46 protein-coding genes and 1 tRNA gene (1 of these 47 cut by a window edge) are annotated in these 51,474 nt (G+C 62.8%); 33 read left to right on the top strand and 14 right to left on the bottom strand.

Annotated features, from left to right (window positions below):
- Nucleotides 1-1,017, top strand: partial view of a DNA (cytosine-5-)-methyltransferase gene (dcm, locus tag ABIE52_RS32440; protein ID WP_054187334.1) — the 3' portion only. It extends 279 nt beyond the left edge of the window; 1,017 of the gene's 1,296 nt are visible here — the last part of the coding sequence; its start codon lies beyond the left edge, outside the window; the stop codon is at nucleotides 1,015-1,017.
- An 82-nt stretch (nucleotides 1,018-1,099) separates the two neighbouring features.
- Here dcm and ABIE52_RS32445 read toward each other — a convergent pair whose 3' ends face one another.
- Together ABIE52_RS32445 and ABIE52_RS32450 are read right to left on the bottom strand one after the other, a co-directional pair.
- Nucleotides 1,100-1,225 (bottom strand): hypothetical protein, encoded by a 126-nt coding sequence (locus ABIE52_RS32445; protein ID WP_003941303.1) that lies wholly within the window; start codon nucleotides 1,223-1,225, stop codon nucleotides 1,100-1,102.
- Nucleotides 1,226-1,619: 394 nt separating this feature from the next.
- Nucleotides 1,620-2,267 (bottom strand): TetR/AcrR family transcriptional regulator, encoded by a 648-nt coding sequence (locus ABIE52_RS32450; RefSeq protein WP_192713363.1) that lies wholly within the window; start codon nucleotides 2,265-2,267, stop codon nucleotides 1,620-1,622.
- A gap of 97 nt (nucleotides 2,268-2,364) precedes the next feature.
- On the opposite strand from ABIE52_RS32450, the gene ABIE52_RS32455 reads away from it, so the two are divergent.
- Nucleotides 2,365-4,155, top strand: coding sequence for an N-acyl-D-amino-acid deacylase family protein (locus ABIE52_RS32455; RefSeq protein ID WP_003941306.1), 1,791 nt, complete (start codon nucleotides 2,365-2,367; stop codon nucleotides 4,153-4,155).
- Entirely contained in the window at nucleotides 4,152-4,997 is an 846-nt protein-coding gene (locus ABIE52_RS32460) for an alpha/beta fold hydrolase (RefSeq protein WP_054186753.1), read from the top strand. Before ABIE52_RS32455 ends, ABIE52_RS32460 begins: the two co-directional genes overlap by 4 nt.
- Before the next feature lie 73 nt (nucleotides 4,998-5,070).
- Here the strand turns inward: ABIE52_RS32460 and ABIE52_RS32465 are convergent, their stop codons facing one another.
- The 3 genes from ABIE52_RS32465 to ABIE52_RS32475 are packed head-to-tail and all read right to left on the bottom strand — an operon-like array spanning nucleotide 5,071 to nucleotide 8,169.
- The gene (locus tag ABIE52_RS32465) at nucleotides 5,071-6,210 is read right to left on the bottom strand and encodes a sulfotransferase family protein (RefSeq protein ID WP_192713362.1); all 1,140 of its coding nucleotides are present in this window, start codon (nucleotides 6,208-6,210) and stop codon (nucleotides 5,071-5,073) included.
- Between the two features lie 7 nt (nucleotides 6,211-6,217).
- A complete protein-coding gene (locus ABIE52_RS32470; protein WP_007726165.1) occupies nucleotides 6,218-7,000 on the bottom strand; it encodes an SDR family oxidoreductase in 783 nt (260 codons plus the stop codon).
- 2 nt (nucleotides 7,001-7,002) lie between these two features.
- Entirely contained in the window at nucleotides 7,003-8,169 is a 1,167-nt protein-coding gene (locus ABIE52_RS32475) for a hypothetical protein (RefSeq protein WP_030537322.1), read from the bottom strand.
- Nucleotides 8,170-8,285: 116 nt separating this feature from the next.
- Between ABIE52_RS32475 and ABIE52_RS32480 the strand changes: the two genes are divergently transcribed.
- From ABIE52_RS32480 to ABIE52_RS32500, 5 genes are all read left to right on the top strand, one after another.
- Entirely contained in the window at nucleotides 8,286-9,221 is a 936-nt protein-coding gene (locus ABIE52_RS32480; RefSeq protein WP_047270168.1) for a helix-turn-helix domain-containing protein, read from the top strand.
- 143 nt (nucleotides 9,222-9,364) lie between these two features.
- A complete protein-coding gene (gene cysD / locus ABIE52_RS32485) occupies nucleotides 9,365-10,291 on the top strand; it encodes a sulfate adenylyltransferase subunit CysD (RefSeq protein ID WP_003941285.1) in 927 nt (308 codons plus the stop codon).
- On the top strand, nucleotides 10,291-12,135 hold the full coding sequence (gene cysC / locus ABIE52_RS32490; RefSeq protein ID WP_003941334.1) for an adenylyl-sulfate kinase: 1,845 nt from the start codon (nucleotides 10,291-10,293) through the stop codon (nucleotides 12,133-12,135). The genes cysD and cysC overlap by 1 nt, the downstream gene beginning before the upstream one ends.
- Nucleotides 12,132-13,286, top strand: a complete 1,155-nt coding sequence (locus ABIE52_RS32495) for a 3'(2'),5'-bisphosphate nucleotidase CysQ (RefSeq protein WP_047270166.1) — start codon at nucleotides 12,132-12,134, stop codon at nucleotides 13,284-13,286. The genes cysC and ABIE52_RS32495 overlap by 4 nt, the downstream gene beginning before the upstream one ends.
- On the top strand, nucleotides 13,283-13,654 hold the full coding sequence (locus ABIE52_RS32500; RefSeq protein WP_042952314.1) for a nuclear transport factor 2 family protein: 372 nt from the start codon (nucleotides 13,283-13,285) through the stop codon (nucleotides 13,652-13,654). The genes ABIE52_RS32495 and ABIE52_RS32500 overlap by 4 nt, the downstream gene beginning before the upstream one ends.
- A gap of 9 nt (nucleotides 13,655-13,663) precedes the next feature.
- On the opposite strand, the gene ABIE52_RS32505 is transcribed toward ABIE52_RS32500, so the two are convergent.
- Complete coding sequence (locus ABIE52_RS32505; protein WP_007726175.1) at nucleotides 13,664-14,815, bottom strand: N(5)-(carboxyethyl)ornithine synthase; 1,152 nt, start codon at nucleotides 14,813-14,815, stop codon at nucleotides 13,664-13,666.
- Nucleotides 14,816-15,048: 233 nt separating this feature from the next.
- Complete coding sequence (locus ABIE52_RS32510; protein ID WP_003941367.1) at nucleotides 15,049-15,426, bottom strand: MarR family winged helix-turn-helix transcriptional regulator; 378 nt, start codon at nucleotides 15,424-15,426, stop codon at nucleotides 15,049-15,051.
- Between the two features lie 85 nt (nucleotides 15,427-15,511).
- Between ABIE52_RS32510 and ABIE52_RS32515 the strand changes: the two genes are divergently transcribed.
- Nucleotides 15,512-17,041: an MFS transporter gene (locus ABIE52_RS32515; protein WP_042445539.1), complete on the top strand. Its 1,530-nt coding sequence runs from the start codon at nucleotides 15,512-15,514 to the stop codon at nucleotides 17,039-17,041.
- Nucleotides 17,042-17,114: 73 nt separating this feature from the next.
- On the opposite strand, the gene ABIE52_RS32520 is transcribed toward ABIE52_RS32515, so the two are convergent.
- The 4 genes from ABIE52_RS32520 to ABIE52_RS32535 form a co-directional block, all read right to left on the bottom strand.
- Nucleotides 17,115-19,007: an FAD-dependent monooxygenase gene (locus tag ABIE52_RS32520; protein WP_192713383.1), complete on the bottom strand. Its 1,893-nt coding sequence runs from the start codon at nucleotides 19,005-19,007 to the stop codon at nucleotides 17,115-17,117.
- Between the two features lie 2 nt (nucleotides 19,008-19,009).
- Complete coding sequence (locus ABIE52_RS32525; protein WP_192713361.1) at nucleotides 19,010-20,338, bottom strand: MFS transporter; 1,329 nt, start codon at nucleotides 20,336-20,338, stop codon at nucleotides 19,010-19,012.
- Between the two features lie 128 nt (nucleotides 20,339-20,466).
- The gene (locus ABIE52_RS32530) at nucleotides 20,467-21,393 is read right to left on the bottom strand and encodes a LysR family transcriptional regulator (protein WP_192713360.1); all 927 of its coding nucleotides are present in this window, start codon (nucleotides 21,391-21,393) and stop codon (nucleotides 20,467-20,469) included.
- An 89-nt stretch (nucleotides 21,394-21,482) separates the two neighbouring features.
- Nucleotides 21,483-21,558 (bottom strand) — tRNA-Arg (locus ABIE52_RS32535).
- 243 nt (nucleotides 21,559-21,801) lie between these two features.
- Between ABIE52_RS32535 and ABIE52_RS32540 the strand changes: the two genes are divergently transcribed.
- Nucleotides 21,802-24,171 (top strand): phosphoketolase family protein, encoded by a 2,370-nt coding sequence (locus tag ABIE52_RS32540; RefSeq protein WP_042445546.1) that lies wholly within the window; start codon nucleotides 21,802-21,804, stop codon nucleotides 24,169-24,171.
- A gap of 65 nt (nucleotides 24,172-24,236) precedes the next feature.
- Here the strand turns inward: ABIE52_RS32540 and ABIE52_RS32545 are convergent, their stop codons facing one another.
- Nucleotides 24,237-24,956 carry a DUF305 domain-containing protein gene (locus ABIE52_RS32545; protein WP_030537330.1) on the bottom strand — a complete coding sequence of 240 codons (720 nt, stop codon included), beginning with the start codon at nucleotides 24,954-24,956 and terminating at the stop codon, nucleotides 24,237-24,239.
- A complete protein-coding gene (locus tag ABIE52_RS32550; RefSeq protein ID WP_003941378.1) occupies nucleotides 24,949-25,776 on the bottom strand; it encodes a thioredoxin-like domain-containing protein in 828 nt (275 codons plus the stop codon). The genes ABIE52_RS32545 and ABIE52_RS32550 overlap by 8 nt, the downstream gene beginning before the upstream one ends.
- Before the next feature lie 216 nt (nucleotides 25,777-25,992).
- On the opposite strand from ABIE52_RS32550, the gene argS reads away from it, so the two are divergent.
- The 22 genes from argS to ABIE52_RS32660 all read left to right on the top strand — a co-directional run bounded on the left by argS (nucleotide 25,993) and on the right by ABIE52_RS32660 (nucleotide 49,325).
- Nucleotides 25,993-27,645 carry an arginine--tRNA ligase gene (argS, locus tag ABIE52_RS32555; RefSeq protein ID WP_003941360.1) on the top strand — a complete coding sequence of 551 codons (1,653 nt, stop codon included), beginning with the start codon at nucleotides 25,993-25,995 and terminating at the stop codon, nucleotides 27,643-27,645.
- Complete coding sequence (gene lysA, locus ABIE52_RS32560) at nucleotides 27,642-29,063, top strand: diaminopimelate decarboxylase (protein WP_003941384.1); 1,422 nt, start codon at nucleotides 27,642-27,644, stop codon at nucleotides 29,061-29,063. The genes argS and lysA overlap by 4 nt, the downstream gene beginning before the upstream one ends.
- Nucleotides 29,060-30,373, top strand: a complete 1,314-nt coding sequence (locus ABIE52_RS32565; protein WP_007726192.1) for a homoserine dehydrogenase — start codon at nucleotides 29,060-29,062, stop codon at nucleotides 30,371-30,373. The genes lysA and ABIE52_RS32565 overlap by 4 nt, the downstream gene beginning before the upstream one ends.
- Nucleotides 30,370-31,452 carry a threonine synthase gene (gene thrC / locus ABIE52_RS32570; RefSeq protein WP_003941280.1) on the top strand — a complete coding sequence of 361 codons (1,083 nt, stop codon included), beginning with the start codon at nucleotides 30,370-30,372 and terminating at the stop codon, nucleotides 31,450-31,452. Before ABIE52_RS32565 ends, thrC begins: the two co-directional genes overlap by 4 nt.
- A 44-nt stretch (nucleotides 31,453-31,496) precedes the next feature.
- Complete coding sequence (gene thrB, locus ABIE52_RS32575) at nucleotides 31,497-32,441, top strand: homoserine kinase (protein WP_007726194.1); 945 nt, start codon at nucleotides 31,497-31,499, stop codon at nucleotides 32,439-32,441.
- Between the two features lie 503 nt (nucleotides 32,442-32,944).
- Complete coding sequence (rho, locus tag ABIE52_RS32580) at nucleotides 32,945-35,083, top strand: transcription termination factor Rho (protein WP_007726195.1); 2,139 nt, start codon at nucleotides 32,945-32,947, stop codon at nucleotides 35,081-35,083.
- A 226-nt stretch (nucleotides 35,084-35,309) separates the two neighbouring features.
- Nucleotides 35,310-35,546 carry a 50S ribosomal protein L31 gene (gene rpmE, locus ABIE52_RS32585; RefSeq protein ID WP_003941310.1) on the top strand — a complete coding sequence of 79 codons (237 nt, stop codon included), beginning with the start codon at nucleotides 35,310-35,312 and terminating at the stop codon, nucleotides 35,544-35,546.
- A gap of 146 nt (nucleotides 35,547-35,692) precedes the next feature.
- Nucleotides 35,693-36,772 (top strand): peptide chain release factor 1, encoded by a 1,080-nt coding sequence (gene prfA / locus ABIE52_RS32590; protein ID WP_192713359.1) that lies wholly within the window; start codon nucleotides 35,693-35,695, stop codon nucleotides 36,770-36,772.
- A 77-nt stretch (nucleotides 36,773-36,849) separates the two neighbouring features.
- On the top strand, nucleotides 36,850-37,782 hold the full coding sequence (gene prmC / locus ABIE52_RS32595) for a peptide chain release factor N(5)-glutamine methyltransferase (RefSeq protein ID WP_030537333.1): 933 nt from the start codon (nucleotides 36,850-36,852) through the stop codon (nucleotides 37,780-37,782).
- The gene (locus ABIE52_RS32600) at nucleotides 37,779-38,441 is read left to right on the top strand and encodes an L-threonylcarbamoyladenylate synthase (RefSeq protein WP_003941345.1); all 663 of its coding nucleotides are present in this window, start codon (nucleotides 37,779-37,781) and stop codon (nucleotides 38,439-38,441) included. Before prmC ends, ABIE52_RS32600 begins: the two co-directional genes overlap by 4 nt.
- Before the next feature lie 2 nt (nucleotides 38,442-38,443).
- Nucleotides 38,444-39,769, top strand: a complete 1,326-nt coding sequence (gene glyA, locus ABIE52_RS32605; RefSeq protein ID WP_192713358.1) for a serine hydroxymethyltransferase — start codon at nucleotides 38,444-38,446, stop codon at nucleotides 39,767-39,769.
- Nucleotides 39,766-40,953, top strand: a complete 1,188-nt coding sequence (locus ABIE52_RS32610; protein WP_030537335.1) for a glycosyltransferase family 4 protein — start codon at nucleotides 39,766-39,768, stop codon at nucleotides 40,951-40,953. Before glyA ends, ABIE52_RS32610 begins: the two co-directional genes overlap by 4 nt.
- Before the next feature lie 32 nt (nucleotides 40,954-40,985).
- The gene (locus tag ABIE52_RS32615; RefSeq protein WP_030537336.1) at nucleotides 40,986-41,456 is read left to right on the top strand and encodes a Cg1360 family ATP-synthase-associated protein; all 471 of its coding nucleotides are present in this window, start codon (nucleotides 40,986-40,988) and stop codon (nucleotides 41,454-41,456) included.
- A gap of 280 nt (nucleotides 41,457-41,736) precedes the next feature.
- Nucleotides 41,737-42,564, top strand: coding sequence for a F0F1 ATP synthase subunit A (gene atpB / locus ABIE52_RS32620; RefSeq protein WP_030537337.1), 828 nt, complete (start codon nucleotides 41,737-41,739; stop codon nucleotides 42,562-42,564).
- Between the two features lie 83 nt (nucleotides 42,565-42,647).
- Nucleotides 42,648-42,890 (top strand): ATP synthase F0 subunit C, encoded by a 243-nt coding sequence (locus ABIE52_RS32625; protein WP_003941327.1) that lies wholly within the window; start codon nucleotides 42,648-42,650, stop codon nucleotides 42,888-42,890.
- 7 nt (nucleotides 42,891-42,897) lie between these two features.
- Nucleotides 42,898-43,455, top strand: coding sequence for a F0F1 ATP synthase subunit B (locus tag ABIE52_RS32630; RefSeq protein ID WP_019749173.1), 558 nt, complete (start codon nucleotides 42,898-42,900; stop codon nucleotides 43,453-43,455).
- A 5-nt stretch (nucleotides 43,456-43,460) separates the two neighbouring features.
- Nucleotides 43,461-44,285, top strand: a complete 825-nt coding sequence (locus ABIE52_RS32635; protein WP_003941304.1) for a F0F1 ATP synthase subunit delta — start codon at nucleotides 43,461-43,463, stop codon at nucleotides 44,283-44,285.
- 62 nt (nucleotides 44,286-44,347) lie between these two features.
- Nucleotides 44,348-45,991, top strand: coding sequence for a F0F1 ATP synthase subunit alpha (atpA, locus tag ABIE52_RS32640; protein WP_192713357.1), 1,644 nt, complete (start codon nucleotides 44,348-44,350; stop codon nucleotides 45,989-45,991).
- Nucleotides 45,992-46,039: 48 nt separating this feature from the next.
- Nucleotides 46,040-47,023, top strand: a complete 984-nt coding sequence (locus ABIE52_RS32645; protein WP_003941320.1) for a F0F1 ATP synthase subunit gamma — start codon at nucleotides 46,040-46,042, stop codon at nucleotides 47,021-47,023.
- A gap of 3 nt (nucleotides 47,024-47,026) precedes the next feature.
- A complete protein-coding gene (gene atpD / locus ABIE52_RS32650; RefSeq protein WP_003941349.1) occupies nucleotides 47,027-48,478 on the top strand; it encodes a F0F1 ATP synthase subunit beta in 1,452 nt (483 codons plus the stop codon).
- Nucleotides 48,479-48,484: 6 nt separating this feature from the next.
- On the top strand, nucleotides 48,485-48,853 hold the full coding sequence (locus tag ABIE52_RS32655) for a F0F1 ATP synthase subunit epsilon (RefSeq protein WP_003941287.1): 369 nt from the start codon (nucleotides 48,485-48,487) through the stop codon (nucleotides 48,851-48,853).
- 49 nt (nucleotides 48,854-48,902) lie between these two features.
- Nucleotides 48,903-49,325 (top strand): DUF2550 domain-containing protein, encoded by a 423-nt coding sequence (locus tag ABIE52_RS32660; RefSeq protein WP_029255703.1) that lies wholly within the window; start codon nucleotides 48,903-48,905, stop codon nucleotides 49,323-49,325.
- Between the two features lie 10 nt (nucleotides 49,326-49,335).
- Here ABIE52_RS32660 and ABIE52_RS32665 read toward each other — a convergent pair whose 3' ends face one another.
- The gene (locus ABIE52_RS32665) at nucleotides 49,336-49,908 is read right to left on the bottom strand and encodes a cob(I)yrinic acid a,c-diamide adenosyltransferase (protein ID WP_003941362.1); all 573 of its coding nucleotides are present in this window, start codon (nucleotides 49,906-49,908) and stop codon (nucleotides 49,336-49,338) included.
- Between the two features lie 54 nt (nucleotides 49,909-49,962).
- Between ABIE52_RS32665 and murA the strand changes: the two genes are divergently transcribed.
- On the top strand, nucleotides 49,963-51,222 hold the full coding sequence (gene murA, locus ABIE52_RS32670) for a UDP-N-acetylglucosamine 1-carboxyvinyltransferase (RefSeq protein ID WP_003941314.1): 1,260 nt from the start codon (nucleotides 49,963-49,965) through the stop codon (nucleotides 51,220-51,222).
- Nucleotides 51,223-51,474 lie beyond the last annotated feature (252 nt).

Raw genomic sequence — 51,474 nt, forward strand, 5'->3', positions numbered from 1 at the left:
TTGACGGCGTTCTCCGGTTGTGGCGGTATGGCCGAAGGCTTTCGGATGGCGGGGTTTTCGGTGGAGGGATACATCGAAGTCGTGCCGGAGGCGCGCGCGACCTTCGATCGGAACTTCCCCGGCGCGAAGTGCCTCGGTGAGGACATCCGGGCGATCGACGAAGCCCGTGTGAAAGATCTTCTGGCACAGGTGAATATCGATGTGTTGGCCGGGGGGCCGCCGTGTCAGGGTTTCAGTCTCGCCGGCCGGCGAGACCGCGACGATCCGCGTAACCATCTCTTCCGGAACCTACTCGAGCTCGCCGATCTGGTGAGGCCGAAGGTCGTGGTGATGGAAAATGTTCGGCTGCTGCTGAGCATGAAAGACCCGGACGGTGGGATGGTCGTCGACCGGATTCTCGGCGAGATGGCTGCATGCGGTTACGACGCGTCGGTCAACACGGTCAATGCGCAGGACTACGGCGTCCCGCAGTTCCGGGAACGAGTGTTCATCGTGGCGACCCGCCGCGACAGTGGTATCGGGCCGCTGCGTTTTCCGCCGAAGACTCACGGCGTGAATGGTGTTGCGCCGCTGAGGACTTTCCGCGATGCCACCGTCGACCTGGCCCCGCTGGAATCCGGGCAGGCTTGCGAGACGGACCCGCTGCACTGGGCCGTCGAGCATCCCGAGCACGTCTTGCGGTGGCTGCGTGATGTACCGGAAGGAATGTCGGCGCACGACAACGAAGATCCGGCCATGCGACCGTCGTCCGGGTACAACACGACGTACAAGCGCCTCCGGTGGGACGAGCCGGCGTCCACGGTCGGAACCACTTTCGGGATGATCTCGGCTTCACGCAACGTGCATCCGAAACACACGCGATCGTTGACCGTTCGAGAAGCTGCTCGCCTCCAGACCTTTCCCGACGACTACGTCTTCGAGGGCAAGTGGGGAGCGGTGCGCACGATGATCGGCAATGCGGTGCCGCCGCAGCTGGCGTCGGTACTGGCAGGAGAGATCAAGAAGGCACTCGGCTGAGATAGAGCACCTACGGAAAATGGGGCCGACGATGTCGGCCCCATTTCGAGTTACGCCCTGGCAGGGGTGTGGTGCAAGCGAATCAGCTGAGGTTGAGCTTGGCGATCAACGGCTGGACGACCTTGATGATGTCGATGACGGCGCTGAGGGTGTTGATGGAACCCATGTTTCGGTCCTCCGTGTCGTATGTACAGGTGTGTATGTACAAGGTTGTGTCTGCGTGGTGTTTCTGTACGACCTTGTGTCGCAGACACAAGTTAGCAAACTGGACGCTTGTTTGGGTCGAAATGACCGCTTTGCGCTGAAGTTGCTGAAAAGTTCACGGATTGTTCAGGAACGTAAACAAAAAACAGGCCGGACTCCCCGAAGTCCGGCCTGTCGATGACGCTTTGCGATCAGCTGAATGCCGAAAGTGCGCTGATGAGGCCGATGCCCGCAACTGCGACCTTGAGGACACTCAAGACGTCTTCGAGCTTGACACCCTCGGGCAATACGTTTTCGACAGACTCCATGTTGGATCCTTCATGTGTTGGGGTCGTGGTCCAGTGCCACTGCAAGCAAGATACCCAATCGTGACCACCTGTGAAACCCCGGCGCGAAGATCACAGTTGTGTTGCGCCGGACTCACTGGCCGTCGCGGCAACGGTGGCTGCCACTATTTGCTCCACGCTGATGCCCGCTGCCGGTAGGCAGTGGTAGAAGATTCGTTCGCAAAGGTCGACCATTTCGCCTCGCTCGAGCGTCGGCTCGTCGATCCAGTTGACGACGATTTCCTCCATGAATGCCTGCCACCCGGCGATTGTCGCCTCCACGGTCGCATTCGATTCGATGCCTAGATTCGTCAGCGCAGCGACGATCCACGTGGTGAAAGTGCGGCGCATGCCTCGGTAGATCGTGCGCATTCGAACGTCGCCACTGCCGGCCATACGCATCACGGCGAGGTAAATGGTGGGGTGCTCGATAACGGCGTCGACGAATGTCTCGATACCTGAGCGCAGCTGGGACGTGATGGGTAGCTCGGGATCCGGTCGCATTCGATCTTCGAGATCGGCCGAGGCGGCCTCGAGGATGGCGTTCTGGAAACCCTTCTTGTTCTTGAAGTAGTGGAACAGCAGTGGCGGCGAGACACCGGCCTCGGCTGCGACGCGATCCATCGACAGTTGGTCGAAAGGCTCGGTCCGCAACATGTGTACTGCCACCTCGAGGATTTGCCTCTGACGGTCTTCGGGGGAGCGGGGGACTGCAGCCATTCCGTCATCTTATGTATTGGTTCGAATGGTTCATTGACTTTTACTCAACGCTGTCTATAACGTGAGGTAACACATACGTGAGGCGAGGAGTCCAACAGTGTCTGCTTTCGACATCGTGGTCAACGACGGGTTGTGGTTCGACGGGACGGGGGCTCCAGGTCTGCGTCGTAATCTCGGAATTCGAGACGGCGTGGTCGCGGAGGTGTCCACGACGCGCCTCGAGATCGGGCCGGACACAGAAGTGATCGACGCGGCCGGCAAATGGGTTCTCCCCGGCTTTGTCGACGTCCACACGCACTACGACGCCGAAGCCTTGGTCAGTCCAGGGCTTCCGGAATCGGTTCGCCACGGCGTCACGACGGTCGTGCTCGGCAATTGCTCGCTGTCGACGGTGTATTCGACGCCGCGCGAGATCGCGGATCTGTTCAGCCGGGTCGAAGCAGTTCCCCACGACGCGGTGCTGCGCATCCTCGAAGCGAACAAGACCTGGACCGGTCCCGCGGCGTACACCGCCGCCCTCGAAGCCCTTCCCCTCGGACCCAATGTCGCGGCCTTCATCGGTCATTCCGATATCCGCACGCACGTACTCGGACTGGGGCGCGGTACCGACAAGAAGGTCAAGCCGACTCGCTCGGAACTCGGCCGGATGGGCTCGATGCTCGAGGACGCCATCGACGCTGGGATGCTGGGCCTGTCGTCGATGACCAATGCCCTCGACAAGATCGACGGCGACGAATATCGTTCTCGCTCTTTGCCGTCGACGTATGCACGGTGGAAAGAGTTCCGATTCCTCAATCGCATCCTTCGTGATCGCGGAAAGATCTTGCAGAGCGCTCCGACCATCAACCTGCATCCGAACGTCGCGGCGTTCTTCGCCGAAAGCTCGGCGATCGGGCGCAAGAAGCCGCTCAAGACGTCGCTGCTCTCCGGCGCGGATTCGAAGGCCTACCCGGTGATCGTGTACTTCATGCTCGCTGCGGCCCCACTGCTCAATCGCTTCGCCAAGACCGATTTCAAGTGGCAGCACCTTCCGGTTCCCTTCACCGTCTACGCGGATGGAATCGACCTGGTCGTGTTCGAGGAGTTCGGTGCCGGCGCCGCCGCTTTGCACCTCAAGGACCAGGTGGAGCGCAACGAACTGCTCCAGGACGAGTCGTACCGTCGCGCATTCCGTAAGGACTACGACAACAAGTTCTCACCCCGCATCTGGCATCGCAATTTCTACGATGCGGTCATCGTGGGATGCCCGGACGAGACGTTGATCGGCAAGAACTTCGGTCAGGTCGGTGACATCCGCGGAGTGCACCCGGTGGACGCGTACCTCGACCTGGTGGTGAAGTACGGGCGAGATCTTCGCTGGCGCACCACCATTGCCAATCACCGGCCCAAGTTCGCGAAGAAACTCGCCGCGAGTTCCGGTGTGCAGATGGGCTTCGGCGATGCCGGCGCGCATCTGCGCAACATGGCGTTCTACAACTACCCGGTGCGACTCCTCAAGCGCGTCAAGGACGCTCAGAGTGACCGCAAGCCGTTCCTCACCATCGAGCGCGCAATCCACCGCCTGACGGGCGAACTGGCGGACTGGTACGGCATCGACGCCGGGCATCTACGCCAGGGTGACCGCGCGGACTTCGTTGTCATCGACCCGGCCGGGCTCGACGAGTCGGTGGACGGGTTGTTCGAGGCAAAGGTTCCCGAGTACGGCGGGATCAGCCGGATGGTCAACCGCAGCGACGACGCAGCGGTCGCTACGGTGATCAACGGCCGACTCGTCTACCGCGAAGGTGAATTCGCCCCCGGATTCGGAATCGAAAAGACAGGTCAGTTCCTGCGTGCCGGTGAAAAGGCTCCGGTTACCAGGGCCGCGAAGACTAGCGTGGCGCTATGACTACACCGGCGGATCGCCTCACCTCGTACTCCCGGTCCGGGCTGACCTTCGACGTACGCGACGAAGGACCCGCCGACGGTCCGGTCGTGGTTCTCCTGCACGGGTTTCCGCAGGATTCCCGCTCATGGGATCACCTTGCGCCGTTACTGCACGCCCGCGGCTTCCGGACCGTCGCACCGGATCAGCGAGGGTACTCACCCGGCGCCAGGCCGAAAGCGCGCTGGGCGTACCGTGGGTCCGAACTCGCCGCTGACACTGTCGCACTGATCGACGCGCTCGCGGTGGGCAAAGTGCACCTGGTCGGCCACGACTGGGGTGCCGCAGTCGCATGGCAGGTGGCCGCCGAACGGCCGGACTTGCTCGATACCGTGACCGCGGTGTCGGTTCCGCACCCACTGGCGTTCGTCAAGGCGATGGTGACCAGCACACAGGGACTGAAGTCGTGGTACATGGGGGCGTTCCAATTGCCCTTCGTCCCCGAGAAGATTCTGTCCTCCACGTCGGCAGGTGAAAAGTTCCTGATTTCGAGCGGGCAGACGCCGGAGAACGCGCGGCGCGATCTGAACGCCATGCTGGCTCCCGGTCGGCTACGCGGCGGTCTGAACTGGTACCGCGCGATGTGGATGACCAAGCCGAACCCCGCAACTGCCAGGGTCACCGTGCCGACCCTGCACGTCTGGAGTGACGGCGACGCCGCCATCGGCCCCAAAGGGTCTGCGCTCACCCCCGCGTTTGTCGACGGCCCGTACCGGTTCGAGGTTCTCAGCGGCGTGAGCCACTGGATTCCGGACGAGGCGCCGGTCGAGTTGGACCGACTGCTGGGTGAGCATCTCAGCAGCTGACTGAGTTTCGTACTGAAGCCCCCGCCGTTCGGCGGGGGCTTCAGTCGTCAGCAAGGTCGTCGACCAACCGTGGTCAGCGAGCTCCGAATCGCTCTTCCACCTGCTCCTTCGTCAGGCCGAACTCCTCGAGCGTGTACTTGTGCGACGGTTTGCGAGCACCGGAGCGGCTTTCCTCGTGCATTGCCTCCATCGACTGCTGCGCAGTAGATGTCAACGGAATGTCGAAGTGCGTGTAGATATTCTCGACGGTTCCCAGCGGATCGGTGACGAAGTCCTGATAGTCGACGTCGATGAACTGTGCGGGATTGTGGTGTGCGCGTGCACTGTCGAACTGCTCGAGCCCCCTGGCCCACAATTCGAGCTGACTTTCGCCGATCACCTTGTCGGTGAACGTGTTCGACCAACCCTCTGTCGCCTGGGCGGCCAGGCTGCATACCGACGGAATGATCGTCGTAGGGGAGCGGTGAGTCTGGATGACGAGAGCGTCGGGGTACGCCTCCATCAATTCGTCGAGCGCGAACAGGTGGCTCGGGTTCTTGAGGACCCACCGTCGATCCTGATCGGGCAGACCGATCAGCTGCAGGTTCTTCTTGTGTCGTGCATAGGCGTTCGACCACTCCTGGTCCTTCAGCCATGCGGAGTACGTGGGTAGATTCGCCAGGCACTCGTACGACACGGACTTGAACGTCTGACGCAAGAGTTGCCAACATTCTTCGACTTCGCTGGCGGACATGTAGTGCACGCCCATGAATTCGGGATGCTCGACGTGGTGTTGACCGAATGTCTCCTCGATCTTGGCGAAGACCGGGTTCGATTCCCACGTATCGCGAGGCGGGCGAGGCTGAGGGAACTCGGTCAGCCACATCTCGAGGCCCTGGTGAGCCGGGTCGACCGTGAGGAGGCGGTGCAAGGCAGTGGTGCCCGTCCGTGGCAATCCGGTGACGAAGATCGGCCGCTCGATCTTGACGTCGGCGTGCTCCGGATGCCCCTTCCATGCAGATTCACTGAGCAGACGTGCCACCAGGGCGCCTCGAAGGAATACCCGAGAGATCTTGCTGCCGAAGGGCGTCAGATCCTCGTCACGGTCGTAGGACTCGAGCAGGACCGACAGAGCTTCGGTGTAATCGTCGACGCCGAAGTCCGTCAGTCCGGTCATCCGTGTCGCCGAGGCGTGGAGATCCTCGACGGTGCCGACGTGAGTGCGTTCAGTCATGGTGCTCCTAGTGATGGAATTCGCCGCAGTTGACGTCGATGCATTGGCCGGTGATCGCGCTGGCCATCGGAGACGCCAGGAAGATCGCCGCGTCGGATACTTCATCCGTCGTCGGCAGGCGCTTGAGGTCGGTGTTCGACGCAGTGTGCTCGTAGATCTGCTCGACGGTCATGCCGAACTTCTCCGCCTGGTGCGCGAAGTATCCCTTGAGGGTGTCGCCCCAGATATAGCCGGGTGCAATCGAATTGACACGAATTCCCTGCGGGCCGAGTTCGGTGGCCAGGGACTGCGACATGGCGAGCAGGGCCGACTTCGCCATCTTGTAGCTGCCGTAACGCTCTTGCGAATGCCGCAACACCATCGAATTGATGTTCACCACGGAGCCGTCCGACTCGGCAAGTGCCGGCGTGAACAGCTGAGTCAGGCGCAACGCCCCGAGAACGGTCAGTTCGATGCTGTCGCGGATGTGCTGGTAATCGGTGCGAGCCAACGGTTTCATCGACGGAATCGAGAATGCATTGTTGATCAGAGTGTCGACTTTGCCGTAGGCGGCAATGGACTCGGCCACCAGATTCTCGGCGGAAGCCTGGTCGGTGATGTCGGTGGCAACGGTGACGGCGCGCCCACCGGCATCGACTATTTCTTTCGCAACGTCGTCGAGTCGCGATTGCGTACGTGCTGCGAGAACAAGACTTGCGCCGGCCGACGCACATCGAAGGGCCAGAGCGCGGCCGAGTGCCGGGCCGACTCCGGAGATGACTACTACGCGGTCTTCGAGCAAGGCGGTCATGATTACCCCAGCATTCGGTTGTCGATGGCGGCCTGGCGCTGGGCAATGCGTGCTGCCCAGTCCTCGGCGGTGATGGCGTTGGTGTCGAAATGCGGCAGGTGCTTCGCAATATCTGCGACGGCGACGATTTCGACGGTGGGACCGTCCTGCGGCGTCAGCTCGCGGGAAACGCGCTGCCAACGGAACTGCAGAATGCCGCGCGGATGTCCGACGGTTTCGATCCAGTTGGTGACACCGGGGTTCTTCTCGCTGACCACCATTCGAACCATCCCGTCCGGATCGACCTGTGCCTGGCCGTTGTTGAGGGAGGTCTGATGATTGACGTAGTCCAGTGAGATGTACCAGAGGCTCCCCAGTTGGAAGCCGAGATACGGTGCGTCGGAGGCGGGAACGGTGATGATCATCGCCTGCTCGTCGGTGAGTTCGTAATGTCCCACCGACGAGTACTGCGTTGCCAGCCCGCCCGGTGTCAGGCGTGGTTCGGTCATGGTGTTGACCGCGAGCTTGAGGTAGAACCACTCCGGGAACTGGAGCCACGTCTTGACCCGCGTGACCAGTGCCTTCCCAGCCCGGGCGTAACGCTTCTCGGTCTCTTCGGCGGTGAGAGGTGGCGGCGCGATCCCGATCGAATCGGTGCGCTCGATGCGGATCACGCCGCGCTGCTGACTCCAGTCGCTGTAGACCTCGCGAACAACCAGCTGCGAGGATCCGGGCGCCAGGGTGTAGTAGTTGGCTCGTCCGTCGGCGGGGCCGGGGCCGAACCAAGCGACGAAGTTGCCGTCGTCGTCTATCTCCAGCTCGCGGTCGTCGAAGGCGATTTCGCTTCCGGGAACGTTCGAGTTGGTGTAGTTCCCACTCAACACTTGGAAGCTGAGATCGGCTGTGGTGCCGCGCTTTCCGGTGACCTTGTATTCCTTGTCGTCGTTGATTCGGGCGCCGAAGTACAGAGTGTCGGGGTTGTCGAGGCCCATCTTGGTGAATGGTCCGGTGCCCTGGATGAAACTCGGATGGGTCTTTTCGCCGGCCCAGGCGGCATGCGTCGTCGCGATGATTCCGCCGGCCAGATATTGGTATCCCTCCAGTAGATCCTGTTCGGATCTGATGTGCGGCGCAGTCTCGATCAATTTCTCGGCTTCGGCGATCGCCTCGGCAAACGGGTCCGTCAGCACGCTGGCTCCTCACAGTTCCGACTATGTCGCCGGTCCAGAGCGTCGTGGTACAAATATGTACCTATTTGGTAGATGTTGGGTATTTCGACAATAGAACGCGTTCTAGGGAGTGGTCAATGGGTGGACCGGAGAAGACGCCTGAAGAGGGACGCCCGAGGGGGAGACAATCGCCTCCCACCGAACGGGTGGTTCAGGTGCTCGACTACCTCGTCGGCCGCCCTGATCAGCGGTTCGGGCTGTCGGAACTGGCCCGCGCGCTCGAGATCAGCAAGCCCACCTGCTTGGGAATCCTCACGGCGCTGGCTGATCGTGGATACCTGACTCGGGACGAGGTGTCGAAGACCTATGGGCTCGGTCCGGCCTTGATCGCGGCCGGACGTGCAGCTCAGCGAGGATTTGCCGTCGGACCCATTGCCCGTACCCATCTGGAGAAAGTGAGCACGGAGTTCGGGACGACGTGCACGGCGTCCGGTGTGATCGGTGATCAGATCAGCGTTCTCGAAGTGACCGGACCGATCGGCGCGCGTCGCGCTGCCAAGGTCGGTCAGGTGTACCCGTTCGCTCCGCCGGTCGGGCTGATGTACGTCCTCTGGGGTTCGGATCACGACATGGACAGTTGGCTGAGCAAAGAGCCGAGCCTGCCGGTGCGCTTGGATCGCGAGCGTCTGTGGAACGTGGTCCGCGAGTGTCGGGCTGCGGGATATCTGGTCGAGAGTCTGGATCCCGTCGGGCAGCGACTGCACACGCTGATGGCGGGCGTTGCGACGCACGATCTTCCGCCGGAGGTGCGTGAACTGCTCGGTGAGATGGTGTCGAGCCTGGGCGAGAGGGTGTATCTCGGACGCGACATCAGCTCTGACGACGAGCATCCCGTCAGTCTCATCGCGGCCCCGACCTACGACGCCGAGGGGCATCAGGCCCTTGTGCTGACACTTTATGTGGGTGGGGCGATCACGGGCGCCGAGATCGAGCGCCGCGCCGCGGTGCTGGTTGCGGCGGCGGATGCGGTGACGGCGGAAGTTGGTGGCAGGAGTCCGGTTCGCGGTCTGTGACGTCTTATTGCCGGTCATTGACCTTTGGGTAGAACGAGTTCTATTCTGTGATTGCGTTCAATTTAGAACCAGTCCGGTACATAAATGTACCGATGCGGAAATGGTGTTCCGCACGGAGTACGTGATGCTCAGGAGCGAAAGACATGGCAACACTCCAGACCCCGCCCGCCTACGAGTTGTCGCATCTGCGAGCACTCGAAGCGGAGGCGGTCCATATTTTCCGCGAAGTCGCAGCGACTTTCGAAAAGCCGGTCCTCCTGTTCTCCGGAGGTAAGGATTCCGTCGTGATGCTGCACGTAGCGGCCAAGGCATTCTGGCCTGCCCCACTGCCGTTCGCTGTGATGCACGTCGACACCGGTCACAATTTCGACGAGGTGATCGAATTCCGCGATCAGACGGTCGATCGCTTCAACCTGCGTCTTGTCGTCTCCAGCGTGCAGGACGACATCGACGCCGGTCGCGTCATCGAGGACACCGGAGTCGGTTCCAGTCGCAATCGCCTCCAGACGCACGCGTTGCTGCGCGGAATTCGCGACAACAAGTTCGACGCCGTGTTCGGTGGTGCTCGCCGAGACGAGGAGAAGGCGCGCGCCAAAGAGAGGGTGTTCAGCTTCCGGGACGAGTTCGGGCAATGGGATCCGAAGGTGCAGCGACCTGAACTGTGGAACCTGTACAACGGCAAACACCGTAAGGGCGAACATATTCGGATCTTCCCGCTCTCGAACTGGACAGAGCTCGACATCTGGCAGTACATCGAGAGCGAGCAGATCGACCTCCCCGGCATCTACTACGCCCATCGTCGCGAGGTGGTTCCACGCGACGGAATGTTGTTGGCACGCACCCGTTTCCTCGAGCTTCGCGCCGGCGAAGAGTCCTACGAGGCGTTGGTGCGCTTCCGTACGGTCGGCGACGCAACGTGTACCGGATGTGTCGAATCGTCGGCCGAAACACCGGGCGCTGTCGTGGAAGAAGTTGCGGCGAGCCGTATCACGGAGCGTGGCGCAACCAGGGCTGATGACCGGATTTCCGAAGCTGGCATGGAAGATCGTAAGAAAGAGGGGTACTTCTGATGCCGCAACTGCTGAGAGTCGCTACAGCGGGCAGTGTCGACGACGGAAAATCGACACTCATCGGCCGGTTGCTCTACGACTCCAAGTCGATCTTCGAGGACCAACTCGAGGCCGTGGAACGGAGCAGTCGAGAACGCGGCGACGAGTACGCCAACCTCGCGCTACTGACCGACGGATTGCGCGCCGAGCGTGAACAGGGCATCACGATCGACGTGGCCCACCGGTATTTCGCGACCCCTCATCGGAAGTTCATCATTGCGGACACTCCCGGGCACGAGCAGTACACCCGCAACATGGTGACCGGCGCGTCGACGGCCGATCTTGCCCTGATCCTGGTGGATGCTCGCAAAGGGGTGCTCGAACAGACGCGGCGGCACGCCTTCTTGTCCACTCTCCTGGGGATACCGCACCTCGTGCTGTGTGTGAACAAAATGGACCTCGTGGGCTGGTCTCAGGAACGGTTCGAGGAGATCAAGGAAGAATTCCGACAGTTCGCGATCAAGTTGGACGTCCACGACCTGACGTTCATTCCGGTCTCGGCGCTGTTGGGGGACAACATCGTTGCCCGGACCGAGAACATGTCCTGGTACGACGGGCCTTCTCTGCTGCACCATCTCGAGCAGGTGCACATCGCGTCGGATCGCAATTTGATCGACGCGCGTTTCCCGGTGCAGTACGTGATCCGTCCGCAGAAGCAGACCGACGCCGACCTCCACGATTTCCGTGGATACGCCGGAACGGTGGCCAGTGGCGTCTTCAAGCCCGGCGACGAAATCGTGGCTTTGCCTTCAGGATTCACCTCGACGGTGAAGGCAGTCCACGGGCCGGGTGGTGACGTGATCGACGAAGCGTTTGCGCCCTCGGCCGTATGCATCGAGCTGACCGACGACCTCGACGTCAGCCGCGGGGACCAATTGTGTCGGCTCAACAACCGGCCGCAGGTCGGGCAGGAAATCGATGCGATGGTCTGTTGGTTGACCGAACAGACAACTCTGTCGGAGAACAATCGCTACTCGTTGCTGCACACCACGCGCTCCACGAAAGCGCAGATCGTCAAGCTCGACTACCGGCTGGACGTCAATTCTCTGCACCGCGACGAGAAGGCAGAATCTCTGTCCCTCAACGAGATCGGCCGCATCTCGATCAAGACGCAGCAGCCGTTGATGTTCGATCCCTACCGCCGCAACCGCGTGACGGGCAGCTTCATTCTCGTGGACGAGACCACGGGCAATACCGTCGCCGCCGGAATGATCAATGGTCCGACACTCAAGGAATCGCGCGTCGTCTGGCACAGTTCGGAGGTTTCTCGCGAGGAACGTGCGACTGCCGGCGCCACCGTCTGGCTCACCGGTCTCTCGGCCTCGGGTAAGTCGACGATCGCGGTGGAACTCGAGCGGCGGTTGGTGGCCGCGGGTATCCCGGCGTACCGCCTCGACGGCGACAACCTCCGGCACGGATTGAACGCGGATCTGGGATTCAGTGCCGATGACCGCGCCGAGAACGTCCGCCGAGTCGGCTCGGTGGCGCAGTTGTTCGCTGATTCAGGTGCAGTGGCAGTGGCCTGCCTGATAAGCCCGTACCGCGAAGATCGTGATCGAGTGCGGGCGGCGCACGAGGCCGCCGGGCTGAAGTTCGTCGAGGTCTACGTCGACACCCCGATCGAGCAATGTGAAGCCCGAGACCCCAAGGGCATGTACGCCAAGGCCAGGGCCGGGGAAATCACGGGATTCACCGGAGTCGACGATCCCTACGAAGCTCCGACAAGTCCCGAGCTGGTGATCAGACCCGAAGACGGAACGCCTACCGAACTTGCGCTGCGAATTATGGAAGTGTTGGACCGGTGAGCGAATCCACACACAGCAGAATCGCCGACGAGGCACTCGCGGCGGAATTGGCGCAGGCCGCCGGTGCGATCCTCCTGGGGATCCGAGCCGAGGGTCTGGGTGTCGACGACGGTCGTGAACTGGGTCGCCGGGGCGACAAGGCCGCCGATTCCTACATCCTCGACCGGTTGGCTGCCGAGCGGCCGGGCGATGCCGTGCTCTCTGAGGAATCTGCCGACGATCGCAGTCGTCTGGATGCAGCTCGGGTCTGGATCATCGATCCGCTGGACGGCTCCAAGGAATACGGCTTGCCGAATCATGCGGATTGGGCAGTGCACGTGGCGCTTTGGGAGCGCGGTAGCGGAATTACCGCAGCCGCGGTTGCTCAGCCGGCGCTCGGAGCGGTGTACTCCAGTGGCGACGAGGCAGCTTCGGTTGCCGCCAACTCGCCGCTCCGCGTAGTAGTCAGCGGATCGCGACCACCCGCATTCACCGAAGCGGTGGCAGCCGAACTCGGCGCCGACGTGGTGCACATGGGATCGGCCGGCGCCAAGGCGATGGCGGTGGTGCGCGGCGAGGTCGACGCGTACCTGCACGCCGGTGGGCAGTGGGAATGGGATTCGGCTGCACCCGTCGGCGTCGCACAGGCGGCGGGACTGCATTGCAGCCGCATCGACGGTTCGCCGCTGCTCTACAACGAATCGCATCCGTACCTGCCGGATCTCGTGATCTGCCGACCGGAGTTGTCGGAGTCGATCCTGGGCGCAATTGCCAAGCACTCCACGGAGTCTGCGGTAAGCGGACGCGTCGCCATGGCGCGTGAATACGTGAACGCATTGCTCACTCATGACGCAACGAAGGTCCGCTTCGCCGCCGACGCCTGGCGGGTCGAGAACGGTCAGCGAACCGGTGACAGCGGAGCCTTCATCAGCAACGAGCTCGAACAAGGCCAGCAATATCGCGGAATCGTGGCGATACGTGAACTCGCGCTGCGTGAGTGGGGCGAGAGCGTCGTAGCCCGGTATCTGCTCGACCTCGGAACACCTGGCCAGGCACCGGCCGTCACAGTTTTCGTCACCGAGTACTTCGGGATACCGGCAGGCGAGATCGAAAGCATCCTGGCAATCATCGAACCCCACGAAGACGATTCGAAAGAGGCTGGAACACAATGACATCGGACAAACTGATCACCGATTTCTGTGCGCTGTGGGCAGCCGCCGATGTTGCAAAGATCGTCGACTACTTCACCGATGACGTCGTTTATCACAACATCCCGATGGAGCCCGTGGTCGGTCGCGAGGCCGTCCGGGCGTTCATCGAGCAGTTTGTCGGTGCCTTCGGCAACATCGACTTTCAGATCAAGCGTCAGGTCGCGGACGGCAACACCGTCATGAACGAGCGCGTCGACGTTTTCACCATCAACGGCGCCGAGGTAGCGCTCCCGGTCATGGGGGTGTTCGAAGTCGAGGACGGAAAGATCAAAGCCTGGCGCGACTATTTCGACATGGCGCCGATCAATGCGGCAGCCGGCCAGGCCTGATCGGGGCGCCTACTCCGCGATGACAGCGTGCGGGTAGTCCGACGAGCGGTGCTGGAAACGTGTGATGGCGGGATTCACGATGACGCCGTCCCGGATTTCGATGGCCCGATCGACGGTCTCGTCTGCCTTCCAGGCCGTCTCTCCTGCCATCACAGTGGGCAGGTAGGGAAGAAGTGATTCGCTGATCTCCCACGACGCGGAGTTCCACAGGTACGACGGGCTGTGATCGACGCCGTAGTAAGTGATGTTGTCGCCGACGATGAAGGTCGGATCCGCGAACGAGGTGGGACGAGCCCAGCTGAACCCCATGCCTTCGTCGCACGAGACGTCGACGATGAGGCTTCCCGGTTGGAAGTCCATGAGATCTTCCTCGGTCAGGAACGTCAGTGGGGCGTCCGTGTTCTGCAGTACGCAGTTGACGACGATGTCGTGCTCGGCCAAGAAGCCGGGCACCGGCACGCTGTGGTTGTCGAGCATGACGTGGCTGCCACGGACGTCACCGTTGTTGTTGTCGAACGAGACCATGCGCGCCGAGTGGATGGGGGAGCTGACCGCGGTGACTCCACGCTGGGTGAGGACGTCCACTTCGTGGATACCGTGCGCCTTGAGTGCTGTGACCGCGCCGCGTGCAGTGGCTCCGAAACCGATCACGGCAGCGGTGAGACGCCGGCCGTAATCACCGGTGGAACCGATCAACTGCAGGGCGTGCAGTACCGAGCAATAACCGGCGAGCTCGTTGTTCTTGTGGAACACATGCAGATTGAACGATCCGTCGCTGTGCCAGAAGTTCATGGCCTCGAAGGCGATGAGAGTCAGTTTCTTGTCGATCGCGATCTGTGTCAGTTCGGTGTCCTGGACACAGTGCGGCCAGCCCCAGAGAACCTGACCTGACCGTAGTTCGGCGAGGTCACGCACCAACGGCTTCGGTAGCAGAACCACATCGGTTTCCGCCAAAATCTGCTTGCGCGTGCGGATTCCGGCAACGAGGCGCGAGAGGTAGTCGTCGGAGTAGCCGAAGGGGTGGCCGTAGCCTTCTTCGAGGTAGATCCGAGAACGTAGTTCGGCATCGATGCGATCGAAATGCGCAGGATGGATCGGCAACCGGCGTTCTGCCGGTTTGCTCGACTGTCCGATGACTCCAAGGGTGCGTGCGTTGTTCAATTGTGTATCTCTCGATAGGAGCAGGTAGAGATGTCAGGCAGGAGCCTGAGGGACTAGCAGAAGCCGCAGGAACGCTGGCAGATTGCCTCGGCCAGGACCGCGTGAAAGCGTGCTGGCTGCGCTGCTGTCGATCGCCGACGGCAACAGAAAGGCGCGTCGGTATGTGCTCAGTCTAGTCCGGAACGGCCCTCGCCCGGTGGCCGGGCGCTGTGTCGTGCTCCGCTGACGTGTGGCTACTGCTCGCGCAGGCGTGAATCCAGTACGGCCAGTTGGATTTTGCTGGCGTCCGCGTGTACCTGACGTCCTTTGTCGGTGACGTCGACGAAGACTCCGCGCCGGTCGGCCTCGCACAGTGCTCGCTGAACCAGTCCGGCCTTCTCGAGACGGGCCACGCTACGGGAGAGCGCGCTGGGACTCAGGTACATCTCCGAGGCAAGCTCCTGCATGCGTGGACGTTCGCACGTGGCGTCCATGAGTCGGTCGAGAGCCTCGAAGTCGCTCATGCTCAGCCCATGCGCCGACTGCATCTGGCGATCGAGTTCGCACGCGATGTCGTTGTAGCTGGTCGACAGCGAGCGCCAGGTGTTGCGCAATTCGGATTCCGACGTCACGACCGCATTCTAGTTGAAGACTCGATTACGTGCAATTGCATTAAATGCTTGTGCATTATGTGCATGTGCATCTATTCTCGCTGACGTGACTTGCACAGACTCGACACTCAAACCATTCGATTCGCCGGAAGCCCCGGTTTCTACGGAATCCTCGGATCCGGCCACAGGGGAGGGCTGGTCCCTCAAGCTGTGGGGCATCCTCGCGGTGCTCTGCCTCGTGTTGTTCCTCGACGGTCTCGATGTGTCGATGGTGGGCGTCGCGCTTCCGTCCATCGGCAATGAACTGGGCCTGTCCACTACCTCGCTGCAGTGGATCATCAACGGCTACGTCCTCGGATTCGGCGGCCTGTTGCTACTCGGTGGACGTACCGCCGATCTTCTCGGGCGCAGGAAGGTCTTCCTGATCGCACTGACCGTGTTCGCAATCGCCTCGCTGGTCGGTGGCCTTGTCGACAACGGAACACTGCTGATCGCATCACGATTCGTGAAGGGATTGGCTGCGGCCTTCACCGCTCCGACCGCAATGTCCATTCTCACCACGACGTTCAAGGAAGGTCCGGCCCGTAACCGTGCGCTGTCGGTGTTCTCCGTGTTCGGCGCCAGTGGTTACTCGTCCGGTCTGATCCTCGGTGGGCTGTTGACCAGTGCCGGTTGGCGATTCACGTTCCTGATGCCGGTTCCGTTTGCCGTCATCGCGCTGATCGGTGGGTACTTCCTCATTCCGCGGGACCGTCCCGCAGATACCGGGGGACACGACCTCGTCGGCGCCGTCACCCTGGTGACGGGAATGCTTCTCACGGTGTACACGATGGTTTCGGCTCCGACCCGTGGATGGGCACACCCGATGACGCTGGGTTCGTTCGCCGTCGCAGCCGTGCTTCTGGCGACGTTCTTCTTCGTGGAGAAGAAGGTGGCGCATCCGCTTGTGCGACTTGGGCTTCTGCGCGTCGGCACCATCGTTCGTGCAAATCTGGCCATCATCGCGCTCTTCGGTTCCTACCTGAGCTTCCAGTTCATGATGACGATCTTCCTGCAGTCGGCCCTCGGCTGGTCGCCCCTGAAGATGGCGATGGCACTGCTGCCCGCGGGCATCATCGTCGCATTCGGATCGCCGTTCGTCGGACGGCTGGTCGACCTGTACGGCAGTGCCAAGCTCATCATCGCGGCACTGACCTCGCTCAGCGTCGGGTACCTCTGGTTCCTCTTCGCGGGCAGCGATTCACCGTCGTACGTCGTGGCGATTCTGCCGAGCGTCATCCTGCTCGGACTCGGATTCGCGCTGGGGTACACCTCGATCATGGCCCAGGCCACCTCGGGTGTCGACGACTCGGAGCAGGGTTTGGCGTCCGGGCTGGTGAACACCTCCGCTCAGGTCGGTGCGGCGCTCGTGCTCGCTCTGACCACTGCCCTCGTAACCGCTGGATCGCACACCGCGTCCGGCGCCGGTACCGCCGGATTCGAGCAGTTCCATCCCGGACTGATCCTGGTCACCGGGGTCGCGCTGGTGGGCTTGGCGATCACCGTCTCGCCGCTGGTACGTGGAAGGTCGCTGCGGGGAAGCTCCGCACGTGAAGGGCGCGCTGAGGAAGAAAAGGAATTGGCCGAGGTCAACTGAATACTCGCTTCATCCGCGAATGCGCTCGGCCGCGTAGGAGACAATCCTGCGCGGCCGAGTTGCTGTGTCTGAACTATCGGGTGGCAGATTTCAGGGCTGCGTCTTTCAGAGCAGCGTCTTTCAGTGCTACGTCGAAGCTCGTCGACGTAGCTTGCGAACCGAGAATCAAGGCAAGGCGCACCAACATGGCTTCGCGGTCGGACGGATCAGCCTGATCCAGTGCATTCGACAGTGTCAACCAGACGTGTTCGCGGCGGCCCTCGTCGTCGATCACAGTCGTCGTGACGGACTGTTGCGAGTCGAAGTGCGTCGGCGCAGTGCCGGCGGTGAGGTGCTTGGCCACGTCGTTCAATTGCGTGGGATCGCTGATGCGGCACAGCACCAATCCGTCGGGCCGAATCACGAAGATCTCGCCGACACGAGCGCCGAGGGCAGATGCGAGATTGCCTTCGGCATCGGGAACCGTGGAGCAGGTAGTTCCCACGGTGATCACGCGCACGGTTTCCGGTGCAAGGGCCTGAGCAAGGATTTCGGCTTGCGTGTCGAGTTCGGATACCAGCTCAGCTGACAGTCCGAAAGCCAGTAGGCCGAATCCAGTACCGCGCAGACTGTTCAAGGAGGTAGATGAACCGTCCGCCGAGACCTGGACGACTCTGTCTTCCAACGGATCGCCGGGTAGTACGCCCTCGGCGCCCGCAACTGTGGGCCACGTCAGCGGCGAGAGCCGGGCGTGCGTCGCACTCGACTGGCGCGGGTTGATGAGGTGCGCGAATTCGCCTCGCTTGGTGGCGAGTTCGAGTACGGCATCGCGGGTGGTCCGGTAGCCGTGACTGCCGGGCGACATGATGAGCGTCGACTTGCCTGCGTTGTCGACGTTCTGCTGCCACGCGCTGCGACGTTCCTTCGAATACGCGTCGAGGATGGTGGAATCGGCAGCTCCGTTGATGACGGCGGCTAGTTGCCACACCAGGGTCTCGGCGTCTTCCATGCCCGAGTTCAGGCCGCGCACACCGAAGATCGGAACGAGATGCGCGGCGTCGCCGGCAAAAAGCACACGGCCGTGAGTGAAATCTTCCAGAGCGAGTGCGTGGGCGCGGTAGAAGCCGAACCATTCCAGGGTCCAGGGGATGTCGCTCTGGAGCCATTCGAGGTGACGCGTGATGCGGTCACGGATGCGATCTTCTTGCGTCTCCTCTTCCGGATCGTCCGAGGCGTCGAGCTGGTAGTCGATGCGCCAGATGTCCCGTGGTTGGCGATGCATGATGATCGTGGACCCCGGGTTGCTGGGTGCGTCGAACCACACCAGACGCTCGGCCGGGAGTTCCGATTCCCAATGAATATCGGCAATGACGTAGTTGCCCTCGTAGCTGTTGCCCTGCAAGCGGATTCCGCTGAGTTCGCGCATCTTGCTGCGTCCACCGTCGGCGGCAACGACCCACGCCGCGCGCAGTTCGCGGGTTCCGAACGCGGTGTCGACGGTCAGAGTCACCTCGTCGTCACCGACGGAGATGCCGGCGATCGACGACGACCAGTGGAAGTTCACCAGTGGGTGAGCGAGCAGCTTGTCGGTCATGATCTGCTCGAACTCGGATTGCGAGACGTTGACCATGGGTCCACGCGCGTCGTGCTCGGCGGATGCCATGCGGAACTGCAGTACTTCCTGATCGCGGTAGTAACTCCGACCACCCACCCACGGCAGAACGATGTCTTCGAGCTCGGCACCGAAGCCGAGGCGTTCGGCAACTTCGAGGCTGTGGCGTGACACGCAGATCGCGCGACTGCCGAACGAGACCTGATCGGCCGCTTCGAGAATCGTGACGGCAATGCCGCGCTGCGCCAAGCCCATGGCTACGCCCATGCCGACGGGGCCGGCTCCGACGATCACGACGGGAAGTGCGTCGGCCGAAGGCGCCAGGGAGGCGAAGTCCTCGGGTGCGTACTTCTTCGGATGAAAGTAGGTCGACATGGTCACGAGGCTTTCTGTGCGGCAGTGTTTTTCGGGATCAGTTGAGGTTCCGGGAGCAGCAGGATGGAAACCAGGCTGATCACGGCAATGATCACGAAGTAGGCGGTGATGGCGAACGAGGTGTCGAAGGCGGCGTAGAGCGCGGTGGCGATCATCGGGGCCAGACCGCCGCCGAGGATTGCGCCGATCTGGTAGCCGAGTGACGCTCCGCTGTAGCGGATGTGTGCGGGAAACAATTCGGCGAACAGTGCCGCTTGTGGGCCGGCGCAGCAGCCGAGCGTGAAGCCGAGGGCGATCATCGATACGAGCATCACCGGAACGATCGCTGTGTCGATCAGCGGAAAGAACACCGCTGCCGCCACTACCAGGGTGATCGAACTGCGGATGTAGACGGTCCGGCGTCCGAGAGTGTCCGACTTGTGAGCGCTGAAAGCCATTCCCGCCATCCAGAACGGGCAGGATGCGATGAGAAGAAAGAGCATCGTGGTCTTGCTGAAGCCGAGTTCGGTCTCGCCGTACTTGAGGACGTAAACCATGTACGCGTACGCGATTCCGTTGGTGGCGATGAAGGTTCCACCGGCGAGGAGCACAGTCTTCCAGTGTCTGGTGAGAACCTCGAGAATCGGCATGGACTCCGCCGGTGCCTCGGACTTCGACGCGGTGAACTCGTCACTTTCCTCGAGGCCGAGACGGATCCACATCGCAACGCCCACCAGAACTGCGCTGAGCAGGAACGGGATTCGCCATCCCCAGGAGTTGAATGCATCGTCGTCCATGAAGGCGGCGAGGGGGAGATAGACGAGATTGGCCACCAGTACGCCTGCGGGAACACCGATTTGTGGTGCGCTGCCGTACAGCCCCTTCCTGCCCTCGGGTGCGTTTTCGGTGGCGACCAGAACTGCGCCGCCCCACTCGCCGCCGACACCGAGTCCCTGAACGAATCGCAAGGTCACCAGGAGTAGGGGGGCAAAGACGCCGATAGCGGCGTAGTTGGGTAGCAGCCCGATGGCAACGGTGGCGCAGCCCATCAGCATCAACGAGGTGACCAACATGGATTTGCGTCCGATGCGGTCGCCGAAGTGGCCCATCACGATTCCGCCGATGGGACGCGCGACGAATCCGACGGCGAGGGTGGCGAAGGCGGCGAGGGTGCCGGCCAGATCGGACGTGCCGGGGAAGAACTGCTTGCCGAGCACGAGTGCGGCGGCGGTGCCGTAGATGAAGAAGTCGTACCACTCGATGGCGGTGCCGACAAAGCTGCCGAGGGCGGCCTTACGCGCCTTGACCGTCGCGGCGGCGCGCGTTGCGGTCGGTGAGGCGATGGAGGTCATGAAGTGCCTTTCGAGATGAATGTGGCTTGAAGAAACAATGACGTGCGCCACAACAATTGAAAAGCGAAAGAATTGGAGGTTCTTGCACGGAAAATACGTGGAACCAGCTCCGCTGCCTGGTAGCGGGACTATTGGGCAGGTTCTGAGGGTGAAACGAATTCTATGAAAGCGCGTGCGACGCGGCTGAGGCGAGTGTTCTGGTGCCAAGCGAGAACTACGTGCACCGACGGCACGGCGGGGGAAGCGATGGTCTTGACGACCACCTCGAGCCCCTCGTACGTGACGTCGATCTTGGGCCGCTGGAGTAGCAGCGTCCAGCCGAGGCCACGGCCGACAAATGCCCTCGCCGTCTCGAAGTTCGCAGTTCTGTAGGCAACCTTCGGGGCGAATCCGCCTGCGCGACAGACGTCGAGCGCGTGTTTGGTGCTCGGCGGCGCGTCGAGGAGAACCATCGGGTGTTCCGCGAGGTCCGGAAGATGGATCGATCGCTCGGACCGCGCGAGTGGGTGTTCTGCACCCAGGACGATCAAGGGTTCGCGGATGGCCAACGGAACTGTGCGCAATTGTGGAGACAGGTCCAGGTCGTAAGCGATCGCGAGGTCCAACTCGCCGTTCTCGAGATGTGTCTGGAGCCGATTCTGAGTGTCCTCGCGGAACTCCACCTGCGCGTCAGGATTCTCACGGGTGAACCCGGCGATCATCGACGGCAACACCGTCGGCCCCAGAGCGGGATAACAGCCGATCGCTATGGGCCCCGACACGCTTCCGCCGGTTCCGAGCGCATCGGATTCGAGTTCCCCGGCTTGCTGAAGTAGCGCCCGGGCGCGCACCAGAACCGCTTCACCGGTGCGGGTGAGTTGAATGCCGAATGAGCGACGGCGAACGCACAGTTGAACTTTGAGCGCGCGTTCGAGTTCGGTGAGCGCCGCGGACAGGGCGGAAGGAGAGAGGTGCAGGCGCTCGGCCGCGGCACTGATCGTTCCGGTCTCGGCTACCGCGACAAACGCGGCCAGCTGACGCATCGTGTACGTGGGAGCAGGATCGATGCGAGGCATGAGATCGACAGTAGTCGGGTAGATTGCCCTGAATATTTTGGTGTGGCACCGTGAAGAGGTCGACGATCAATCGCTGACCTGCGTCTTCGTGGTGCCCCCGGCAGGATTCGAACCTGCGACCTTTCGCTCCGGAGGCGAACGCTCTATCCCCTGAGCTACGGGGGCGCACCGAATACTCGGTGTGCCGATTGGGCTGCGTTAGCGTAGCGCATCACGGGGGGACAAGACCAAACCGGCACCCGTCTCGGCATGGCGTCCTCGCGTGAGGCTGTCGAGGATGTGGCCGGGGACCATGGTCGTCGAATCATCTGTACCGACTGACTCGGATGCTTTTTACGCCTAGGCTCGGCTCTGAGCACAGGCTCGGGCGGACTGCTCGGGCACCCTCGTGAGGTACGGGAGTCGTTGATGACCGATCACCACTATTCCGAAGACCAGCTCGCGCTCGACCTGAAGTGGTGGGCAGCGGCCAACTACCTGACCGTCGCGCAGATCTATCTGAAGGACAACACGCTTCTGCGGGAACCGTTGCGTGCCGAGCACATCAAGCCCCGACTGCTCGGGCACTGGGGGACCAGCCCCGGCTTGTCGATGATCTACACGCTCCTCAATCGGCACATCGTCGCCACCGGCGCAGACTGGCTGTACGTGACCGGTCCCGGGCACGGCGGTCCGGCGCTGGTCGCGTCGACGTATCTCGAGGGAACGTACTCGGAGATCTATCCTGAAGTCTCGGACGACGCCGAGGGCATCCACCGGATGTGTCGGCGATTCTCCGCTCCCGGCGGAGTGCCCAGCCATGTGAGTGTGCAGACACCCGGAAGCATCCACGAAGGCGGCGAACTCGGCTACGCCCTTGCCCATGCGGCCGGCGCTGCCTTCGATCATCCGAACCTCGTGGTGGCCTGTGTGATCGGCGACGGCGAAGCGGAGACCGGGCCGTTGTCCGGTTCGTGGAAGCTCCCGGCGTTCCTGAATCCACGACGCGACGGCGCGGTGCTGCCGATCCTGCACGTGAACGGTGCCAAGATCGCCGGGCCGACGGTCTACGGACGCAGCAGCGACGAAGACATCCAGGCCTATCTTGGTGGACAGGGGTGGGCGCCGATCGTCGTCTCCGGTGACGACCCCGACGCGGTGTTTCCTCAGCTGTATCAAGCGATCTCGCAGGCGTACGAGAAGATCCGCGAGATGCAGGGTGCCGCACGCCGCGGAGAGGAGTGGACGGGTTCGTGGCCGGCAATCGTGTTGCGGACGCCGAAAGGATGGACCGGTCCACACACCGTCGACGGAATCTTGGTCGAGGGCACACATCGTGCGCACCAGGTGCCGTTGTCCGGCGTGCGAAGCAACGAATCACATCTGCGGCAACTCGAAGAGTGGATGCGGTCGTACCGTCCGGACGAGTTGTTCGACGCCAACGGATCACTCGTCGCGGAACTGGCGGCGCTGTCGCCGACGGGGGACAAGCGCATGGGGAGCACTCCCTACGCGAACGGTGGACGACTTCGCGTCGATCTCCCGATGCCGCCGCTCGAAAAGTACGCGCTTCCCATCCAATCCCCGGGTTCGACCTTCCACGAGACGACGCGAGTGCTCGGCGAGCTTCTGCGCGACATCTACGCCGCCACGGAAACCGAGGACAGCGGCGGGATCTTCCGACTCTTCTGTCCGGACGAGACGTCGAGCAATCGCCTCGGCGCCGTATTCGAGACAACCGATCGCTGCTGGCAACTGCCGATCACCGACTACGACGACGGGCTGTCCGCGGACGGTCGTGTCATGGAGGTCCTCAGCGAGCACCTCTGCGAGGGATGGCTCGAGGGCTATCTGCTGTCGGGCCGACACGGGATGTTCGCGAGCTACGAAGCATTTGCGATGGTGAGCGTGTCGATGCTCATCCAGCACGCCAAGTGGCTCCAACATGCCGTCGACCTGCCGTGGCGGGCGTCTGTTGCTTCGCTCAACGTGCTGCTGACCAGTACGTGCTGGCGCAACGATCACAACGGATTCAGTCATCAGGGCCCCGGCATGATCGACGCCGTTATTCCCTTGGCCCCCAGTGTGATCCGCGTGTGGTTGCCGCCGGATTCCAACACCTTGCTCTCGATCTCGGATCACTGCCTGCGTAGCACCGACCACGTCAACCTGATAGTCGTGGACAAGCAACCACACCTGCAGTACCTCACGCTCGAGCAAGCGCACGAGCACTGCGCGGCGGGCGCTTCGGTCTGGGAATGGGCCGGAACCGAGGCTCGCGGACAGGAACCGGACGTGGTCCTGGCCGCCGCGGGAGATGTGCCGACGCAGGAGATCCTGGCTGCTGCACAGTTGCTGCGCGATCACACACCCGAACTGATCACCCGCGTCGTCAACGTCGTCGATCTGATGGCCTTGCTGACGCCAACCGAGCATCCCCACGGATTCGGGGAGCGGGTCTTCCTCGATCTGTTCACCGCGCAGACCGACGTCGTGTTCGCATTCCACGGATACTCGCGTGCCGTGCACGAACTGATTCACGGGCGTCCGAGTCCCGAGCGCTTCCACGTTCGCGGATTCAGTGAACAGGGAACAACCACAACACCGTTCGACATGGTTGTCCTCAACAAGATGAGCCGCTACCACCTGGTGATCGAGGCGCTACGACGCTCCAAGCGTCGGCCGGCCGGGGCGTCCGAGTTGGCGGAGTTCTGCCGCACACAGCTCGAAAAGCACTCGCGTTACATCGTCGAGCACCTCGAAGACATGCCGGAAGTAGAAAACTGGACCTGGTCCTGAAATTCAGGACCAGGCCCAGTTGGGTCTGAACAATTGCGGCTCAGTGCAGTGCAGTGCAGTGCAGTTCAGTTCATGGGCAGTGGCACTGCGCCGCGAGCTGCCAACATGTCGGTCATCAGCTTGGACTCGCTCTGCTGCGTGTTGACCATCGTCTGCGCCAGGCTGCGCACCGGCCCCTCGGTGGCGTCGGCTGCTGCGTACTCCATCATCGGAAGCCCACCTTCGTGGTGACGAAGCATCAGCTGCAGGAACAAAGTGTCGAGTTGCAGACCTTCCGCTGCGCGGAGAGCCGCAAGGTCCTCGGGGGACGCCATGCCGGGCATCGTGTCGACCGGCCCGGAATGACTCATGTCCATCGTGGCCGAAGTCCCGTGCGATCCATGGCCGGAGCCCGAATCCGACGACATCCACTCCATGTACGGGCCCACCTTGGACAGCGGCTGATCCCACATGGTCAGCCACGCCTGCATCTGACCGAGCTGGTTCTGCTGCGTGGTCAAGATGTCGAACGCGAGCGTGCGTACGTCGTTGTCCGTGGACTTCGTCAGGGCGATGGACGCCATGTCGACGGCCTGGCTGTGATGCACGCTCATGTCCTGCGCGAAGCCCACGTCCACCGAATCCGAAGCCGGAACGGTCAGTGACGACTTCGCATCGGGTCCGAGGAGGTTGGTCAGTGCGCCGAGCGCAAAACCGACGGCGATCGCGCCGATCAGACCGATGATCAGCAGTGCGGTGCGCTGACTCGGCTTCGAAGACTGATCGGTGTTCGTCGAACTATCCACCGGCGGGAATCTGTTCGTCGGTGGCCGGGGTAGCGCCCGTGCCGTCCATCTGGATGGCGTCGGCGCCCGGAGGTGTCGGATCGAACGGCGACGTCGACGGAGTGAACAGCGGGTTGGTGCAGCTCGCGCCGACCTCGGGGTAGACGTTCGGGTTCTGGTTCAGCGCAGTGATGAACTGATCGATGCGATCGTCGTCGGCCTTGTCGATCTCGAGGCGATGGCCCCACGACTGCAGAGAAATGGGGCTGCTCTGACCGGGGTACGGCGACATCAGCATGTAGGACTTGCCGTTCACGCGTCCGGCGAGACTGTCGATCTGGTCCTGGTCGACGAGATCGGGGTTGTACGTGATCCAGATGGCGCCGTGCTCGAGCGAGTGGACGGCGTTCTCGGTGCGAATCGGGTCGGCGTACACGGTTCCGGTGCAGTTAGCCCAGGTGGCGTCGTGTGGGCCACCGAACGGCGGGGTCTGGTCGTACGCCACGCGCTGAGTGGAATCGACGTGCTGGCCGGCCGGGTACTCGATCTTGAGGACGCCGTCGATCTTGTCCGACGGATCCTTGTTCTCCGAGCTGTACTTGTACGGCTCGAGGGCCTGCCGCTCCTCGACCTTGGGCCACAGATTGATACCGAGCACGGCGATGAGTGCGAGCACAGCCACACCGGCGCCGATCGACAGCCAGGGGATCTGGCGGGGAGCGGGGACGCCGCCCTTGCCCTTCTTGGCCGGCCGACTGTTCTTGTTGGCGGCCTTGATGGCCTTGGCTGATTTGGCCCCGGAGTTCTTGTTGGGACCGCGACTATCGGAACCGCTTGGCATCGATTGGGCTCTTTCGGTGTGTGGGCTTGAGGTGTGGCGCGCCCGCGCATGAAGGTACGCGGTGGTAGCTCGGGCATTACCACTGTACTTTCCGAGTCTGAGGGCAAACTTTGAGAGTGGCGTGCGACACGCCACAGCGGCCCCGCGCACGTTCACGGTGAGCGAGGCGTGAGGCGAGTCTCCACTTCCGGTGTGCAGGCAATAGGATGAATACCTGTGACTCCAGCTGACCTTGCCGAACTGCTCCGCGGAACCGCAGCGAGCGTCCTTGCCGATCGTGGCCTCGACGTATCCGTGCTACCCGAAACCCTCACCGTCGAGCGACCACGCAACCCCGAGCACGGCGATTACGCCACCAACATTGCCATGCAGGTAGCCAAGAAGGTCGGCACGAATCCCCGCGAGCTGGCGGGCTGGATCGCCGAAGCCCTCACCGCTGCCGACGGAATCGAATCCGCCGAGATCGCCGGGCCCGGCTTCCTCAACATTCGGTTGGACAAGGACGCCCAGGGCGCGATCGTCGTGTCGGTTCTCGAAGCCGGTGCGTCGTACGGCTCGGGTGACTCCCTCGCCGGCAAGAAGATCAACCTCGAATTCGTCTCCGCCAACCCCACCGGACCGATTCACCTCGGTGGAACCCGTTGGGCCGCAGTCGGAGACGCGCTCGGACGCATTCTGTCCGCGCAGGGTGGTTTGGTAACACGTGAGTACTACTTCAACGATCACGGTGCCCAGATCGACCGCTTCTCGCGTTCGCTGATCGCTGCAGCGAAGGGTGAACCTGCTCCCGAAGACGGTTACGCCGGTGCATACATCGCCGACATCGCCGCCTCGGTTCTGAAGCAGCGTCCCGACGTCATGGATCTGCCTGCCGACGAGCAGCAGGAAACCTTCCGCGCCATCGGCGTCGAATTGATGTTCACGCACATCAAGCAGACCCTGCACGACTTCGGCGTCGACTTCGACGTCTACTTCCACGAGAACTCGCTCTTCGAATCCGGTGCGGTCGAGAAGGCCGTCGAATCCCTCAAGGGTTCGGGCAACCTCTTCCACGAAGACGGTGCGTGGTGGCTCAAGAGCACCGACTACGGCGACGACAAGGACCGCGTCGTCATCAAGAGCGATGGCAACGCCGCCTACATCGCCGGTGACATCGCCTACTTCCAGAACAAGCGCGCCCGTGGGTTCGACCTCTGTATCTACATGCTCGGCGCCGACCATCACGGTTACATCGGCCGTCTCAAGGCTGCCGCTGCCGCATTCGGCGACGATCCGGACACCGTCGAGGTGCTGATCGGCCAGATGGTCAACCTCGTCAAGGACGGCACTGCCGTCAAGATGAGCAAGCGTGCAGGCACCGTCATCACCCTCGACGACCTGGTCGAGGCAATCGGCGTCGACGCCTCGCGTTACGTCATGATCCGCTCGTCGGTCGACTCGAGCATCGACATCGACCTCGACCTGTGGACCAAGACCAGCAGCGAGAACCCCGTCTACTACGTGCAGTACGCGCACGCACGCCTCTCGGCGATCGCCCGCAACGCCGCAGACCTCGGTCTGTCCGCCGACGCGAGCAACCTCGCCCTGCTCACCGTCGAGCAGGAGGGTGACCTCATCCGCACGATCGGCGAGTATCCACGCGTCGTGTCGAGCGCTGCGAATCTGCGTGAGCCGCACCGTATTGCCCGCTACCTCGAAGAACTCGCGGGTGCGTACCACCGCTTCTACGGCGCGTGCCGCATCCTTCCGCAAGGCGACGAAGACGCCACCGACGTGCACCGCGCGCGTCTGGCTCTCTGCGCCGCCACCCGACAGGTCCTGGCCAACGGTCTCGAACTGCTCGGCGTCACCGCACCGGAGCAAATGTGAACGCGCACCCCGCCGGCCCCAAGCATGCCGAGCAGTTGCAGGCCCCCGGCTTGCCCGACCGTCCGACCAGCCCCGAAGCCTTCGGCGAACTCTCACCGCAGGTGTGGCCGCGCAACGCTTCTCGCGGCGACGACGGTGAAGTGACCCTCGCGGGTGTCAAGGTCGGTGAACTTGCCGAGAAGTACGGCACTCCGTTGTTCGTCATCGACGAGGACGACTTCCGTTCACGCTGCCGTGACATGGCCCGCGCCTTCGGCCCGGATGCCAAGGTGCACTACGCATCCAAGGCATTCCTCTGTGGCGAGATCGCACGCTGGGTCGCCGACGAAGGCCTCTCGCTCGACGTCTGCTCCGGCGGCGAACTGGCGATCGCGTTGCACGCGGACTTCCCGGCCGAGCGAATTGCCATGCACGGCAACAACAAGTCAGTCGCCGAACTGGCCGCTGGTGTCGCCGCGGGCGTCGGACACGTCGTGCTCGACTCGTCGATCGAGATCGACCGACTCGATCGTGTCGCCGGTGAGGCCGGTGTCGTTCAGGACGTGTTGATCCGACTGACCGTCGGCGTCGAAGCGCATACTCACGAATTCATCTCCACCGCACACGAGGACCAGAAGTTCGGTTTCTCGCTGGCCGGGGGAGCGGCGATCGACGCGGTCCGTCGCGTCTTCGCTGCCGACAACTTGCGCCTGGTCGGCCTGCACAGCCACATCGGTTCGCAGATCTTCGACGTCGACGGTTTCGAGGTGGCAGCGCACCGCGTGATCGGTTTGCTCCGCGACGTCGTCACCGAGTTCGGAGTCGAGAAGACCAAGCAGATTTCGATCATCGACCTCGGCGGCGGCATGGGGATCTCGTATATCCCCTCCGACGACCCGCCGCCCGTCGACGAACTGGCAGCAAAGCTCGGCCACATCGTGCGCAACGAGTCCGCATTGGCCGGATTGCCGGAGCCGACGCTTGCCGTCGAACCCGGCCGCGCCATCGCCGGACCTGGCACGGTGACGCTCTACGAGGTCGGCACCATCAAGGACGTCACGGTGGGTAGCTCGCTGACACGCCGCTACATCAGCGTCGACGGCGGGATGAGCGACAACATCCGCACGTCCCTCTACGGTGCGGAGTACGAAGCCAAGTTGGTTTCGCGAACTTCCGAGGCTGATCCCGTCGTTGCACGTATCGTCGGTAAGCACTGCGAGTCCGGTGACGTGGTCATTCGGGACACCTGGATGCCCGAGGACGTCGGGCCCGGTGATTTACTAGCGGTAGCAGCGACCGGTGCATACTGCTATTCGATGTCGAGCAGGTACAACCTGCTCACCCGCCCAGCCGTGGTGGCGGTGCGTGACGGAGTCTCACGCGTGATTCTGCGGAGGGAAACAGTGGAAGATCTGCTCAGCTTGGAGGTATCGCAGTGACGAGCGAATCGGCGCATCGCGCTATCGGTGTGGCCGTTCTCGGCCTCGGCAACGTCGGGAGCGAGGTCGTCCGGATCATTCGTGAGCAGGCCGAGGAACTCGAAGCTCGCGTCGGCGCCCCGTTGGAACTGCGGGGGGTTGCCGTCCGCCGTATCGGCTCGGACCGCGGAATTCCCGAGGAACTGCAGACGACGGACGCCGAGTCCCTGGTCGGTCGTGACGACGTCGACATCGTGGTCGAGGTGATCGGCGGAATCGAGCTCCCTCGCAAGCTGATTCTCTCTTCGCTCAACTCCGGCAAGTCGGTCGTGACCGCCAACAAGGCGCTGCTCGCGGACCACACCGGTGAATTGGCGGAGGCTGCAGAGGCCAACTCTGTCGACCTGTACTTCGAGGCCGCTGTTGCCGGTGCGATCCCCGTGATCCGCCCGCTCACACAGTCGTTGGCCGGAGACCGTGTCAACAAGGTCGCCGGAATCGTGAACGGCACCACCAATTTCATCCTTTCGGCGATGGACGAGACCGGCGCCGACTACGAAGAGACCTTGGCCGAAGCCGGACGCCTCGGATACGCGGAAGCCGACCCGACCGCGGACGTCGAAGGCTACGACGCCGCGGCGAAGGCAGCGATCCTCGCGTCGATCGCGTTCCACACCCGCGTCACTGCCGCGGACGTGTACCGCGAAGGAATCTCCACGATCACCTCCGCCGACCTGGCGTCGGCGAAGGCACTCGACTGCACGATCAAGTTGCTCTCGATCTGCGAGCGCATTGTCACGCCCAAGGGCAAGGAGCGGATTTCCGCCCGCGTGTACCCGGCGCTGGTTCCGCTCAGCCATCCGCTGGCCTCGGTCAACGGCGCGTTCAACGCCGTTGTCGTGGAAGCAGAGAACGCCGGCCGGCTCATGTTCTACGGCCAGGGTGCAGGCGGCGCCCCCACCGCTTCCGCGGTGATGGGTGACCTGGTGATGGCTGCGCGCAACAAGGTTCACGGCGGACGCGGCCCCCGCGAGTCCAAGTACGCCAAGCTCAAGGTCGCCCCGATGGGCGACATCCTCACGCGCTACTACGTGAACATGGAGGTCGCGGACAAGGAAGGTGTGCTGTCCGCAGTCGCCGCCGAGTTCGCCAAGCACGGCGTGAGCATCTCCGTCGTCCGCCAGGAGGGCGCCGGCGCCGGCGCGCGTCTGGTGGTCGTCACTCATGTAGCAACCGACGCGGCTCTCTCCGAGACCGTGGCGGCTCTCAACGAACTCGAATTCGTCACCGCTGTGACCAGCGTGCTGCGACTGGAAGGCACTGAACAATGACCGGCATCGTCAACCCCGTCCACAAGGCATGGCCGGGTCTCATCGAGGCATACCGGGACCGTCTCGCGATCGGTGACAACTGGAAGACCGTCACCCTGCGCGAAGGCGGCACCCCGCTCCTGCCGGCCGGCCACCTCTCCGAGATCACCGGCTGCGACGTCTACCTCAAGGTCGAGGGTCTCAACCCCACCGGTTCCTTCAAGGACCGCGGCATGACGATGGCCGTCACCGACGCCTTGGCCCGTGGCCAGCGTGCAGTTCTGTGCGCGTCCACCGGCAACACCTCCGCCTCGGCCGCTGCGTATGCAGCCAAGGCCGGCATGACCTGCGCCGTGCTCATCCCGCAGGGCAAGATCGCCATGGGCAAGCTTGCGCAGGCAGTCATGCACGGTGCCAAGATCATTCAGGTCCAGGGCAACTTCGACGACTGCCTCGAGCTGGCACGCAAGACCACGGCCGAATTCCCCACCATCGGTCTCGTCAACTCGGTCAACCCGGTGCGCATCGAAGGCCAGAAGACCGCGGCATTCGAGATCATGGACGTCCTCGGCAAGGCTCCCGACGTGCACGCACTCCCGGTCGGAAACGCCGGGAACATCACCGCGTACTGGCGCGGATACTCCGAGTACTACGCGGACGGTCTGACCACGGTCAAGCCCCGCATGCTCGGTGTCCAGGCAGCCGGAGCGGCTCCGCTGGTCAACGGTGCACCCGTCAAGGATCCCGAAACCATCGCCACCGCAATCCGAATCGGTTCTCCCGCGTCCTGGAACGGCGCTGTCGCCGCGAAGGAAGAGTCGAACGGTGCATTCCGTGCCGCCACCGACGAGAAGATCCTCGAGGCTTACCGTCTGATCGCCGCCACCGAGGGCGTCTTCGTCGAACCGGCGTCGGCAGCCAGCGTCGCCGGCCTGCTTGCCGCACGTGCAGAGGGCTGGCTCGAGCCGGGCCTGACCGTCGTGTGCACGGTGACCGGTAACGGTCTCAAGGATCCTGACACGGCTTTGAAGGGTATGCCGAACGTCGAGCCGATCGGTGTCGATCCCGTTGCCGTCGCGGCTGCCCTCGAGCTTGCATAGTGTCCGTGGATTCATCGACCACTCCGCGGAATCCGGTGTCTGACATGACTATAACCCTGCCTATCGGCCTTTCGGTGACTGCTCGCGTCCCGGCCTCGAGTGCAAACTTGGGGCCGGGGTTCGACACCCTCGGTCTGGCGTTGGGGTTGTACGACGAAATCGTGGTCACCACAACGGATTCAGGCCTTCAGATTCGCGTCGAAGGTGAAGGCGCTGCCGACGTGCCCTGGGGTCCTTCGCATCTCGTGGTCCGCGCCATCGAGCGTGGTCTCGAGGCGGCCGGAGTGTGGGCCAGTGGCCTGGACGTGTTGTGCCGCAACGCGATTCCACATTCGCGCGGGTTGGGATCCTCGGCTTCCGCGGCTGTCGGTGGATTGGCAGCAGCCAACGGTCTGGCGCGCGCTCTCGATGCCGAGATCGGCTTGACGGAAGAGCAGTTGGTTCAGCTCTCGTCCGAGTTCGAAGGTCACCCGGACAACGCGTCTGCCAGTGTTCTCGGTGGCGCAGTCGTCTCGTGGAGTTGCCCACCGGCCGTCGAAGGCGACGAGCCGATCTACTCCGCGGCCAAACTCGACGTCCATCCCGACATCCGTGCTGTGGCACTGGTTCCCGAGGAGCGGTCGTCCACCGCACACACTCGCGGGCTCCTGCCCGAATTGGTTCCGCACCAGGATGCCTCGTTCAACGCGAGCCGCAGCGCGCTCGCCGTCGTTGCGCTCACTGCTCGGCCCGATCTGTTGATGGCGGCCACCGAGGATCGCCTGCATCAGGCACAGCGCGCACCCGCGCTTCCGCTCACGACGCGATGGATCGGGATCCTGCGCGAGGCGGGTATTGCTGCGACCGTTTCCGGAGCCGGCCCCACCGTGTTGGCGCTCAGCACAGAACCTTTCCCCGTCGAACTCGCGGAAGCGGCGCGGGCAGACGGACTACGTGTGCTCGAATTGGACATCGCCGACGGCGTCGAAGTATCCACGACGACGGTCTGATCCCTGCCTTGGTCCAGGTGATCGCCCACTACCGATCGGTAGTGAACTGACACACCCAGTCGTCCAAATTCTTGCCGGACTCAGGTTTGGGCGCTATCCTGGGCTATGTCCGTACATCGTGCGCGTCAGTCGCCGGTGCATCACCAGGGGGCAAAACTCCTTCCCAATCGGGGTCCACAGTCCTTGGCATGATTCTCGCAGGCATGATCCTCACGCTTGTACCTTCTCCGAAGGTTTGAATCCTCCGCGGATCGAACACTCAGAGGTTCCATCACTCTGGGGTTCAACACACGGGGGAGTGAATCGTCGACGAAGGCGCGTTGGGCAGGTTTGCGAGCGCATGAAAAGTTTGAGGCGAGAGTTTCCGACAATCATGTGACGGCGGACAAGCCGGCAGTTCTGGACAGCAACCACGTACGGCACCACCGAGTTCGGTATTCAATCGAACTGCGGGACGAACCCTCGACTTTGCGCAGTGCGAGTGAGGGAAGGAAAGGACCTCCGTGACCGATACGGACCTCATCGCCACTTCTGCACCCGCCGGGTCGGAATCAGGCGACAATTCTCAGGCGTCATCTTCAGCATCGAACGGTGCGGTGGCGACCTCCACGAAGCGTGCCGAAACGCGCCGTGGTGCCGGACTCTCCGGCATGGTGCTCACCGAACTCCGCACTCTTGCGGGTGAACTGGGCATCAAAGGCACTTCCGGCATGCGCAAGGGTGACCTGATCGCAGCCATCAAGGAGCGCCAGGGCGGCAGCGCGAAGGCTGCACCCGCACAGAGTGAACTCACTCTCGACGACGCACCCGTTGCGCGCACTCGTGCCAAGAGCACTCGCGCCGCACGCACCGAAACCCCCGCAGCCGAAACAGCTCCGGCAGCCGAGTCGGCTCCTGCCGAGGCCGCGCCTGCGCGTACCGAATCCGCCGAGGATTCCGATCAGAGCGCACCCCGTCGCGGACGTCAGCGTCGTGGCGCCGCTCGTCGTGCAGGTTCACCCGACCAGGGCGAACTGAGCATCGAGCAGGAAGCTCCTTCGGTGAAGTCCGACGCGGACACCGCGAAGGCCGCCGATTCTTCGAAGGTCGCCGAGACCGCCAAGGCCGAGGCTCCGGCCGAGCGTCCTGCGCGCACCGAGGGCAAGTCCGACGCTGATCAGGCTCCCGCCGAGCAGGGCAACGAGCGTCCCCGCCGCGAGCGAAACCGGGACAACCAGGGCCAGCGGGACAACCAGGGCCAGCGCGAGAACCAGGGCAACCGGGGCAACCAGGATCGCCAGGATCGCCAGGACCGTCAGGATCGCGGCAATCAGAACAACGCCGGCCAGAACAACGCCGGTCCTCGCACGGACAACCGCAACAACGGGCCGGACGACGACGAAGAGGGTGGACGCGGACGCCGGGGACGCCGTTTCCGCGAGCGCCGTGGCCGTGGTCGCGATCGCGGTGAGGGTGGTGCACCCAACGATTCGCGCGAGACCGAGATTCGTGAGGACGACGTCCTTCAGCCGGTCGCCGGCATCCTCGACGTCCTCGACAATTACGCCTTCGTGCGTACGTCCGGGTACCTCGCCGGTCCCAACGACGTCTACGTCTCCATGAACCTGATCCGCAAGAACGGCCTTCGCCGTGGCGACGCCATCACCGGTGCCGTCCGCGTCTCGCGTGACGGTGAGCAGGGCAGCCAGCGTCAGAAGTTCAACCCGCTGGTCCGTATCGACACGGTCAACGGCGGCGACGTCGAGGCCGCGAAGAAGCGCCCCGAGTTCAACAAGCTCACGCCGCTGTACCCGAACCAGCGTCTGCGCCTCGAGACCGAGCAGCACATTCTCACCACGCGTGTCATCGACCTGGTGATGCCCATCGGTAAGGGCCAGCGCGCCCTCATCGTGAGCCCGCCCAAGGCCGGTAAGACCAGCGTGTTGCAGGCGATCGCGAATGCCGTCGCCACCAACAATCCTGAGTGCTACCTGATGGTCATCCTCGTGGACGAGCGTCCCGAGGAAGTGACCGACATGCAGCGCAGCGTGAAGGGTGAGGTCATTTCCTCCACCTTCGACCGCCCGCCGGGAGATCACACCGCAGTTGCCGAGCTGGCAATCGAGCGTGCGAAGCGCCTGGTCGAGATGGGTAAGGACGTCGTCGTACTGCTCGACTCCATCACGCGTCTGGGTCGTGCATACAACAACTCCTCGCCGGCGTCGGGACGCATCCTCTCCGGTGGTGTCGACTCGACGGCGCTCTACCCGCCGAAGCGTTTCCTCGGTGCTGCCCGCAACATTGAGAACGGTGGATCGCTCACCATCATCGCTACCGCAATGGTCGAGACCGGATCCACCGGCGACACCGTGATCTTCGAAGAGTTCAAGGGCACCGGCAACGCCGAGCTCAAGCTCGATCGCAAGATCGCCGAACGCCGCGTGTTCCCGGCCGTGGACGTCAACCCGTCCAGCACGCGTAAGGACGAGTTGCTCCTGAGCCCGGACGAAGCTGCGGTGCTGCACAAGCTCCGTCGCGTCCTGTCCGGTCTGGACTCGCATCAGGCCATCGATCTGCTGATCGATCGACTGAAGAAGAGCAAGAACAACCTCGAGTTCCTGATGCAGGTCTCCAAGACCGCACCGGGTGCGATCGACGACTGATCGATTCGACGTCAAAAGGCCCACAACCAGCTGGTTGTGGGCCTTTTGCGTGGGCGGAACAAAACCGAGCGACAGTGCGTTGACAACTTCGTACAGCCACCCCGAGGCGTGCGAGACGCGGATTATCCGGTGAGGTACCGCATCTGGCATACTGAACGGCCGAGTCCGGTTCCGGTTCACGATGTCGATTGGCGACGTCGACCCGGCGACCATTGAAAGGGACACCATGAAGGCAGGAATCCACCCAACCTACGTAGCGACCACCGTCGTCTGCGGTTGCGGTAACACGTTCGAGACCCACAGCACCAAGGAGTCCGGACGCATCAACGTCGAGGTTTGCTCGCAGTGCCACCCGTTCTACACGGGCAAGCAGAAGATTCTCGACACCGGTGGACGCGTCGCTCGCTTCGAGGCTCGCTACGGCAAGCGCGCAGACAGCAAGGTCCCGGCCACCGAGTCCTAGCTGTTCCGCCGACGCCCGATCTGCCATGCGCAGATCGGGCGTCGGCTTTTTTGTGCCTGCACTCGGTTTGCGCGTTTCCCGGGTCCCGGCGTCGAAATACCTTCAAGCGCGCACCGTAGGAATCGAAACTCAGAGCGGAGCGAACCATGGCAGGCGCAACCCAGCCCTCGGCCATCGACGACATCTTGGCGGAGCACGCCGGTCTCGAAGCACAGATGTCCGATCCGGCGCTGCACAACGACCCTGCCGCTGCCAGGCGCGTCGGTAAGCGGTTCTCCGAGCTCTCGCCGATCATGTCGACGTACAACAAGCTCACCGCTGCGCAGGACGATCTGGAAGCCGCGCGCGAACTAGCCGCCGACGATTCCAGCTTCGCCGCCGAGATCCCCGATCTCGAAGCCGAGGTCGCGCAGCTCGAGCAGACGCTTACCGATCAGTTGGCGCCGCGTGATCCGCATGACGGCGACGACATCGTCCTCGAAGTGAAGTCCGGTGAGGGCGGCGAAGAATCCGCGCTCTTCGCCTCGGACCTGGCCCGCATGTACGTCCGCTACGCGGAACAGCATGGCTGGCGCGTCGAGATTCTCGACGCGACGGTCTCCGATCTCGGCGGATACAAGGAAGCCACGCTGTCGATCAAGAGCAAGTCGGACACCCCGGACGGAGTGTGGGCGCGGCTGAAGTTCGAGGGCGGCGTTCACCGCGTCCAGCGAGTGCCTGTCACCGAATCCCAGGGACGCGTTCACACTTCGGCTGCCGGCGTTCTGGTCTACCCGGAGCCCGAAGAGGTCGAGCAGGTCCAGATCGACGAAAGTGACCTGCGTATCGACGTCTACCGTTCGTCCGGCAAGGGCGGTCAGGGCGTCAACACGACCGACTCTGCTGTCCGAATCACGCACCTTCCGACCGGCATCGTCGTCACCTGCCAGAACGAGCGTTCGCAGCTCCAGAACAAGGCGCGCGCCATGCAGGTCCTTGCAGCCCGTTTGCAGGTAGTCGCCGAGGAAGCCGCGGACGCTGAAGCGTCGGCAGGTCGCCAGAGTCAGGTTCGGACGGTGGACCGTTCGGAGCGCATCCGCACCTACAACTTCCCCGAGAACCGCATCACCGATCACCGCATCGGATTCAAGTCGCACAACCTCGACGCGGTGCTCGACGGTGAGCTCGACGCACTTCTCGATGCATTGGGCAAGGCGGACCGAGAGGCGCGTCTCGCGGCCGAGTAGATGCAGACCATGACTGACCTCCATCCCGCCGGGAACTCGGTGAACCGCGTGTCGGTCGAGCGTGGCAGGCTGTACCCGTGAGTCGACTTCCACTTCGTTTGGCGCTGATCGAAGCTGCAAAACAGCTCGACGCCGCAGGTGTGCCCAGCCCACGCACCGACGCCGAGTTGTTGGCATCCCACCTGCTCGGGGTCGAACGCACGCGTCTCGGACTGATTCCGTTGGTCGATCCCGAGGTCATCGCGGCGTTCGACGAGTTGGTTGCCCAACGGGTGAAGCGGATTCCGTTGCAGCACATCATCGGAGTCGCGTCGATGGGCAACATCGACGTCGCTGTCGGGCCGGGTGTCTTCATTCCGCGGCCGGAAACCGAACTGCTCATGGGTTGGGCACTCTCGTTCCTCGAAGGTTGCGGAAGCAAGCCGCCGGTAGTTCTGGACCTGTGCACGGGATCGGGTGTACTCGCGCTGTCCATCGCCGAGGCCCGTCCGGACGCCGTCGTTCACGCCGTGGAGAAGGAGCCCGCCGCGTTGGCGTGGGCGCGTCGTAATGCTGCCGACCGCGAGGCCGCCGGTGATACACCGATCCATCTGCATCAGGGTGATGTCACCGATCGGAACCTGTTGCCAGGGCTCGAGGGCGGCGTCGATCTGGTCGTGTCCAATCCGCCGTACATCCCCGAAGGCGCGCAATTGCAGCCTGAGGTCATGGATTACGACCCACACACCGCACTGTTCGGCGGTACCGACGGTCTGTCCGTCATCAAACCCATGATCAGCAACATCGCACGGTGGCTTCGAATCGGCGGCGCGGCAGGCATCGAGCACGACGACACCAACGGGGACGGCGTCGCTGCGCTGTTCTCGGCGCGCCGGGTATTCGGCGAGGTCGCGCAGCATCCAGATCTTGCCGGTCGTCCGCGATTCGTCGTCGCCAGACGTGTCGCCACCGACGTCGAAGCACAGCGGAATCGAACGCCCGAAGCGCAGAGTGAAAGGATGGCTGAGTGAGCACCGTGTACGACTGCAGTCAGACAGATTCCCGAACCGCAGGCTTGGCCGCCGCGAAGAACGCGCTCAAGGCCGGCCGACTCGTAGTTCTCCCTACCGACACCCTTTACGGACTCGCCGCCGACGCGTTCGACAGCGAAGCTGTCACGAGTCTTTTGCGCGCCAAGGGACGCGGGCGAGACATGCCCGTCCCGGTTCTGGTCGGATCGTGGAACACCATCGACGGGCTCGTCTACAGCGTGCGCCCGCAGGCACGGGATCTGATCCGCGCATTCTGGCCCGGCGGACTGAGCCTGGTCGTCGAGCAGGCGCCTTCACTTGCCTGGGACCTCGGTGATACCCGCGGAACCGTCATGCTCCGCATGCCCTTGCATCCAGTTGCCCTCGAACTGTTGCGCGATGTCGGACCGCTTGCCGTCTCGAGCGCCAACATTTCGGGGCGTCCGCCGGCAACTACCGTCGAGGAAGCCCGAGATCAGCTCGGCGGATCTGCCAGCGTGTATCTCGACGGGGGCAAGGCCGAACACGCCGTTGCTTCCACGATCGTCGACCTGACCGGCAATTCACCGCGTATCTTGCGAGTGGGTGCCGTCTCGGCAGAATCCATCGCCGAGGTATTGGGCACCAGTCCGGAAAGTCTCGTAGAGGGAGTTTCGTAACGATGGTCGGCGCCGGCGGCCAGCGCGCGGGGGAATCCACGTATTGGGGACCGGATTTCGGTGAGCTTGCCACGGCAGACCCCGAGATCGCGGCTGTTGCGCTGGCCGAACTCGAGCGTCAGCGCGACGGACTTCAACTCATCGCGAGCGAGAACTTCACCAGCCCTGCCGTACTGGCTGCCTTGGGTTCGACCCTGAGCAACAAGTACGCCGAGGGCTATCCGGGTCGGCGTTACTACGGCGGGTGCGAGTACGTCGACGTAGCCGAGAATCTGGCGATCGATCGGGCAAAGGCGCTGTTCGGCGCCGAGCACGTCAACGTCCAACCGCATTCGGGGGCCACTGCGAATCTCGCGGTGTACGCCGCATTCGCCAAGCCCGGCGACACCGTATTGGCGATGAGTCTGCCGCACGGTGGGCATCTGACTCACGGGTCTCGCGTCAGCTTTTCTGGGCAGTGGTTCACCACCGTTCCCTATCACGTCGATTCGGCCACCGAATTGATCGACTACGACGAGGTTCGCACCCTAGCTCTGGCGCACAAGCCGAAAATCATCGTCGCCGGCGCGACCGCGTACTCCCGCACCATCGACTTCGCAGCCTTCCGCTCGATCGCGGACGAGGTCGGTGCGATCCTGTGGGTCGACGCCGCCCACTTCATCGGACTGGTGGCAGGCCGGGCGATACCGTCGTGCGTTCCGTACGCCGACGTCGTCTCCGCGACGACGCACAAAGTCCTCAGAGGCCCGCGCGGCGGAATGATCCTGTGCCGCAGCGAGCATGCCTCGGCTGTAGATCGCGCGGTGTTCCCCTTCATTCAAGGCGGCCCGATGATGCATGCGATCGCCGGGAAAGCGGTTGCGTTCAAAGAGGCGTCGACGCCGGAATATCGTTGGTATGCACAGGAAGTGGTTGCCAACGCATCGGCACTCGCGCTGTCGTTGGAAGCTCGCGGTCTGCGCACCGTGTCCGGTGGAACCGACACACATCTGGCGCTTCTCGACCTGCGCGCAAGCGGTGTCACCGGAGTCGACGCCGAGCGTAGGTGCGGACTGGCTTCGATCACGCTCAACAAGAACGCGATTCCGTTCGATCCGCAGTCGCCCGCCGTCACGTCCGGAATCCGCGTCGGATCCGCGGCCGTCACGACCCAGGGTTTCAACCGCTCCGACATGAGCGTGGTGGGGGAGTTGATCGCGCGCGCAGTTGTCGCGGACCCCGCCACCACGTCAGGAGAGGCCGAGTTGGCAGCAGTTGCCGACGGCGTTCGCGAACTGGTCCGGGCAAAGCCTGCCTATGCCCGCCAGACGGGTGATCTCGAGCAGTGATCACTTCCTACGAGGCGACCACGTATCTGGCACAGGGTGGCGGGGGAGCGGGTGTTCCCATCCGTGAACTTTTGCTCGTGCTGTGTACGGCGGCGGTGGTGACCTACCTGGCGACTGGCGCAGTCCGGTTGTTGGCGCTGAGGTTCGGCGCTGTCGCGATTCCTCGTGATCGGGACGTTCACGTCGAGCCGATTCCGCGCCTCGGTGGCGTCGGAATGTATGTCGGCATGGCTGTCGGTCTGCTGTTTGCGCAGCAATTACCCGCGCTCACAAGAGGTTTCGGCTTCGGCAGTCCTGACGTACACGCTGCGCTCGTAGCTGGCGCCGTCATCGTCCTCGTGGGTGTGATCGACGACAGGTGGGGCCTCGACGCCCTCACCAAATTTGTCGGTCAGGTGACTGCTGCCGGCGTTCTCGTGGTGATGGGCGTCAGCTGGTTCATCATCTACAACCCGTTCGGCGGTGACGGTGGGTCCACCATCATCCTCGATCAGATTCAATCCGGACTGTTCACCGTTGCTGTTGCCGTCGCGACCATCAACGCCATGAATTTTGTCGACGGTCTCGACGGATTGGCCGCCGGGTTGGGGCTGATCGCGGCGCTCGCCATCCTCATCTTCTCGATCGGTCTTCTCCACGATCAGGGCGGCGACGCGAGTGTCTACCCGCCGGCGATGATCGCGGCGGCCTTGGCAGGCGCTTGTCTCGGTTTTCTTCCACACAACTTCAATCCAGCGCGCATTTTCATGGGCGATTCCGGGTCGATGTTGATCGGTCTCATGCTGGCCGCGATCTCCACCAGTGCATCCGGTCGTATTCCGCTCGCTGCTTACGGAACCCGCGACCTCGTCGGCCTCCTCGCGCCGTTGTTGCTGGTCGGGGCTGTGATGTTCATCCCGATGCTGGACATGCTCCTGGCCGTGATCCGCCGGACGAAAGCGGGCGTCAGTCCGTTCAGTCCGGACAAGATGCACCTGCATCATCGCCTCTTGCAGATCGGACACACGCACCGACGAGTTGTGCTGGTCATCTACCTGTGGGTCAGCGTCCTGGCGTTCGGTGCCGTCGGATCCTCGCTGCTCAATCGTCAGCTGGTTGTTGTACTCGTCGCGGCCGGTTTGGTTCTTGCGTTGTTCTTCACTGCGGTGCCTTCGCTGATCGATCGCAAGCAGCAGCGTCGCTAGCCAAGTTTTCCGATCCATTACCCTTGGGCATCGTGACGAACACGCCGCAGCCTGTACCTGCCTCGCAACCCATCCCTGATTCGACCGCCGCCATGAAGTCGGCCGTGAAGTGGGGTGTGATGGGGCTGATCGCGCTGGCCGTGGTCGGCGCGCTCCTGGGCGGGCTCTTCGCCGGTAAGGAAGGCGTCTACGGCGCTCTGATCGGCGCAGCCGTCGGCGGCGGGTTCATCCTGTTCACGGCGTTGGGCGTGCTGCTCACAGCGAAGCTGCCTGCGCTCACGGCCGGTGCCGTTCTGCTCGGTACCTGGCTGCTGAAGATGATTCTCGCGATGGTGGTTCTCTTTGTCCTCTCGGACATGGATTTCTACAACAAGACCGCCCTCGTCCTGGTCATCATCATGTCGCTGGTCGTGGTGCTCGGTGCGGAGACTTACGGCGTCCTGGGAACCAAAACTCCGTACGTCGATCCCGCTCCCAGCAGCAACGTCGACGACGACGAGTAGTACTACAAGAGGTAACTAATCGGACTTCCAGGTACCCCATCTACACAATGTCGTAGATGACTTGATAAGGTTCGGTTCAAGCGAGAGCAATGGTGGGCCGAGTAACACTCAGCCGACGATGCCATGTGCTCGCAGGTGGTCGAAATTCTGACCACTGAGTCGACGAGAGTCGCCGACACCGACAGACGCCAGGCCCCTCTAGGGTTCTCCAGCTGCTGACGAATGCGCGAGTCGAACTTGTCGACTTGTAGATCGTCAATGTCCGATCGAACCGCAGTCAATGATGGCTGCGGACCGACTACGGGAGAGAACGCTGAGCGTCACCACCCTGGCCGCGGATGAATTCCATGCGCCGTCACTAGACGATTTTTTCCCGCCCTCCGTGTTGATTCACGCGGGCCCCTTCGAGCTCGACCGTCTGATGCTGATTCGTCTGCTGATGTCGGTGCTGGTCGCAGCCTTCTTCGTGATCGCGATGCGCAGTCCTCGATTGGTTCCCCGTGGGATGCAGAACGCCGCCGAGCTTGCGCTCGACTTCGTTCGTATCAACATCGCCGAGGAGATCCTGGGCAAGGAACAGGGCAAGCGCTTCCTGCCGGTCATCACGACGATCTTCTTCATCGTGGTCGCCAGCAACCTGGCCAGCATCATTCCTTTCCTGAACATCTCGCCGAACGCACGAATCGGTATGCCCCTGGTACTCGCGGCGCTCGCCTACATCGTGTTCAACTACGTCGGAATCAAGAAGTACGGCTTCTTCAAGTACGTCAAGAGCAGCATCGTCGTTCCCGGCGTCCCGCTGCCCCTGCACTTCTTGTTGGTGCCCATCGAGTTCATCTCGACCTTCATCCTGCGCCCGTTCACGCTGATGGTTCGTCTCATGGCCAACATGTTGGCCGGCCACATCCTGCTGGTGCTGTTCTTCAGCGCGACGAACTACTTCTTCTTCGTGTCCGGCGGATTCCAGGCGATCTTCGGCGTTCCGTCGATCATCGCCGGTATCGCATTCACGTTCTTCGAGCTGCTGGTCATCTTCCTGCAGGCTTACGTGTTCGCGTTGCTGACCGCGGTGTACATCGAACTGGCGCTCCACGCCGACGAGCACTGACCTTTTACCTCCTCACCAGCTACACCAAGAACTGAGCCTCTTGCCGAATCCGGCAGAGGTCAACAGAAAGGGAATGGAACACCATGAGCATCGCTTACCTCGCTCAGGAAGTTGTCGAGACCAAGTCGCGCGGCTACGGAGCCATCGGCTACGGCCTCGCAGCAATCGGCCCCGGCATCGGCGTGGGCATCGTTGTGGGCAAGGCAATCGAAGGCATGGTCCGCCAGCCCGAGATGGCCGGACAGGTTCGTACCACCATGTTCCTCGGTATTGCATTCACCGAGGCCCTCGCATTGATCGGCCTTGTCGCCGGTTTCATTTTCTAAGACAGACATGGGAGCCACCTTCGCAGTGCTCGCGGCAACAGAGGAGACACACAATCCTCTCTTGCCCGAGACATACGACATCGTGTGGTCCGCGGTTGCGCTCGTCGTAGTCGGTTTTGTCTTCTGGAAGCTCGTTCTTCCGAAGTTCCAGAAGGTCTTGGCCGAACGCACCGAGCAGATCGAGGGCGGCATCAAGAAGGCCGAAGACGCACAGGCAGAGGCAGCGGCCGCGCTCGAGCAGTACCGCGCGCAGCTCGCCGAAGCTCGTACCGAGGCAGCGCAGATCCGTGAGGAAGCGCGTACCCAGGGTCAGCAGATCATCGCTGACATGAAGGTTCAGGCGCAGGACGAGAGCGACCGTATCGTGGCCGCAGGCCACAGCCAGCTCGTCGCCCAGCGTCAGCAGATCGTCGCTGAGCTCCGCTCGGATCTCGGCAAGACCGCTGTAGACCTGGCCGAGAAGGTCATCGGGGAGTCCCTCGCCGACGACGTGAAGCGCGCCGGAACGGTTGATCGTTTCCTCAACGAGCTCGACACCGTCAGCGCTGATTCAGCCAGGAAGTGAGCAACATGTACGCAGCGAGCCGTGAAGCCTTGGCGCAGACTCGTTCTGCGCTGAGCAGTGCCCTGGGCGCCGTCTCTGCAGGAGCCGCAACTGCTGCTTCTGCTCAGGCTGGGTCCGAGCTCTTCTCGGTGGTCGAGGTACTCGACGGCCAGCGCGCTCTTCGCAGCGCGCTGGCTGACGCTTCGGCACCGGCCGCTGGTCGCCAGGCTTTGGCAGAGCAGTTGTTCTCCGGAAAGGTCGGCGCCGAGGCGCTCGCCACCGTGAAGGCAGCCGCAGGCCAGGACTGGTCTGCGGCCCGCGACTTGGTCAACTCGCTCGAACTGCTCGGACGCGAAGCTCTGCTCCGCGCCGCAGCCGATCAGAGCCAGTTGGACACCGTTGAGGACGAGCTCTTCCGTCTCGGTCGCATCGTGGCAGGGGATCCCAGCCTGGAGCAGACGCTCTCGGATCTGTCGGTTCCCGCAGCCCGCAAGCGTGAGTTCCTCTCCCGCTTGCTCTACGGCAAGGTCACCGCGGTCACCGAGGCACTCGCCGGACAGGCCGTCGGCCGGTTGAAGTCTGCACCCGCAGACACTTTCGATCAGCTGTCGAATCTTGCCGCAGCGCAGCGCGATACCACCGTTGCTCACGTTCGCAGCGCCTCGGCGTTGAGCTCGGAGCAGTCGGATCGCTTGGCCAGCACTCTTACCCGCACCTACGGGAAGCCGGTAGCAGTACACGTCGAGGTTGATCCAGAACTCCTCAGCGGCTTGGTCGTCCGGGTGGGCGACGAGGTTATCGACGGCAGCGCAGCGGGTCGACTCGCAGCACTGCGGAAGAACCTCAAGTAGTCCTTCAGCCGAACACATACTCCAGATCTTTTCGAAGACCAGACACCGAGAGCAGGAAAAACATGGCGGAGCTGACGATCTCCTCCGACGAGATCCGTAGCGCGATCGACAACTACACCGCGAGCTACTCCCCGGAGGCCTCCCGTGAGGAGGTCGGCACAGTGACCGACACCAGTGACGGCATTGCGCACGTCTCTGGCCTGCCTTCGGCTATGTCCAACGAGCTGTTGGAGTTCCCCGGTGGAATCGTCGGCGTCGCGCTCAACCTGGATGCCACCGAAATCGGTGCCGTCATCCTTGGCGATTACCAGAACATTCAAGAAGGCCAGGAAGTAAAGCGCACGGGCGACGTTCTGTCGGTTCCCGTCGGCGATGCTTTCCTCGGCCGCGTCATCGACCCGCTGGGTGCGCCCATCGACGGCCTCGGCGAGATCGAGAGCACCGAGAACCGTGCACTCGAGCTCCAGGCCGCTTCGGTGCTCGAGCGCCAGCCGGTCGAAGAGCCGCTCCAGACCGGTATCAAGGCTATCGACGCCATGACCCCGATCGGCCGCGGCCAGCGCCAGCTCATCATCGGCGACCGCAAGACCGGCAAGACCGCGGTCTGCATCGACGCCATCCTGAACCAGAAGGCCAACTGGGATTCCGGCGATGTCAACAAGCAGGTGCGCTGCATCTACGTTGCCATCGGTCAGAAGGGTTCCACCATCGCGGGCGTCAAGGCTGCCCTCGAGGAGAAGGGCGCGATGGAATACACCACCATCGTTGCTGCTCCGGCATCTGATTCCGCAGGCTTCAAGTGGCTCGCACCGTACACCGGCTCGGCCATCGGCCAGCACTGGATGTACCAGGGCAAGCACGTTCTGGTCGTGTTCGACGACCTGACCAAGCAGGCAGAGGCGTACCGCGCCATCTCGCTGCTGCTGCGTCGCCCGCCGGGACGCGAGGCTTACCCCGGTGACGTCTTCTACTTGCACTCCCGTCTGCTGGAGCGTTCGGCGAAGCTGTCCGACGCACTCGGCGGTGGCTCGCTGACGGCTCTGCCGATCATCGAGACCAAGGCGAACGACGTCTCGGCTTACATCCCGACCAACGTCATCTCCATCACCGACGGTCAGGTGTTCCTCGAGTCCGACCTGTTCAACAAGGGCGTTCGCCCCGCGATCAACGTCGGTATCTCGGTCTCCCGCGTCGGTGGCGCTGCACAGACCAAGGGCATGAAGAAGGTTTCCGGTTCGCTGCGTCTGGAACTGGCTCAGTTCCGTGAGCTCGAAGCGTTCTCCGCCTTCGCTTCCGACCTCGACGCTGCCTCCAAGGCTCAGCTCGAGCGCGGCGCCCGTCTGGTCGAGTTGCTCAAGCAGGATCAGTACAGCCCGATCCCCGTCGAGGACCAGATCGTCTCGATCTACCTGGCCGGCGAAGGCATCTTCGACAGCGTTCCGATCGGCGATGTCCGTCGCTTCGAGAAGGAACTGCTCGAAGACCTCAAGCACTCGGCTGCTGGCGTCTACTCCAGCATCAACGGCGGTAAGGCACTCGATGCCGACAACGCTGCTGAGCTGATCACCGCGACGAACAAGTTCAAGGAAGGCTTCATCGCATCCGACGGAAGCCGGGTCGTGAACGAAGCCGAGGCTGACGCTTTGGGCGCCGACGAGGTCGCGAACGAGCAGATCAACGTCAAGCGCAAGACCGTCAGCAAGTGACGTACGCGCCCATGACACTGCGAATTCCGAAGGGAGAGTGATTGATCGATGGCGAGCATTCTCGAATTGCGGTCTCGTATCAAGTCGGTCAACTCGACCAAGAAGATCACCAAGGCACAGGAACTGATCGCGACTTCGCGTATCACCAAGGCTCAGATTCGCGTCGCCGCGTCCAAGCCGTATGCCGAGGAGATCACGAAGGTACTCACCGAATTGGCGAGTGCGTCTGCTTCGCTCGATCACCCGTTGCTCAACGAGCGTCCGGAGCCCAAGCGGGCAGCGGTCCTCGTTGTCACCAGTGACCGCGGCATGTGTGGTGGCTACAACTCCAACGTCCTCAAGCAGGCAGAAGAGCTCATGGCTCTCCTCCGCAGCGAGGGCAAGGAGCCGGTCGTGTACGTGCTCGGTTCCAAGGGGCTCGGCTACTACACGTTCCGCGGCCGCGACATCGGTGCTGCGTGGACGGGCTTCTCGCAGGATCCGGGTTACTCGGATGCCGCGAAGGCCAGCCGCCACCTGGTGGAGCTGTTCATGGCTGGTTCGGGTAACCAGGTTGCCGCTCCGAACGGTGAAGGCACGATCGAGGGCGTCGACGAACTCCATATCGTCTACACCCGGTTCGTGTCGATGCTGACGCAGACTCCCGAGGTTCGCCGTATGGCTCCTCTCGAGGTCTTCGTGTCGGAAGAGCGCATCGAACTCGGTGACGACATGCTGACCAACGGCCACGACGACGACCATGACAATGGCCCCGTCGCGGACTTCAGCTTCGAGCCCGAGCCCGAGAAGCTTCTCGGCGCTCTTCTCCCGAAGTACGTCAGCACTCGTATCTTCTCGTCGCTTCTCGATGCTGCGGCATCGGAGTCGGCAGCCCGTCGTACTGCCATGAAGGCCGCGACGGACAACGCAAACGAACTGGTGAACACGTTGAGCCGTCAGGCCAACCAGGCTCGCCAGGCCCAGATCACCCAGGAAATCAGCGAGATCGTCGGCGGCGCCAACGCGCTCGCCTCGAGCGCAGGAAGTGACTAGCACATGACCGCAGCAGTAACCGAAAACAACGGGGCAGGTTCGGCTTCGGCCGTAGCCGGCCGCGTCGTGCGGGTCATCGGTCCCGTCGTGGACGTTGAATTCCCGCGTGGCGCTGTTCCTGAACTGTTCAACGCCCTGAACGCCGAGATCACGCTTCCCTCGGTCGCCAAGACGCTGACGCTCGAGGTTGCACAGCACCTCGGTGACAACCTGGTCCGCACCGTCTCCATGCAGCCCACCGACGGACTCGTCCGCGGCACTGCAGTGACCGACTCGGGCAAGCCGATCTCGGTTCCCGTCGGTGACGTCGTCAAGGGCCACGTGTTCAACGCACTGGGCGATTGCCTCGACACCCCGGGCCTCGGCCGCGACGGCGAGCAGTGGGGAATCCACCGCAAGCCACCAGCCTTCGATCAGCTCGAAGGTAAGACCGAGATCCTCGAGACCGGCATCAAGGTCATCGACCTCCTCACCCCGTACGTCAAGGGTGGAAAGATCGGCCTGTTCGGTGGCGCCGGCGTCGGCAAGACCGTTCTGATCCAGGAAATGATCACGCGTATCGCTCGCGAGTTCTCGGGCACCTCGGTGTTCGCAGGCGTCGGTGAGCGTACCCGTGAGGGCACCGACCTCCACCTGGAAATGGAAGAGATGGGCGTCCTCCAGGACACCGCCCTTGTCTTCGGCCAGATGGACGAGCCGCCCGGAACGCGTATGCGCGTCGCCCTGTCCGCACTGACGATGGCGGAGTACTTCCGCGACGTTCAGGGCCAGGACGTTCTGCTGTTCATCGACAACATCTTCCGCTTCACGCAGGCAGGCTCCGAGGTTTCCACCCTCCTCGGCCGTATGCCTTCGGCAGTGGGCTACCAGCCCACGCTGGCGGACGAGATGGGTGAGCTCCAGGAGCGCATCACCTCGACCCGTGGTCGCTCGATCACCTCGCTGCAGGCTATTTACGTGCCCGCCGACGACTACACCGACCCCGCGCCGGCTACGACGTTCGCGCACCTCGATGCCACCACCGAGCTTTCGCGACCGATTTCGCAGATGGGTATCTACCCCGCTGTGGATCCGCTGAGCTCGACCTCCCGCATCCTGGAGCCCGGCATCGTCGGTGCCGAGCACTTCCGCGTTGCCAACGAGGTCAAGCGCATCCTGCAGAAGTACAAGGAACTGCAGGACATCATCGCCATCCTCGGTATGGACGAGCTTCAGGAAGAGGACAAGGTCCTCGTCGGCCGCGCCCGTCGTATCCAGAAGTTCCTCGGCCAGAACTTCATCGTTGCCGAGAAGTTCACCGGTGAGCCCGGCTCCGTCGTGCCGCTCCGCGACACGATCGAAGCCTTCGACCGCGTCTGCAAGGGCGAGTTCGATCACCTGCCCGAGCAGGCATTCAACAGCTGCGGTGGACTCGACGACGTCGAGGCTGCAGCCAAGAAGATGGCCGGGAAGTAGTCCACGATGGCTGAGATGACCGTAGAACTCGTTGCCGTCGAGCAGCGCTTGTGGTCTGGTTCGGCGACGCTGGTCAGCGCTCAGACCACCGAGGGTGAAATCGGAATCATGCCTGGGCATGAGCCGGTCCTCGGCCAGCTGATCGAGGGCGGAACCGTGTCGATCACCTCGGTCGACGGCGAGCGTATCGTTGCTGCGGTACACGGAGGATTTCTCTCCGTCACTGCGACGACGGTGACGATCCTTGCCGAGTCCGCGGACATGGCACAGGACATCGACGTCGAGGCAGCCAAGGCTGTCTTGGCCGAGAACTCGGGCGACCTCGAAGCGATTGCGGTCGCCAAGGGTCAGCTCCGGGCCGTCGAGCGCGCGTAAGTTACTCGAGTAAAGCCGCGACGGGAGCCGACGAACAGTGACATTCGGAATGACTGTGTTGATCATTCTGGTTGTGCTGCTCGCGGTTCTCGTCGCGGCTTTTCTGTATCGTCTGCTGGTTCTGCGTCGCGGCGGTACCGCTGCACTGCTTCGTGTTCTGCCATCCCCGGGGGACAGCGGGTGGCGTCACGGAATCATTCGCTACGGCGAAAGCACCTTCGTCTTTTTCAAACTGTCGAGTCTGCGGCCGGGCCCGGACTCCAGGATTGATCGTCAAGGAATCGAGGTCGAGAGCCGTCGCTCTCCCTCGGGTACCGAATTCGACATCATGAGCGACGACATCGTCGTGGTCAAGGTCAACGACGGCTCGTCGGCCTACGAAATCGCTTTGGACAGTGGAGCATTGACAGCGTTCCTGTCCTGGGTGGAATCGCGGCCGGACGGGCGCGCCCGTAGGCGACGCACCGCCTGACCGGTTCCGCTCAAGCTCCGGCGCCGGGCTTCCAGAGCACATCGCCTTCAGGATTTGCCACTCTTCCCATGATGAAGAGCAGATCCGACAATCTGTTGAGGTATTTCGCGGGGAGCACGCTCGTGTCCTCCGGGTTCGCATCGATGGCGGACCAAGCCGCACGCTCCGCACGCCGCGAGACGGTTCTTGCTACGTGAAGCAGGGCTCCCAAGGCGGTACCGCCCGGCAGAATGAACGAATTCAACGGTGCCAGTTGCTCATTGAGCTCATCGCACCATCCTTCGAGTCGATCGATGTAGGACTGAGTCACTCGTAGCGGCGGGTACTTCGGGTTCTCGACCACGGGGGTGGACAAGTCGGCCCCTGCGTCGAAAAGGTCGTTCTGGATCTGGCGCAGCATTGCAAGGAGATTCTCCGGGGGAGTGCCGAGGGCAACGGCCACACCGATCGCTGCATTGGTCTCGTCGCAATCCGCGTAGGCGATCAGACGCGGATCGTTCTTGGACACGCGGGAAAAATCGCTGAGGCCCGTGGTCCCGTCGTCGCCGGTCCGGGTGTAGATCTTCGTCAGGTGAACAGACATAGGGCTACGGTACCGGCGCGGTGCCGACGAGGTTGTGGCTCTAGGCTGTGAACCGTGAGTGAGCACTTTCTTGTGACCGGGGGTAACCGCCTCGAAGGTGAAGTACTGGTGGGAGGGGCCAAGAACAGTGTGCTGAAGCTGATGGCCGCGGCGCTGTTGGCCGAAGGCACCACTGTCGTGACCAACTGCCCGGACATTCTCGACGTACCGCTGATGGCGGACGTTCTGCGAGGTCTGGGCTGCGAAGTCGAACTCGAAGATTCCGAAGTGCGGATCACGACGCCGGCCGAGCCGAAGTATCACGCTGACTTCGATGCGGTGAAACAGTTCCGAGCGTCAGTGTGTGTTCTCGGTCCGCTGGTCGCGCGTTGTCGACGCGCTGTTGTTGCCTTGCCTGGAGGTGACGCCATCGGTTCTCGGCCCCTCGACATGCACCAATCCGGGCTCCGCCTGTTGGGTGCGCGCAGCGAGATCGAACACGGATGTGTAGTTGCCGAGGCAGACGACCTGCATGGAGCGAACATCCGCCTGGTCTTCCCGTCTGTGGGTGCAACCGAGAACATCTTGATGGCAGCGGTCCTCGCCCGTGGTGAGACAGTGATCGACAACGCTGCACGTGAGCCCGAGATCGTGGATCTGTGCAACATGCTCAACGAGATGGGCGCCAAGGTATCTGGCGGCGGAAGTTCGACGCTCACCATTCAAGGCGTCCGCAAGTTGGAACCGACTACGCACCGCGTCATCGGTGACCGGATCGTTGCCGCAACATGGGGTGTCGCTGCCTCCATGACCAGGGGTGACGTCCGCGTTCGCGGGGTGAACCACAAGCATCTCGGACTGGTCCTCGACAAGCTTCGGACGGCCGGCGCGGAGGTGACTCCCGAGGTTGACGGTTTCCGCGTCATTCAGCGTGAACGGCCTAAAGCGGTCAATTTCGCAACATTGCCGTACCCCGGATTCCCGACCGACCTGCAGCCGATGGCAATCGGTTTGGCGGCGGTTGCCGAAGGCACGTCGATGATCACCGAGAACGTATTCGAATCGCGTTTCCGATTTGTCGAGGAAATGATCCGACTCGGCGCCGACGCCCGAACTGACGGTCACCATGCGGTGATCCGCGGAGTTCCGGTGTTGTCGAGTGCACCGGTGTGGTCTTCGGATATTCGGGCCGGCGCCGGGCTCGTGCTTGCGGGGTTGGTTGCGGACGGAACCACCGAAGTTCACGACATCTTCCACATCGACCGTGGGTACCCGCGATTCGTCGAGAATCTCCGTGGACTCGGGGGAGTGATCGAGCGGGTGGGCTCCGAATAGCTTCGGTGCTCGGCGTCACACTCGGGCCTATTCGCAGTTGGCGGAAAGGCTCAACGGTCTGACCTGGTCTTAATCGGCCAATTCGGTGTGGTGACCAGGCGATTTGTGAATTGATTGAAGGTTCGCGTAACTTATTCCAAGTCAGAGCGACACGGACACCGACTCCCGCCTTCACGGCGAGTGACACGAGGTTGGACGAAGTGCCTGACCAAATTTCGAAGTAGTTTCCATCGTGTATGGTTGTGCTTCACC

This window comes from Rhodococcus sp. OAS809 (assembly GCF_040546695.1).
Classification (GTDB): domain Bacteria; phylum Actinomycetota; class Actinomycetes; order Mycobacteriales; family Mycobacteriaceae; genus Rhodococcus_F; species Rhodococcus_F qingshengii.

What these genes read in the sequence shown, in the direction of transcription:
- ABIE52_RS32450 (WP_192713363.1), bottom strand. Translation starts at nt 2,267, where the DNA reads ATGGCTGCAGTCCCCCGCTCCCCCGAAGACCGTCAGAGGCAAATCCTC.
- ABIE52_RS32460 (WP_054186753.1), top strand. Translation starts at nt 4,152, where the DNA reads ATGACTACACCGGCGGATCGCCTCACCTCGTACTCCCGGTCCGGGCTG.
- ABIE52_RS32465 (WP_192713362.1), bottom strand. Translation starts at nt 6,210, where the DNA reads ATGACTGAACGCACTCACGTCGGCACCGTCGAGGATCTCCACGCCTCG.
- ABIE52_RS32470 (WP_007726165.1), bottom strand. Translation starts at nt 7,000, where the DNA reads ATGACCGCCTTGCTCGAAGACCGCGTAGTAGTCATCTCCGGAGTCGGC.
- ABIE52_RS32480 (WP_047270168.1), top strand. Translation starts at nt 8,286, where the DNA reads ATGGGTGGACCGGAGAAGACGCCTGAAGAGGGACGCCCGAGGGGGAGA.
- cysD (WP_003941285.1), top strand. Translation starts at nt 9,365, where the DNA reads ATGGCAACACTCCAGACCCCGCCCGCCTACGAGTTGTCGCATCTGCGA.
- cysC (WP_003941334.1), top strand. Translation starts at nt 10,291, where the DNA reads ATGCCGCAACTGCTGAGAGTCGCTACAGCGGGCAGTGTCGACGACGGA.
- ABIE52_RS32500 (WP_042952314.1), top strand. Translation starts at nt 13,283, where the DNA reads ATGACATCGGACAAACTGATCACCGATTTCTGTGCGCTGTGGGCAGCC.
- ABIE52_RS32520 (WP_192713383.1), bottom strand. Translation starts at nt 19,007, where the DNA reads ATGTCGACCTACTTTCATCCGAAGAAGTACGCACCCGAGGACTTCGCC.
- ABIE52_RS32525 (WP_192713361.1), bottom strand. Translation starts at nt 20,338, where the DNA reads ATGACCTCCATCGCCTCACCGACCGCAACGCGCGCCGCCGCGACGGTC.
- ABIE52_RS32530 (WP_192713360.1), bottom strand. Translation starts at nt 21,393, where the DNA reads ATGCCTCGCATCGATCCTGCTCCCACGTACACGATGCGTCAGCTGGCC.
- ABIE52_RS32540 (WP_042445546.1), top strand. Translation starts at nt 21,802, where the DNA reads ATGACCGATCACCACTATTCCGAAGACCAGCTCGCGCTCGACCTGAAG.
- ABIE52_RS32550 (WP_003941378.1), bottom strand. Translation starts at nt 25,776, where the DNA reads ATGCCAAGCGGTTCCGATAGTCGCGGTCCCAACAAGAACTCCGGGGCC.
- thrC (WP_003941280.1), top strand. Translation starts at nt 30,370, where the DNA reads ATGACCGGCATCGTCAACCCCGTCCACAAGGCATGGCCGGGTCTCATC.
- thrB (WP_007726194.1), top strand. Translation starts at nt 31,497, where the DNA reads ATGACTATAACCCTGCCTATCGGCCTTTCGGTGACTGCTCGCGTCCCG.
- rpmE (WP_003941310.1), top strand. Translation starts at nt 35,310, where the DNA reads ATGAAGGCAGGAATCCACCCAACCTACGTAGCGACCACCGTCGTCTGC.
- prfA (WP_192713359.1), top strand. Translation starts at nt 35,693, where the DNA reads ATGGCAGGCGCAACCCAGCCCTCGGCCATCGACGACATCTTGGCGGAG.
- glyA (WP_192713358.1), top strand. Translation starts at nt 38,444, where the DNA reads ATGGTCGGCGCCGGCGGCCAGCGCGCGGGGGAATCCACGTATTGGGGA.
- atpB (WP_030537337.1), top strand. Translation starts at nt 41,737, where the DNA reads ATGATGGCTGCGGACCGACTACGGGAGAGAACGCTGAGCGTCACCACC.
- ABIE52_RS32625 (WP_003941327.1), top strand. Translation starts at nt 42,648, where the DNA reads ATGAGCATCGCTTACCTCGCTCAGGAAGTTGTCGAGACCAAGTCGCGC.
- ABIE52_RS32630 (WP_019749173.1), top strand. Translation starts at nt 42,898, where the DNA reads ATGGGAGCCACCTTCGCAGTGCTCGCGGCAACAGAGGAGACACACAAT.
- ABIE52_RS32635 (WP_003941304.1), top strand. Translation starts at nt 43,461, where the DNA reads ATGTACGCAGCGAGCCGTGAAGCCTTGGCGCAGACTCGTTCTGCGCTG.
- atpA (WP_192713357.1), top strand. Translation starts at nt 44,348, where the DNA reads ATGGCGGAGCTGACGATCTCCTCCGACGAGATCCGTAGCGCGATCGAC.
- ABIE52_RS32645 (WP_003941320.1), top strand. Translation starts at nt 46,040, where the DNA reads ATGGCGAGCATTCTCGAATTGCGGTCTCGTATCAAGTCGGTCAACTCG.
- atpD (WP_003941349.1), top strand. Translation starts at nt 47,027, where the DNA reads ATGACCGCAGCAGTAACCGAAAACAACGGGGCAGGTTCGGCTTCGGCC.
- ABIE52_RS32655 (WP_003941287.1), top strand. Translation starts at nt 48,485, where the DNA reads ATGGCTGAGATGACCGTAGAACTCGTTGCCGTCGAGCAGCGCTTGTGG.
- ABIE52_RS32660 (WP_029255703.1), top strand. Translation starts at nt 48,903, where the DNA reads ATGACTGTGTTGATCATTCTGGTTGTGCTGCTCGCGGTTCTCGTCGCG.
- ABIE52_RS32665 (WP_003941362.1), bottom strand. Translation starts at nt 49,908, where the DNA reads ATGTCTGTTCACCTGACGAAGATCTACACCCGGACCGGCGACGACGGG.